The organism is Pseudomonas sp. HMWF021, assembly GCF_003061005.1.
Classification (GTDB): domain Bacteria; phylum Pseudomonadota; class Gammaproteobacteria; order Pseudomonadales; family Pseudomonadaceae; genus Aquipseudomonas.
Map to the genome: position 1 here is coordinate 36,741 of NZ_QAIK01000027.1, position 47,209 is coordinate 83,949.

Here is a 47,209-nt window from a genome sequence, read left to right on the forward strand (position 1 = left end):
TGACCCGTAATTGGCCCCGCCATCTGCTCTGCCTGAGCCTCAGCCTGCCGCTGGGTTCGGCGCTGGCCTGCGGCCCGGACTTTCCCATGCGCCTGCTCGACAATCGCGGGCAATCCCTGGCCGAGCTGCCGGAGGGCAACTTCAACTTCGAGATCAGCCGCCTGGGCAAAACCATCGCCGGGCTGAAGAACGTCACTGCTGCGACGCACAATCCCGACGACATGTACGGCGACGAGAACGAACCTGCGGCGGTTCGCGAGAAAGCCGAACAGGTCGGTCTGAGCGCCGAACAACAGGCGCTGGTCAAGCAATTGCGCGGTCTGACCGATGCGCGTCAGGTCGAGGCGCAGGGCGCCAGCCTGCCAGCGGAAATCCGTTTGTACGTGGCGGGCGCGGTGGCATTTGCCACGGGCGATCATCCCTTGGCGGTCGAGTATTTCAATAAAGTGCTGGCGCTGCCGGCCGATCAGCGCCCGCTGCGCAGCACCTGGGCTGCGTATTCCCTGGGCCGCACCTGGTTTGCCATGAGTGCCGAAGCAAGCGATGCCATCGAAGCGCTCGAGAATGCGCGCGAGGCCTTCCGCCAGGCCCGACAGATGAGCATCGATGGCTTGAGCGATCCGCTGGAGCTGGGGGTTGCCAGCCTCGGTGAAGAGGCACGGGTGCTGCGTACCGCCGGTGACTGGAACGGCGCCATCGAACTGTATGAAGCGCAGAACCTGCACGGTTCGGCCGTGGGTTATACCTCGCTGAAACAACTGATGAATGAACTGGCCGAACTGCCCGAGCCGCAACTGGCAAAGCTGCTGGAGCGCAAGGCTGTGCAGCAACTGGTTACCGCCTCGTTGATCAGCCGCATGGGCTGGTCATTCGACGAGCAACCGCCGAACGAGAAAAAACTGATCCAGCTGCTGCAGAACAGCACCCGTGGCAGCCTGGAAAACGCTGATCGACTGGCGGCGATGAATTACCAGCAAGGCGACTACGCCAGCGCCAAGGCTTTTCTCGAGAACGCCGGTGACGGCGGACTGGCTTGGTGGCTGCGGGCCAAACTGGCCGTGCGTGACGGCGATAAAAATGCCGCGGCTGCCGCTTATGCCAAAGCCGCGCAGGCCTTCCCGCAGACCGAGGATTGGGGTTACCGGCGCACTCCGGACTGGGACTTCGAAACCGTCCAGCCGAAATGCCGGGTCGAGGGCGAAAGCGCAATTCTGGCGCTGCAACGCGGCGAATACCTGCAAGCATTCGTGCAGTTGTATCGCAGCAACAGCATCTATTGGTTCGACGCGGCGACGGTGGCCGAGCGCGTGCTGACGGTCGATGAGCTCAAGCGTTATGTCGATGACAACGTGCCGGCACCACCGGCGCTGACCCAGCAGCAGCGCGACAACTACGTGCCGCTACCGGTCGCCGCTAGTCTGCGCAATCTGCTGGGACGACGCTTGCTGCGCGAGGGGCATTACGAGGAAGCGGTCGGCTATTTCGACAATCCCGATCTGCAGCACAAGGCCCGGCTCTACGGCGAGCAACGGATGAAAGCCGACGCTGCGTGGTGGCCTACCCGACGCGCCAGCGCCTTGTACAACGCGGCGTGGACCGCACGCGAGTGGGGCATGGATATTCTCGGCTACGAGATGGCGCCGGACTACGCCACGTTTGGCGGCAACTACAGCCTGGAAAACACCGAACTGAAAGTCGGGCCGCTGGTGGCCGAGGACGAAGTGAAGCGCCAGAAAGCCAGTGAAGCGCAGCCGGACGAGCGTTATCACTACCGTTTTGTCGCGACCGCGCTGGCCAGTCGGGCCGCTGATAATCTGCCGCACACCAGCCAGGCGTTTGCCGCGGTGTTGTGTAACGCCGCGGGTTTCAACAGCAGTCTGCAAGAGCAGAGCGCGCTGTATCGACGCTACGTCGATGAAGGCCCGTACGTGCCGTGGGCGGTGGACTTCGGCAACCAGTGCCCGTACCCGGATTTCGAAAACGCCGACAAGCGTTACGTGACCCAGGTGACCGACGCGGTGCGCAATTCGTTGCGTCCGTACAAGTGGCCGGTGGTCGGTGTCCTGTTGTTGATCAGTGCTGGTGTGCTGGTGTTGTTCAGTCGTCGGCGCAAGGCGCGCAAACCCTAGGCCTGCTGGATAAACGTCAGGCGTACGGCGAAGCCGATCAGCAGGCTGCCGAACAGCCATTGCTGGACGCGCTGGGCGGTTGGACTGTGTTGCAGCCAGCGGCCCAGCGCGGCGCCGGTCAGGGCGTAGGCGCTGTCGAACAGCAGCCCCACGCCCACCAGCAACACGCCGAGGGTGGCAAATTGGGTCAGCACCGCTGCGCCGTCACTGACAATGAATTGCGGCAACAGCACCGAGCAGAACAGCAGCGCCTTGGGGTTGAGCAAATTGGTCAAAAGACCACGGCGAATCGCTTCGCGCCATTGTCCTTGGGTGTTCGTCACGGCAGTTGCAGTGAGGTTCGGCAACAACGTGCTGCGCAGGCATTGAACGCCGATCCACAGCAAGTACGCCGCGCCCGCCAGACGCACCAGATCAAACGTCCACGGCGCCGCCTTGAACAGCGCGGCCAGACCCAGCGCCGCCAGCGCCACATGACAGCCCCGGGCAATCGCCAGACCGACGGCGGTCGCCAGTGCCGCGCCACGACCCTGACGGGCGCCGGTTTGCAGCAGCAGGATCATGTCCGGCCCGGGCAACAGGAAGACCACCGCCAGTGCCAGAAAAAACAACCCGATGTTTGCCATGTCGCCGCCCTTTCGTTGTCGATTCGGTGAGCAAAGTTTATGGCGCAAGGCCGGGGCAGGTGCTTGCGAAGTCAGCTTCAAAAAGCCTCGTGATTGGCATAACCTGCTTTCTTTTTGCGCCTTGACCATCAGGATCTGCCAACCATGAAACTCGACGCCTTTGATCGCAAGATTCTCGCCGCCCTGCAGCGCAACGGACGATTGAGCAACGTCGAGCTGGCGGACGAGATCGGCCTGTCGGCGTCACCGTGCCTGCGCCGGGTGCGGATGCTGGAGGAGGCCGGGGTGATTCGCGGTTACCAGGCCAACCTGGATCGCGATGAGGTGGGGCTGGGGCTGACGGTGTTCGTCGGGGTCAAGGTCGAACGCCACAACGATGAACAGGCGGAAGCCTTTTACGCAGCGGTCACGGCGCTGCCGGAAGTGATCTCGGCGTTTCTGGTATCGGGGGAGTCGGACTTTCTGTTGCAGGTGGTGGTGCCGGATTTGCGCGCGTATGACCGCTTTCTCAGCGGCTGCCTGCTGAAGCTGCCGGGCGTGAGTGATATTCGCAGCAACTTTGCGATTCACACGGTGAAGACGCCGGGGGCGTTGCCGTTGGGGCATCTGCCGCTGTAGAGCGGGTTGCTCCTTTCGCGAGCAGGCTCGCTCCCACATTCGACCGCAGTCCTCCTGCAGGAACACGGTCAACTGTGGGAGCTGGCTTGCCAGCGATAGCGGTGTGTCAGCGACCGCAACGGTTACAGGACTGACGCCATCGCTGGCAAGCCAGCTCCCACAGGGTTCGGGTGACCATCTACATCTGCGTCGCCATCCCCTCGACATTCATCGCCGCCTGGCGCAAGGCCTCGGAGCGGGTCGGGTGCGGATGACAGGTCAGCGCGATGTCTTCGGCCGAGGCGCTGAACTCCATGGCCACGCAGTATTCACCGATCATCTCGCTGACGCTCGGACCGACCAGGTGCACGCCGAGCACTTCATCCGTGCGTTCATCGGCGAGGACTTTGGCAAAGCCTTCGGTTTCGTGGTTGATCTTCGCCCGGCTGTTGGCGGTGAAGGGGAATTTGCCGACCTTGTAGGCGCGGCCTTCGGCCTTGAGCTGTTCTTCAGTCTTGCCGACCCTGGCCAGCTCGGGCCGGGTGTAGATGACGTTGGGAATCAGCTCGTAGTTGACCTCGCCGGCCTTGCCGACGATCTGTTCCACGCAGGCCATCGCTTCGTCTTCGGCCTTGTGCGCGAGCATCGGGCCGGACGTTACGTCACCGATCACCCACACGCCGGTTGCCTCGGTGCGGTGCTGGCGGTTGGCGAGCATGCCGCGCTTGTCGGTGCTCAGGCCGACGTTCTCCAGGCCCAGACCTTTGGTGTACGGGCGCCGGCCGATGGCGACCAGCACGTAGTCGGCTTCGAGCAATTCGGCGTTGCCACCGGCGGCGGGTTCAACGTTGAGCTGCACGCCGTTGGCCGAGGTGGTGGCGCTGGTGACCTTCGAACTCAACTTGAAGCTGATGCCTTGTTTGCTCAGCGAGCGTTGCAGGGTTTTGCCGGCCTCGCCATCAACGCCGGGGCAGATGCGGTCGAGGTATTCGACCACGGTTACCTGGGCGCCGAGACGCCGCCAGACTGAGCCGAGTTCGAGGCCGATCACCCCGGCGCCAATCACCACCAGATGCTTGGGCACTTCACCCAGCGACAGTGCGCCGGTGGAGTCGAGGATGCGTTGATTGTCGACCTCGACGCCAGGCAGAGGCGTGGGTTCGGAGCCGGTGGCGATAATGATGTCCTTGGCGCTCAGCTCGGTCTTGTTGTCTTGCGCGTCGGTCACCGTGACTTTGCCCGGACCATCGATGTGGCCCCAGCCCTTGATCCAGTCGACCTTGTTCTTGCGAAACAGAAATTCGATGCCTTTGGTCAGGCCGCCTACGCTCTCGTCTTTCTGTTTCATCATTTGCGCGAGGTTGAGCGTGGGTTTGACTTCGATGCCGAGGTTGGCGAATTCCGCACCCATGGCCGCGTCGTACAGCTCCGAAGCATGCAACAAGGCCTTGGACGGCATGCAACCGACGTTCAGGCAGGTGCCGCCGAGGGTGGCGCGACCTTCCACGCACGCGGCTTTCAGGCCCAGCTGGCCGGCGCGGATCGCCGCGTTATAACCACCGGGGCCGCCGCCCAGAATCACCACGTCGTAATTGCTCATGCTGTTACTCCAGGTTGGGAATACCGATCGCTGAAAATAGTAGGTGAATAAAATTACGAACGTAATATGTGCGTTTCCGGACATTTCGGTCAAGGCTTCAGGCAAGCGACAGGTTGCGCATCTTTAGATAAGCGTATTTGTGTACGAATATTTCACGGCTTTCGTTATATCGTAACGAATAAGCCGATGAATCAAAGGTGTTGGGGTGATATGCAAGTCGATCTGGATGTCGATGGCACGCAAGTGACCGGGTTGCCACGCTTTCAACAAGCGGCCACGCAGGGGCGACGATTGCGCCGCCTGGCCATCGGTCTCGGCGCATTGGCCGGGGCAGGGTGGGTGTTGGCGATGTTTATCGGGTTGTTTGCCGCGCAATCGATATGGCCGGCGTTGCTGGTGAATCTCGGTGCAGCGCTGCTGGTGCTGGTCGCCGGCCTGCAGTCGGCATGGTGGGTGACGCAATGGCGTGCGCGGGTCATGCATCCGCTCGCCCATGAGCCGTTGAGCGAAGTCGAGCAAACGGCAGCTGAGGGCTGGTACGAGCGGCTGCTGGAGCGTCTGAGTCAGCGCGGTTTGCATCTGCTGGGGCAGATTGGTGCGGCCACGTTGTGGCTGGGCGGGTGGTCGGTGCTGGTGATGATCGGCATCGAACAGGTCTGGAACCTGGCGTTACCGCCCGCAGCGGTGGGGCTGTCGGCCACCGTGGGCGCGGTACTGATGTTGCTGTTGGGGTTCGGCTTGCTGGTGCTGGAGCGGCAATTGGCTCAGGAGAATCCGGCGCAGTGGCCGGAGGCCGGCTCGCTCGCGCAACTGACACGCGTTGCAATTATCAGTCTGGTAGTGGGCGCGTTATGTCTGTTATTTGCCAGCGAGGCTTCCGTGTGGCCAGTGCGCCTTGCGGTGTTGATCGGAATCTTGCCGGGATTGGTCGCGATTGAGTTGCTATTGCGTGCTGTTCTTTCTGTATTTAGCCCGCGTCGTGAACAGTTGGAACCGACCCTGCTGGCACGCAGTTTTGTCGCCGACATGCTGCGCTGGCCGCCGCAACCGCTTATGGCTTTACAGCATGAATTGCACAACCGTTTCGGCATCGATCTGCGCCAGATCTGGGCGTTCAGCTACATGCGTCGCGCCTTTCTGCCGGTGCTGGCGCTGGTGGTTGCCGTCGGCTGGTTGCTGACCGGCATCCACGAAGTTCCGTTGCAAGGACGCGGCATTTACGAACGTTTCGGCAAACCGGTGCAAGTATTCGGCCCCGGATTGCACGCCGGTTTGCCATGGCCGCTGGGTCGTGTGCTCAGCGTCGAGAATGGCGTGGTGCACGAGTTGGCAACCAGCATCGGCGATGCGCCTGCGCCGACACAGGCTGACCCTGCCGAAGGCGCGGCGCCGATGAGCGCCAACCGTTTGTGGGATGCCAGCCACGTCAACGACAAATCCCAGGTGATCGCCAGCAGTCGTGGCGATCAGCAGAGCTTCCAGATCGTCAACATGGACGTGCGCTTCGTCTATCGCATCGGCCTGCGGGATCAGGACGCCTTGGCCGCCACCTACAACAACGCTGATGTGCCGACGCTGATCCGCAGTACCGCCAGCCGGATTCTGGTTCACGATTTTGCCTCGCGCACCCTCGACGCTTTGCTCGGTGCTGACCGGGTAGGGCTGGGCGAAGAAATCGGTCGTGCGGTACAAGGCGATCTGCAGAAGCTCAACAGCGGCGTGGAGATTCTCGCCACCGTGGTCGAAGCGATTCATCCGCCAGCCGGTGCGGCCAATGCTTATCACAGCGTGCAAGCAGCACAGATCGGCGCGCAGGCGTTGATCTCCCGTGAGCGCGGCGCTGCGGCAGAAGCCAGTAATCAGGCGCAATTGCAGGCTAGCCTGGCCCGCGATCAGGCCAGTGCCAGCGCCCGTGAAGTCAACGCGACGGCGCAGGCGGCAGACCTGAAGTTCAGCGCTGAGCAGAAAGCCTATGCCAGCGCTGGCCAGGCATTCGTGCTCGAGCAATATCTGAGTCAGCTCAGCCTCGGTCTGAGCAAGGCCAGACTGTTGGTACTCGACCACCGTTTAGGCGGCAGCAGCAATGCGCCGACCATCGACCTGCGTACGTTCACGCTGCCGGCTGATCCGACGCCCGCGCGCACCACCGCTCAACCAGGAGTTGCCCCTTGAGCCAGTCGCACACTCACGATTCCCATGACCACAGCGGCCACGATCACGGCCACGCCGGGCATCACCATCATCATGGGCATCATCACCATCACCACGGCGCGCCGGAAGAGGCGGGACCGTTCCCTTGGCGGCGGATCGGCTGGGCGGTGTTGCTGGTGGCGTTTGCCATCGCGGCGGCGAGCCTTGTGCAAGTGCGCTCGGGTGAAGCCACGGTCATCACCCGTTTCGGCAATCCTTCACGGGTGCTGCTTGAACCCGGTTTGAGCTGGCGCTGGCCGGCGCCTTTCGAAGCGGCGATCCCGGTGGATCTGCGCCTGCGCACCACCTCCAGCGGTTTGCAGGATGTCGGCACTCGCGACGGTTTGCGCATCATCGTTCAGGCCTACGTGGCGTGGCAGGTGCAGGGCGACCCGGATAACGTGCAGCGCTTCATGCGTGCGGTGCAGAATCAGCCGGACGAAGCGGCGCGGCAGATTCGCACGTTTGTAGGCTCGGCGCTGGAAACCACCGCCAGCAGTTTTGATTTGGCGGATCTGGTAAATACCGATGCCAGCAAAGTGCGTATCGCCGATTTTGAAGCGCAACTGCGTCAGCAGATCGATCAACAACTGCTTGCCACTTACGGTGTGCGCGTGGTGCAGGTGGGTGTCGAACGTCTGACCTTGCCTTCGGTCACACTCACGGCCACGGTCGACCGGATGCGCGCCGAGCGTGAAACAATCGCCACCGAACGCACCGCCATCGGCAAGCGTGAAGCCGCGCAAATTCGTTCTGCTGCCGAGCGCGATGCACGAATCGTTCAGGCCGACGCGACAGTTAAAGCTGCAGAAATCGAAGCGCAATCCCGAGTCGAAGCGGCGCAAATTTATGGCCGTGCCTACGCTGGATCGCCGCAGTTGTACAACCTGCTGCGGTCGCTGGACACTTTGGGCACCATCGTTACGCCGGATACCAAGCTGATTCTGCGCACCGACGCTGCGCCGTTCCGGGTATTGGTGGACGGCCCGCCGAATGTCGAAAACAAATCCGGATCGCAGCCATGAGTGATGAAGTTCCACGTGGAACACATTCGCTGAGCAGTCCGTGGATTCAGGCCGGACGCCTGGCGTTTTTTGCCTTGTACGCGGTCACGGTGTTGGCCGCGTTAGCCTGGGCGTTTTCCAATGTGCGGCAGATCGATCCGCAGAATCGCGCCGTGGTCCTGCACTTTGGCGCACTGGAACGCATCCAGAATGCCGGGCTGCTACTGGCCTGGCCGCAGCCATTCGAGCAGGTGGTGCTGCTACCGGCAGCGGATCGGGTGATTGAGCGCCGGGTTGAAAATCTGCTGCGCAGCAGTGAGGCGATCAAGGCCGACCGGGTTGCAACCTTTGCCACCCCTTTGAGCGATGCGCTGGCCGGCTCCGGCTATTTGCTGACTGGCGACGCCGGCGTCGTTCAGCTGGATGTGCGTGTGTTTTACAAAGTCACCGATCCCTATGACTTCGTGTTGCAAGGCGATCATGTGCTGCCGGCACTGGATCGGCTGGTCACCCGCAGCGCTGTGGCTTTGACCGCCGCCCGGGATCTGGACACGATTCTGGTTGCCCGACCGGAGTTGATCGGCGCCGATAACCAGGCGGCCGAACGTCGCGAACGACTGCGCGGTGATCTGGTGCAAGGCATCAACAAGCGCCTGGCTGAACTGAAAGCGAGCGGGCAGGGCATCGGCATCGAAGTGGCGCGGGTCGACGTTCAGTCGAGTCTGCCGGACCCTGCGGTCAGCGCTTTCAATGCTGTTCTGACCGCCAGTCAGCAAGCCGATAAAGCAGTTGCCAACGCACGCACCGAGGCGGAAAAACTCACCCAGACCGCCAACGAGCACGCCGATCGCACCCTGCAATTGGCCCATGCGCAGGCCGGCGAGCGGCTGGCGAAAGCCTCCGCCGACACCGCCACGGTGCTGAGCCTGGCCAAGGCTCAACTGCAAGGCACCGACCCGCAGATGCTGCTGCGCTTGTACCGCGAACGCATGCCGAAGATTCTCGGCCAGGCCGGTTCCGTGACCACGGTCGATCCGAAAGACGATTCCCGCCTGATCATTCAGGGAGCCAGTAAATGACTGCGACCACAGCCACACCGAGCCTGTTGTCCTCGGCCGAACAGCGCCGCGCTGCCCGACAATTGACTTTGGCGATGCTCGCCCTCGGCTTGCTCGGCCTCGGGCTGATCTGGCGCTGGCTGGTCCCGGAGCAAACCGGAGTCAGTCAGTTGCTGCTGGGTTTCGCCTCTTTATTGGTGGCGGTGCCGGTGATGCGTTCGGCGTGGTACAGCCTGCGTTATCCGAGCCTGCACGGCATCACCGATCAACTGATTGCGCTGGCGATGCTCGGTGCGTGGGCGACCGGGGATCTGCTGACCGCCGCACTATTACCCATCATCATGATCTTCGGCCACGTGCTGGAAGAGCGCAGCGTGATCGGTTCGCAGGAAGCGATCCACGCCCTCGGCCAGTTGACCCGCAGCCACGCGCGCAAGATTCAGGCGGACGGTTCGATTATCGAAGTCGATAACGGCACGCTCAAGCCCGGCGACACGTTAGAGGTGCGCGCCGGGGATCGGGTGCCAGCGGATGGCCGGGTGTTGTTCGGCCAGGCAAGCCTCGACACGGCATTGATCACCGGCGAGTCGGTGCCGGTGGAAACGGCGGTGGGCATGACGGTGTTCGGCGGCGCGATCAACCTCGACGGCTTGCTGCGCATTGAGGTGACCCGCACCGGCGATCAATCGACGCTGGGTAAAGTCATCGCACTGATGCAGAACGCCGAACGCTCGAAGCCACCCATCACCCGTTTGCTTGAACGTTATGCCGGCAGCTACATGGTGCTGGTGTTGTTGCTGGCAGCGGTGACCTGGTTTGTCACCCATGACGCGCAAGCCATGCTCGCGGTGTTGGTGGCGGCATGTCCTTGCGCTTTGGTGCTCTCTGCGCCGGCCACGGCAATTGCCGGAGTGGCGGTCGCGGCGCGCCACGGCATTCTGATTCGCAGTTCAGCGTTTCTTGAGGAGTTGGCAGACCTTACTTCGCTGGTGGTCGACAAGACCGGCACTCTGACCTACGGCACCTTGCGTTTGCAATCGATCAACAGCCCGCGTCTGGAAGCGTCTACGGTGATGGCACTGGCAGCCAGTCTCGGCGCGGCCAGCAGCCACCCTGTCAGCCGCGCGCTGGCGGGGTTGGTCAGTCAGGAACAGAGCCTTCCGCTGACGGACATTCACGAGCGCCAGGGTCTGGGTGTCGTGGCCATGACCGCGCAGGGCGAGGCGGCGCTGGGGCGTCCCGAACTGTTCGCGCAACTGGGTATTGTCACCACCCGCGTCCCCGAACATGACGGGCCGATTGCCGGGTTGGCGTTGAATGGGGAGTTCGTCGCTTGGCTGCTGCTGGCCGACAGCGTCAAACCGGAAGCGCGTTTTGCTCTCAATGAATTGCGTGAACTGGGCCTGGGCCGTCAGTTGCTGCTGACCGGTGACCGCCAGAGTGTCGCGCAGACGCTGGCTCGCGAAGTGGGGCTGCAAGAGGTCGAAGCCCAGGCGTTGCCCGAGGACAAACTCAACCGCGTGCTCAAGGAAATCGCCACTGGGTTCCGGCCGATGGTGGTGGGGGATGGCATCAATGACTCGCTGGCGCTCAAGGCCGGTGTGGTGGGTGTGGCGATGGGCGCGGGCGGTGCCGACATTGCGCTGGCTTCGGCGGATATCGTCCTGATTGGCAGTGACCTGCGCCGCCTCGGCACCTGTGTGCGCCTGAGCCGGCAGTGCCGCAAGACTTTGCAAGTCAACGTGATCATCGGACTGGGCTGGACGCTGGCGATTGTCATCTTCGCCGCCTTCGGCTGGCTCGGCGCTGCCGGGGCGATGATTGCAGCGTTGCTGCACAATCTAAGTACATTGCTGGTGTTGGGCAATGCCGGCCGCTTGCTGCGGTTTCAGGAGCCATTGTTGAAACTTCAGGACTAGCTCACGCAATTTTGCGAACTGTCGAGGCGCGAAGCAGTCATCTGTGAAGGTGCTCTTGCCCGGGGCGCACTGGCGCCCTTGGGCCATCGCGGCTCATAGGGGCGGACTATCAAATCGATAGCCTGCTATTTTTCAAGGATGGTCTACCCTCAGATCTGACGTCTGAAACAAGGGGGATTTTCCATGCTCGCGCAACTTCCACCGGCCTTGCAGAATTTGCAGCTTCCACTTCGCCTGCGACTCTGGGACGGCCATGAGTTCAATCTGGGCCCGGCGCCCAGCGTTACCATCGTGGTCAAGGACCCGACGATGGTCACCCAGTTCACCCATCCAAGCCTTGACGCGCTGGGGGCGGCGTTTGTCGAAGGCAAGCTCGAACTGGAGGGCTCGATCAGCGAAGTCATCCGGGTTTGCGATGAATTGAGCAGTGCCTTGCTCGACGAGGATGAAGGCGCCCAGCCTGTGCGAGCGGTGCACGACAAGGAAACCGACGCCAAAGCCATTTCCTATCACTACGACCTGTCCAACGAGTTCTACCAGCTGTGGCTGGACAGCGACATGGCGTATTCCTGCGCCTATTTTGAAACCGGCAGTGAAACCCTCGAGCAAGCGCAACAGGCCAAGTTCCGGCACCTGTGTCGCAAGCTGCGTCTGCAGCCCGGCGATTACCTGCTGGATGTCGGCTGCGGTTGGGGTGGGCTGGCGCGTTTTGCCGCACGGGAATTCGGCGCCAAAGTGTTCGGCATCACCCTGAGCAAGGAACAACTGGCACTGGCCCGCGAGCGCGTCAAAGCCGAGGGCCTGGAAGATCAGGTTGAACTGCAACTGCTCGACTACCGCGATCTGCCCCAGGACGGGCGTTTCGACAAAGTGGTCAGCGTCGGCATGTTCGAACACGTCGGCCACGCCAACCTCGCCGAATACTGCAAAGTCCTGTTTGGCGCGGTGAAAGAGGGCGGTCTGGTGATGAACCACGGCATCACCGCCAAACACACCGATGGCCGCCCGGTCGGGCGTGGCGCCGGGGATTTCATCGAGAAATATGTATTCCCCAATGGCGAACTGCCGCACCTGGCAATGATCTCGGCCGAGATCAGCGAAGCGGGGCTGGAAATTGTCGACGTCGAAAGCCTGCGCCTGCATTACGCACGCACGCTGGACCACTGGAGTGAGCGGCTGGAGGACAACCTCGAAGCTGCGGCGAAAATGGTGCCGGAACAGGCGCTGCGAATCTGGCGCCTGTATCTGGCCGGATGCGCTTACGCCTTTGCGCGGGGCTGGATCAATCTGCACCAGATCCTGGCAGTGAAAGCGCACGCCGATGGTAGCCATGAGTTGCCTTGGACGCGGGACGACATCTATCACCCGTAATGCCTGAGCGCCTCTCTCCCGCTGTGGGGAGAGGTGCTGGTCAGAGAATCGGGGAAATCAGCCGGGCGATCCGCATGCCGACCTGTTGCAGGCGATGGATCTCCCGGCTTTCTTCTTTGGCGACTTCGTAAGCCTGCTCGAAGTCAGCGTTGAGCATCTGTTCCACGCTGGCGGCGAAGTCGCTGTCGACGGTCAGCAACATCACTTCGAAATTCAGCCGGAACGAACGGTTATCCAGATTGGCGCTGCCGATGGCGCTGATTTCGCTGTCGATCAACACCACTTTCTGATGCAGGAACCCCGGCTCGTAGCGGAACACCCGCACGCCGGCGCGCACCGCTTCGAAGGCATACAGGCTGGACGCGGCGTAGACGATGCGGTGGTCGGGGCGCGATGGCAGCAGCAGACGCACATCGACGCCACGCAGAACCGCCAGACGCAACGCGGCGAACACGGCCTCATCGGGAATGAAGTATGGGCTGGTGATCCATACCCGCTCGGTCGCTGCGTGGATCGCTTCGACGAAGAACAGCGAACAGGTTTCGTAAGCGTCGGCCGGGCCGCTTGCCAGCAACTGGCAGAGCACACCGTCATCCGGGTAGACGTCCGGCAGGATCAACGGCGGCAATGCGCGCGCAGCCCAGAACCAGTCTTCGGCGAACGACTCCTGCATACAGGCCACCACCGGGCCGCGTACCTGAATGTGAGTATCACGCCAGGGCGCCAGCGGTGGTTTCTCGCCCATGTATTCATCGCCGACGTTGTGCCCGCCGACAAAACCGAGCACGCCATCGACCACGACGATTTTGCGGTGGTTGCGGAAATTTACCTGGAAGCGATTGAGCCAGCCGCTGCGCGTGGCGAAGGCTTTGACCTCGACACCGCCGTCGCGCAGCGCCTGCACATAACTGTGGGGCAGGGCGTGGCTGCCGATCCGGTCGTAAAGCAGATGGATCGCCACGCCTTCGGCGGCTTTTTTCAGCAACAGGTCGCGCAGGCGCTGACCGAGGCGGTCGTCGTGGATGATGAAGAACTGGATCAGCACGGCTTCGCGTGCCTGATCGATGGCCCGGAAAATCGCGTCAAAGGTTGCCTGGCCGTTCACCAGCAACTGCACTTCGTTGTTCGCCAGACACGGCATGCGCCCCAGCTTGGGCATGGCGCGCAGCGAGGCGTAGGCATTGGAGGCGCGGGCGGTGAGGGCTTCTTCGACCCACGGGCGCCAGTTCAGCTCGGAGATGGCCTGGCGCATCTGCTCGTTGGCCTGGCGCCGCGCCTTGATGTAACCGTCGAAGGTACTGCGACCGAATACCAGATAAGGGATGAGGGTCAGGTAGGGAATGAAAATAAGCGACAATGCCCAGGCGATCGAGCCTTGGGCGGTGCGTACGGTCAGCACCGCGTGGATCGCGGCGATCAGGCCGAGGGTATGTATCAGGGCAATCAGATAACCGAAAATGTGCGGTCCAAAATAATCCATGGGGCAACCTTGCTCCTGAAGATTCGATGCTTAACAGACCATGTTCCGCTGCGATTGTCGCTATTTAATTGGTGCATGAACCGAAGCAACCGGCCGACGTCTAACGGCCACTACTGATCAGGAGTTTTTTCGATGAACGTTCGTCTGCTGGGTTTGGCGCTGGGCCTGGGTTTGGCAATGCCGCTGGTTGCGCAGGCGCAAATGCTGCAGCCGGGGCTGTGGGAAATGACCTCGAGCAACGTCAAGGTCGATGACCAGCCCATGGATGTGCAATCGATCCTCGGCCAGTTGCAGGGCCAGATGACCCCGCAACAGCGCGCGGCGCTGGAGAAGAACGGGATCAACATCGGCGGCAAGGGCATTCGTGCCTGCCTGACGCCGCAGCAGGTGGCGACCAACGATATTCCGCTGGCCGATCCGCAGTCGGGCTGCAAACAGCAGATCACCGAACGCACCGGCAACCAGTGGAAATTCCACTTCAGTTGCCCGAAAGCACAAGGCACCGGTGTCGCCACGTTCCTCAGTGATCGTGAGTTCACCACTGTAGCCAACGGTACGTTCAATGCCATCGGCATTAACCAGAAGGGCAGTCTGGAAACCCGCGCGGTGTGGTTGGGTCAGGATTGCGGCACTGTGAAGCCGAGAGCTTAAAAGCTTCGCGAGCAAGCCCGCTCCCACAGGGCCAAGGTGATTCCTGTGGGAGCGAGCCTGCTCGCGAAGGCGTCTTGGTTGTCACCGCATAAACCGCAGCGCCAGCCCCTGACATCCGTCGTTGATACGCTGCTCCCGCCAGGCAATCTGCCCCGACACCAACGTGGTATTCACCCGATAGCGGAAAGTCTTGTCAGCAAACGGCGTCCACCCGCACTGTGACAGAATCGGCTGCCGCGACACTTCCAGAGCCGCTGGCTCAACCAGCACCAGATCCGCCCAATACCCTTCGCGCAAATAACCCCGATCCGGAATCGCAAACAGGTCCGCCACCCGGTGACTGGTTTTCGCCACCAGCGTGGTGATTGGCAGCACACCATCGGCCACCAGTTCCAGCAGTGCCGGCAAGGCGTGCTGCACCAGCGGCAAACCGGCAGGCGCTTCGGCATACGGGCGCTGCTTTTCTGCCCAGGTATGCGGTGCGTGATCGCTGCCGATGACGTCCAGTCGATTGATAAGTAACGCCGCGCGCAGGGCATCGCGGTCGGCTGGTGTCTTGATCGCCGAGTTGCATTTGATCAGGTTGCCGAGGGCTGGATAGTCGCGGTCATCGAACAGCAGATGATGCAGGCAGACTTCTGCGGTGATGTGCTTTTGCGCGAGCGGCTTGTCCTCGAACAACGCCAATTCGCGGGCGGTGGTCAGGTGCAGCACGTGCAGGCGAGTGCCGTGCCGTCTCGCCAGTTCCACTGCCAGCGACGAAGAGCGGTAGCAGGCGTCGGCATCGCGTATCAGCGCATGGATATTCGCCGGCAGCTGTTCGCCCAGGCGTTCGCGCAGCCGGGCAGCGTTGGCTTCGATGCTCGGCGTGTGTTCGCAGTGGGCCAGCAGAATCGTCGGCACTTCGGCGAACAGGCGTTCGAGAATCTGCGGATTATCCACCAGCAGGTTGCCGGTGGATGCACCCATGAACACTTTGACCCCGGCCACTTCGCAGGGAATTGAGTGCAGCCACCGTGTCGAGATTGTCCTGGCTCACACCGAAGTGGAAGCCGTAGTTAGCCACGGAATTGATCGCCGCTCGACGCTTTTTATCCGTCAGCGCTTCGAGGGTGAGGGTGGCCGGTCGAGTGTTGGGCATGTCCATGAAACTGGTGATGCCACCCGCCACCGCAGCGCGCGACTCGCTATGAATACTGCCCTTGGCCGGCGCTCCCGGTTCGCGAAAATGCACCTGGTCGTCAATCATCCCCGGCAACAGCCATTGACCGTTGGCGTCGATTTCCACGTGGGCATTCTCACCTTCGATGCTGCGCGCAATCTTGACGATACGGCCATGACTGACCAGCAGATCGCCATCGAACTCACGTTCTTCGTTGACCAGTCTGGCGTTGCGAATCAGCACGCTGCTCATGGTTCAGAACTCGTTCTGCAAGGCTTTGTAACCGCGCACCAGATCGACGTTGGTGCGCGCCACGTCTTCGGAAAACTCCGAGGCGCTGACACTCACCGGCGGGAACTGCGAGAGGTCGGTGTTGGGGCCGATGCGGGTGGTGGAGGGCACGTAAAACGCCTCCGGCAAATCTCGGCCGTCGACTACCGAGTTGTGTCGAACCACGCAGCCATCACCGACTGCGCAATTGAACAGCACACTGTTGAATCCGATGAATACCCGGTCGCCGACCACACATGGGCCATGCACGATCGAGCGGTGAGCGATCGAGGTGAATTCGCCGATGGTCACGGCGGCGCCGGATTTGGAGTGGATTACCACGCCATCCTGAATGTTCGAATTGGCGCCGATGATGATCGGTTCCATCTGGCCTGAAGCGTTCACTTCGTCAGCGCGGATCACCGCATAGGGGCCGACGAACACGTTCTCGCCGATGACCACTTTGCCGCAGATGATCGCGGTTTTGTCGACGTAGGCTGACTCGGCTATTTGTGGCAGATCGCCGGAAGGATTCTTGCGGATCATGGCTGGCTCAGCGCCTCGTAAAGGGTGTTGAGGTTGTATCGAAACAAGCCGGCGAAGGTGCTGGCCGGGCCGCTGGCGGCGAGGGCATCGGAGTACAGCGTGCCACCGATGTGCGCACCGCTCTCATCGGCGATCTGCTTGAGCAGGCGTGCGTCCTTGATGTTTTCCATGAACACCGCTTTGACCTTGGCCTGACGGATCTGGGTGATCAGCGCAGCGACTTCGGCAGCGGAAGGTTCGCGCTCGGTAGACAGACCTTGCGGCGCCATGAAGTCGATTCCGTAGGCCTGTCCGAGATAACCGAACGCATCGTGGCTGGTGACGATCTTGCGATTACCCGGCGGCAGGGAGCCAAGTTTGGCCTTGGCTTCGGCGAGCAGAGCGTAGATCTGTTTCAGGTAGGCCTGGCTGTTGCGTTGGTAGTCGGCCTTGTTTGCCGGATCCGCAGCGATCAGCGCCTTGGTGATGTTGGCGATGTACAGCTCGGTATTCGCCAGATTGTGCCAGGCGTGCGGGTCGGGCACGGTCTCGCCATCCTCATCCAGCGAGCGAGGAATCACGCCGCGGCTGGCACTGACGACCGTGGCTTTGGTCTCGGTGCTGGTCACCAGACGATCGAGCCACGGCTCGAAACCCAACCCGTTCTTGATGATCAGTCTGGCGTTGAGCAGCGCTTTGGCGTCATCGGGCGTCGGTTCGTAGGTGTGGGCATCGGCATCCGGGCCGACCATGTTGGAGATCTGGATATGCTCGCCGCCCACCTGATGCACCATGTCGGCGAGGATGCTGAAGCTGGTGACCACCGGCAATTTTTCCGCCGCCGACAACGACATCGACAGCATCAGGCTGAATAACACGAGTAAAACGCGCATCGGGAAACACCTCATTGGGATGTGAGCAAAGGCGGGCGGCGCAGCAGGCCGTGCACCGGTCCGAACACGACCGACAGCAGATAACCGATCCCTGCGACCAGCACGATGGCCGGACCACTGGGCAGCGAGTAATAGAACGAGATCAATAATCCGCACCACACCGAGAGGCAGCCGATGAGCGCCGAGATGGCAATCAGGGCAGGCAGGCGACGACTCCAGAACCGCGACGCGGCGGCGGGCAGCATCATCAGACCGACCACCATCAAGGCGCCGATGGCCTGGAAACCGATCACCAGATTCAGTACAACCAGCGTCAGGAACACACCGTGGGCGAGCGGCCCGAGCCGGCTGACGGTTTGCAAGAACAACGGGTCTAGCGTGTCGAGCAGCAGCGGTTTATAGATCAAGACCATGGCGACCAAGCTCAGTCCCGAGACCCACAACATGCCGGTGAGGGTCGGGCCATCGACGGCGAGTGCCGAGCCGAACAGCAAGTGCAGGAGGTCGAGGCGCTTGCCGGCGATGCCGAGAATCAGCACGCCACTGGCCAGCGAGATCGGATAGATCGCGGCGAGACTGGCGTCCTCACGCAGGCCTGTGCGGCGGGTGATCCATGCAGCCAGGCCGGCCATGCCCAATCCGGCGCCGAGACCGCCAAATGTCAGCGCCGGCAAACTGAGGCCGGCAAACCAGAATCCCAGCGCAGCACCGGGAAGGATGCCGTGAGCGACTGCATCGCCGATCAGGCTCATGCGCCGCAGGATCAGGAACACTCCAAGAGGCGCCGTGCTGCAGGCCAGGACCAACCCGCCGAGCAGGGCGCGGCGCATGAACACGAACTCGTTGAACGGTTGCCAGAACTGCGCGACAGCGTGCATCAGGCCACCTGCATATCGGGTGTTTGCTGGATCAGTTCGGCACTGGGACCGAACGTGCATTCACGGTTTTTGATCAATAGCGTCTGCGGGATGTGTTGGCGCACGGCGGCGAGGTCGTGGCACACCACTAACAATGTTCGCCCTTCGGCGTGCCAGGCGTGGATGTGCTGCCAGAGCAAATGCTGGCCCAGTTCATCGAGGGCGGCGTGGGGCTCATCGAGCAACAGTAGCGGGGCATCGGTCAGGGTAAGGCGAGCGAGCAGGGCGCGTTGCAATTCGCCTCCGGAAAGGGCCATCAGCGGACGCGCTCCCAGTCCGTTCAAGTGCCAGTTATCGAGTGCGTCAGCGAGACGTTGCGCGCGCAGTTTTGTTGATAAGCGCCGGCCCCAGAATCCGGCGGCTACCAGTTCTTCCAGGCTGATGGGGAACTGTCTGTCGAGATGCTGCTGTTGCGGCAGGAACGACAATCCACCCTGACGTGGAACACCGAGGGCGACTTGTCCCGACAAGGGTTTCTGCAGTCCGGCGATGACTTTCAGCAGGCTGCTTTTGCCGCAACCGTTGGCACCGACGATGGCGCTCAGACTGCCGCGTTCCAGATCGAGTGTCAGGGGGGAAGTCAGCGGTTGGCCTGGAGCACCCCAGCTCAAAGTCTGGCAGCGGATCATGCGAGTTCTCGGTGCCAGTGACTTTCGGCGACGGCATCGTGGGCGTGAAGGCTTTCAGCGTGAATGACTCGAATGTGAAAGCCACTGACGCCGGGGGAGCGGCGCAGAGCCAGATTCAGTCGCCGTGCGGCGTCTTCGCAGAACATTAGGTTCTGACCGTTGGCCAGAGCGAAGGCTTGTTCGTCAGCGCGTTTCACGGCGGTTTGCACGGCAGTGCCCAGGGCAGCCTCTGCATCGTTGATGATTACGCTAAGGGGCAGTTCGTCGATGAATTCATCCAGATGCATGCGTAGCCGCGCGGTGCTACGTTGGCTGTGTGGGGTGGCGACAATACCCTGGCTTGATCCAAGCCAAGTCAGGATTTCGGCATGCTGGAGTGCCTTGTTGGCAAAGTCGGTGATGAATTGCTGTTGGATCAACTGGCGTGCCAATGCTGCTGAGCAGGGGCAAGTCGAGGAGTAAGGCACGTCGATTTTCAGTTCCACGTGGAACATTTTGTTTTTCAGACTTGCTGAGATGCTCACTGGATAGCTTTTCCAACCGGCCAGCGGGCTGACTAATGCAGGTCTTTTCAACAGCATTTCGCTGTGGATAGTCAGGTAGGCGCTGTTGGATAAACCCTCATGGCTAGCCAGAAACTCCTCCAGTACCTGACGCAAAACGAACGGCGTGAGGTCTCGCTGCTCAAGACCTGCCAAAGCCAGGTACAGGCGCGACATGTGAATACCGCGCGCGTCATCGTCCTCCAGGCTCACGCCTGCATCAGCCTTTGCGTTCAGACGCTGGCCTTCCAGCACGATCGGCAGAGCAATGCCGCACATTCCCACCCAATCAAGGGGTAAGGCCTGGTGAGCGGCTTGGTTAGCAATATCCGGAAGTGTCAGCGAATTCATGTTCGGAACCATCGTGTTAATTGAATTGGATGTTACATTATAACAATTCAAATCACGATGCCTTTTTCATGAACGGGTTTTCATATGCACAGACGTCATCTGCTTAATCTGCTTCTCGCCAGCATGGCTTTTGCTTTCCCTTTCACTGTGTCGGGTGCGCAAATTCGCAACGCGCGGCTTTGGCGTTCGGATGAGAAGCTGCGGTTGGTGTTCGATCTGAGTGGTCCTGTACGCTACAAAGCCTTCTCCCTGAGCGCACCAGAGCGTTTGATTATTGACCTTTCCGGAGCGAGCCTGAGCGGGGATTTCAGTGAACTGGCGTTGGCGGGTACGGGAATACGGTCCATCCGCTCCGGGGTTTTTGGTCGCGAAGGGACGCGAATTGTCCTTGATCTAAACCAACCGATGCTATTGAACAGTTTTCTTCTGGCGCCTCAAGGTGACCAAGGGCACCGCCTGGTGCTCGATTTGGTGGACGCCAAACAGGTACCAAATAAAGCAATGGTTCCACGTGAAACACCTTCGAATGAGGCTCACCCCAGACGCGACATTATTGTTGTCGTTGATCCAGGCCACGGAGGCAAGGACCCGGGCGCGGTTGGTGCGAAGGGGATTCGGGAAAAAGACGTGGTGCTTTCCATCGCGCAATTGCTCGCTAAGCGGCTAAAAAGAGAAAAAGGCTTCGACGTGAGACTGGTGCGCAACGAAGACTTTTTCGTGCCACTTCGCAAACGCGTAGACATCGCACGTCAACACAAGGCAGACATGTTTATCTCGGTACATGCCGATGCCGCACCTCGCCTGACGGCGTCCGGTGCTTCGGTGTTCTGCTTGTCGCAGGGCGGCGCGACTTCAGCCACCGCGCGTTTTATGGCGCAGAGGGAAAACGGTGCCGATTTGCTTGGTGCCACAAGTCTGCTCAATCTCAAAGACAAGGATCCGATGCTCGCCGGGGTAATTCTGGACATGTCGATGAATGCCACCATCGCCGCCAGTCTGCAGCTCGGCAGCAACGTTCTCAGCAGCTTGGCAGGTATTACGAACCTGCATCAGAAGCGTGTGGAACAGGCCGGATTTGCCGTGTTGAAGTCGCCGGATGTGCCGTCGATTCTGGTGGAAACCGGGTTCATTTCCAATGCGCGCGACAGACAGCGGCTGGTCACTGCCCGTCATCAGCAAGCTATCGCCAACGGTCTTTTTGACGGTTTGCAGAGCTACTTTCAGAAGTATCCGCCAATCGACAGCTATATCGCCTGGCAGCAACAGCAGACAAAAGCGCAGGTTTAACAGCCGGTCATTCGATTGCAGGTGAACTTCGCACTGCTGCCGCCGGAGCTGGAGAAGCGATTGATCGTCGTCCAGCCGACCCGGCGGGTGTAGCCCACCCAGGCTTCCCCGTCAGACGCGATCCCGGTGAAGAACGTCAGTTGGCCGAAGCGGCTGTTGGTCTGCGCCCAATAGCGTTTGCCTTCCTTCTCAAACCCCCGCAGGTAAATCGTATTGCCCACGGTATTCACGCTGTAGGCGTTGCCTTGGGCATCGATGCAGGCCAACAGGTTTGCGCTGCGTGTGCAGCTGGCGAGTGCGGGAATTTGTCCCCAGGCATGGGTGCACGACAGTAACGCAAGACTTAGCAGCGAGCATTTCAGGGCGTTTCTCATCACGATTCCCAGTGAGCAGATGTCACGCAGCTTCCTGTGCTTTATCGGTTTGAGCAAGAACCGGGGCTGGCTTATTCATATTGTTATACTATAACATTAATCTCAATTCAGCTTGAGCGCGCCAATTTCAAGCGTCTGCTTCTACATATTGCTGTTTTGGAGCCACAGAACGCAGCGCGCTACGCCAAACCTGGCAAAAGCCCGTATTGGCTACCACCCGATGAGGATTATCCAATGTCATCAAAGCTTCCCGTGACCGTTCTTTCGGGCTTTCTCGGCGCCGGAAAAAGTACGCTTTTGAATTACGTACTACGTAATCGAGAAGGCTTGCGCGTCGCTGTCATCGTTAACGATATGAGCGAGATCAATATTGATGGCAGCGAAGTCCAGCGTGATGTCAGCTTGAACCGCGCCGAAGAAAAACTGGTAGAGATGAGTAACGGTTGTATCTGCTGTACGTTACGCGAGGACTTGCTCGAAGAGGTCAGCAAACTCGCCCGCGAAGGACGATTCGACTACCTGCTCATCGAGTCCACCGGTATCTCTGAGCCATTGCCGGTCGCTGAAACATTTACCTTCCGCGATGAGCACGGGCAAAGTCTTGCCGACGTCGCACAGCTCGACACCATGGTTACGGTAGTCGATGGTGTGAATTTCCTCCTCGATTATCAGGCTGCGCAGAGCCTCGCCTCCCGCGGCGAGACTTTGGGTGACGAAGACGAGCGCTCGATTACCGATTTGCTGATCGAACAAATCGAGTTCGCCGACGTACTGCTGATCAGCAAGATCGACCTCATCAGCCGTCAGGAGCGCGAAGAGCTGATGGCAATCCTCAAGCGCCTCAACGCCCAGGCGGAAATCATCCCGATGGTGATGGGTGAGGTGCCGCTGGAGAAGATCCTCAACACCGGGCGTTTCGATTTCGAAAAAGCCGCTCAAGCGCCGGGCTGGTTGCAGGAATTGCGCAGTGAGCACGTGCCGGAAACCACGGAATACGGTATCGCCTCGATGGCCTACCGCGCACGTCGCCCGTTTCATCCGCAGCGCTTCTTCAACTTCATCGATCGTCCGTGGACCAACGGCAAACTGCTGCGCTCCAAGGGCTATTTCTGGCTCGCCAGCAAACCCACCGACGCAGGCAGTTGGTCGCAGGCCGGCGGTCTGATGCGTCATGGTTTTGCCGGGCGCTGGTGGCGTTTCGTACCGAAAAGCCAATGGCCGCAGGATCAGGAAAGTACCGCAGCGATCATGGAAAACTGGACGAACAGTGTCGGAGATTGCCGTCAGGAGCTGGTTTTCATAGGCCAGAACATGGATTTCTTACAGCTCAGGTCAGAACTTGAGGCCTGCCTCCTCACGGACGAAGAGATGGCTGTCGGCGTGGGAGGTTGGCGCATGCTGCCTGACCCGTTCGGCCCTTGGCACGATGAGGCCGCCTGATGCTCGCGCTCAAATTGCAGCAAAATCGTGCCCGTTATCAGCATCAGGGGCCGACGCCCGAAACGCTGACGCGAATCCTCGCAGATGACGTCAATCTCGCAGTCTGGCAGCGTCAACTGCCGCTACACATCGCCGATTTCGCAGAGTTGCTGCTGTCGCTCAACGAGCCTTTGGCGGAGTCGCTCTGCATCGAATTGCCGACTGAAGACGCCGATCCGGATCTGAAAGGATTGGCCGCCGGGTTCCGTGATCTGCAAGGCTACGAAGGCTTCATCGCTGACCTGCAATGGCTGGTGAGTGCGTTCGCCTGTCTGCTGGGTGCACGGCGCATCGGCTTGCGTCTGCGGGTGCTGGATAAGGCCATGTGTCCGCGTTTTCACGTCGATCACGTGCCGGTTCGCTTGATCACCACGTATGGCGGAATCGGTAGTCAGTGGATCAAGGAAGGCGCAATGGATCGCGACCAATTGGGCCAGGCCAACGCCGAGCCGCAAGGCATGAGCCAGATCCAGCAACTCAAGCGCGGTGATGTGGCGCTATTGAAAGGCGAAAAGTGGCACGGCAACGAAGGTTTTGGGCTGATTCATCGCTCCCCGCAACCGGCGCCGGGTGAGCGACGGCTGCTGCTGACCCTCGACTGGCTAGGCTGAAGCTTACGGCTTGAGCCACTGGCCCTGGCTCTGGCCTTCGCAATACGGCTGCAGATACGCCGCGTCGGAGGCGACACCGTAATAGTGGATATCCTGGCGATAGGGCATATTGGCGACTTGCGCGTTGCTGCACACGCCGAACGCACCGCTCGGGCATTGATCGACGTACTGCACTTCGACTTTTTGCCCGGCCAGCGTCGGCTGGCAGAAGCCGTCGCTGAACAGTTTCGCGGGAATGCTGCGGTTCTGCTGGCAGACCTTGACGTCGAGCCGCTCACCCTGGCTGTGCACAACACAGGCTTGAGCCCAGGCTTCGCTCGACAGCACCATCAACAGCAACGACCATCCCATCCAACGCATGTCCAATCCCCTCAGAAAACGCCCAGCCATGTTGCAGAACATTCCTACCCATGTCATCGCCGGCCCTCTGGGCGCCGGCAAGACCAGCCTGATTCGCCAGCTCATGGCCCAGCGACCGGCAGGCGAGCGCTGGGCAGTGCTGATCAACGAGTTCGGCCAGATCGGCCTCGACGCCGCGCTGCTGACCCGCGACGCCGATGGTATCGCACTGGGCGAAGTCGCCGGAGGCTGTTTGTGTTGCGTAAATGGTGCGCCGTTTCAGATCGGCCTCGGCCGTTTGCTGCGCAAGGCCAGACCGGATCGGTTGTTCATCGAGCCGTCCGGGCTGGGCCATCCAGCGCAGTTGCTCAAGCAGTTAGGCGAGGCGCCGTGGCTGGGTGTACTGGCGCTGCAGCCCTGTGTGCTGGTGCTCGATGCCCAGGCGCTGGCCGCCGGCAAAGCATTGCCGCCCGCTCAGCAGGACGCCTTGGCCAGCGCTGGTCTGCTGTTGCTGAACAAGGCAGAAGGTCTGGACGAGGCTGTGCGGCAGACCATCGTGCAGCGTTTGCCGTCAGCGAGACTGATCTGGACCCAGCAGGCGCAACTGCCTTTGCACGCGTTGCCCGGCGCGGCTGCGCAAGCGGTGGCGGGTGCGGATAACCTCGTGGTGCCGCAGGGTGTGGGGGCGATTGCGGCGGTCTGGAGTGATCCGGCATCGCCGATCTGCCTGAGTCAGGCGCAGGAGGGTGGCTGGAGCATCGGCTGGCGCTGGCACCCTGGGCAGAAATTCGATACTCAACGCCTGAGCCTGTGGTTGAAGGCGCTGGGCTGGAGAAGAGCCAAACTGGTCATCCACAGCGAGCAGGGCTGGGTTTCGGCCAATGCTCTGGATAACGCCGAGCTGGAGTGGAAGCCCAGTGAGTGGCGCCGGGATTCGCGCATCGAGCTGATCTTTGCCGATGCGCAAAGTATCGATGATTTGCAGTCAGGCCTGACGCAATGCCGGGTGCAAACGGGTTAGCTCAAGGCTTCCACTTGTTGTGTTCCTGACGCCACTGGCTCAACTCGATCACTTCGGCCCGTGGACGAGTGACCTCGACCACCGGTGGCGTGTCGTCGAACGGAGCCGGGTAGGGCGCCAGTTCGATCGAAGCGCTGTGCGCGCCAAACTGGGTGATGGTGCCGTTGTGCCGGGTTTCACCGGTCACGGTGAACTCGAAGTTGTAGACCCGGGCCAGACGCCGCCGACCGCTGGCATCCTTGATCAAACCGATTTTCTTCAAGGCGACGTTGCCATCCAGCAACTCGACGCCGACGTTGATGCAATGCTGCTTGACCCGCTCCAGCGCCCGCTCGCGCAAGCCGTGGTTGTGCCATAGCCAGGCGCCGGCAGCGGCGAACAGCATCAGCACAAAGATGTTTTCGAGGGTCAGCATCAACAGGAAACTCCAAAAGATAGGCGCAGCTTAACTGCGTCGCCGGTCTGTCGTACAGGCTGTGTTTCGTCGCATACTGCGCGGCTTGAATTTCAATCGTTTTACGGAATAACCCGAATGAAACGTACGCCTCATCTGCTCGCCATCCAGTCCCATGTGGTCTTCGGCCACGCCGGCAACAGCGCCGCTGTGTTTCCGATGCAGCGGGTCGGGGTGAATGTCTGGCCGCTCAATACCGTGCAGTTTTCCAACCACACCCAGTACGGGCAGTGGGCCGGTGAAGTGCTGGCGCCGCATCAGATCCCCGAACTGGTCGAAGGCATCGCCGCCATCGGTGAGCTGGGCAATTGCGACGCGGTGCTCTCCGGTTATCTGGGCAGCGCGGCACAGGGCCGGGCGATTCTGCGGGGTGTCGAGCGCATCAAGTCGGTCAATCCGAAGGCGCTGTACCTGTGCGATCCGGTGATGGGCCATCCCGAGAAAGGCTGCAGTGTGCCGGCCGAAGTCAGCGATTTTCTGCTGGAAGAAGCGGCGGCGGTGGCAGACATCATGTGCCCGAATCAGCTGGAGCTGGACAGTTTCTCCGGACGCAAGCCGCAGTCGCTGTTCGATTGCCTGGCGATGGCCCGGGCGCTGCTGGCGCGTGGGCCGAAAGCAGTGCTGGTCAAGCATCTGGATTATCCGGGCAAACCGGCGGATGGCTTCGAGATGTTGTTGGTGACGGCTGACGAAAGCTGGCACCTGCGCCGTCCGTTGCTGGCGTTTCCGCGTCAGCCGGTGGGCGTGGGCGACCTGACGTCCGGGCTCTTCCTGGCGCGGGTGCTGTTGGGCGACAGTCTGGTGGCGGCGTTCGAGTTCACCGCAGCGGCGGTGCATGAGGTGCTGCTGGAGACACAGGCGTGTGCCAGCTATGAGCTGCAACTGGTCAGGGCGCAGGACCGGATTGCGCATCCGCGGGTGAAGTTCGAGGCGACGGCGATCAGTCTGTAACCAGCTAAAAGCAAAAAGATCGCAGCCTGCGGCAGCTCCTACAGGGTGAACATTAGTCCTCTGTAGGAGCTGCCGCAGGCTGCGATCTTTTGCTTTTGTTCTCAGGCGTCGCCCTTGATCTCCTGATAACGCTTTTCCAGCTCCTGGCGAATCTGCCGACGCTGCTGCGCCTGCATGTAACGACGCTTGTCTTCGCTGTTCTGCGGTTGCAGCGGCGGTACGGCCGCCGGTTTGCGCTGGTCATCCACCGCGACCATGGTGAAGAAGCAGCTGTTGGTGTGGCGCACCGAACGCTCGCGGATGTTCTCGGTCACCACTTTGATGCCGACTTCCATTGAGGTGTTGCCGGTGTAGTTGACCGAGGCGAGGAAGGTCACCAGTTCGCCGACATGGATCGGCTCGCGGAAAATCACCTGATCCACCGACAGCGTCACCACGTAGCGGCCGGCATAGCGGCTCGCGCAGGCGTAAGCCACTTCGTCGAGGTATTTGAGCAGGGTGCCGCCGTGGACATTGCCAGAGAAGTTGGCCATGTCGGGTGTCATCAATACCGTCATCGACAGTTGGGCGTTTCCGGGTTCCATAACGTTCTCACGGATCAAGGCTGGATTGCTGGAAGCACCTCTGCGGGTGCCTGGCCGCTTTTTCAAAAGCACCGTTATCGGGACGCCAGGCGGCTGGTTGTCGTCACGCCGGGATCGATCTGTTTCCTTATATTGCACCGCCTTCCAGCCGGAAGTCGCGGTGTTAACCTGCAAAAGGCCCTGCCCAAGGGCAATTCCCACACGATAAGCGGATTTTTACCCAACTCGCTCAGACCTTTCTGAATGTCTGCCTGCGGGTCAGTTCATACAAGGAGCCCACACCATGCATGCCATCAGCTTTATTCAGGACCTGGCAGTGATCATGTTGGTCGCAGGTGTGGTCACCGTGCTGTTTCACCGCTTCAAGCAACCGGTGGTGCTCGGCTACATCGTCGCCGGTTTCATCATCGGCCCGCACACCCCGCCGTTCGGCCTGATCCACGACGAAGAAACCATCAAGACCCTCGCCGAGCTGGGGGTGATCTTCCTGATGTTCTGTCTCGGCCTGGAGTTCAGCCTGCGCAAGCTGTTCAAGGTCGGCGCCACGGCGTTTATCGCGGCGTTCCTCGAAATCGTCCTGATGATCTGGATCGGCTATGAAATCGGCCGCTGGTTCGACTGGAACACCATGGACTCGCTGTTCCTCGGCGCAATCCTCGCCATCTCCTCGACCACCATCATCGTCAAGGCGCTCAACGACCTGAAGATGAAGAACGAGCGCTTCGCGCAGTTGATCTTCGGCGTGTTGATCGTCGAGGACATCCTCGGCATCGGCATCATCGCCCTGCTGTCGAGCATCGCGGTCAGCGGCACGGTCAGCTCCGGCGAAGTGTTCTCCACGGTCGGCAAGCTGTCGTTGTTCATGATCGTCGCGCTGGTGGTCGGCATCCTGCTGGTGCCGCGTCTGCTGGCTTACGTGGCCAAATTCGAAAGCAACGAGATGCTGCTGATCACCGTTTTAGGTCTGTGTTTCGGCTTCTGCCTGCTGGTGGTCAAGCTCGAATACAGCATGGTGCTCGGCGCCTTTCTGATCGGCGCGATCATGGCCGAGTCGCGGCAGTTGCTGAAGATCGAACGCCTTATCGAGCCGGTTCGCGATTTGTTCAGTGCGATCTTCTTTGTGGCGATCGGCCTGATGCTCGATCCGATGATCCTGCTGCAGTATGCGTGGCCGATCGCGGTAATCACCGTAGCGGTGGTGCTCGGCAAGATGTTGTCCTGCGGCCTCGGTGCCTTTATCGCCGGCAATGACGGACGCACCTCACTGCGCGTAGGGATGGGGCTGTCACAGATTGGCGAATTTTCCTTCATCATTGCCGCGCTCGGGATGACGCTGCAGGTCACCAGCAACTTCCTGTATCCCGTCGCGGTGGCGGTGTCGGTGATCACCACGCTGCTGACGCCGTACCTGATCCGTGCGGCTGACCCGCTGTCGATCAAGCTTTCGGCGGCGGTGCCCAAGCGTCTGGGCCGGGTGTTCGGCATGTATGGCGAATGGCTGCGCAGCATTCAGCCGCAAGGCGAGGGCGCGATGCTGGCGGCGATGATCCGGCGGATCCTGTTGCAGGTCGGGGTCAATCTGGCGCTGGTGATTGCGATTTTCTTCAGCGGTGCGTTTTTCGCCGGACGGCTGTCGGTGTGGATGCAGGACTGGATCGCTGATCCGAGCTGGCAGAAGGCATTGATCTGGGGCGGGGCGCTGCTGCTGTCGCTGCCGTTCCTGATCGCGGCGTATCGCAAGCTCAAGGCGTTGTCGATGCTGCTGGCGGAGATGGGCGTGAAGCCGGAAATGGCCGGGCGGCACACACAGCGAGTACGGCGGGTGATCTCCGAAGTGATCCCGATCCTCTCGCTGCTGGTGATTTTCCTGCTGTTGGCAGCCTTGTCGGCCAGTATTCTGCCGACCAACAAGTTGCTGGTGCTGGTCGCCGTGGTCGCGGCCGCCGTGGCGGCGCTGCTCTGGCGCTGGTTCATCCGGGTGCACACGCGGATGCAGGTGGCCCTGCTGGAAACCCTCGACAACCATAAGGAATCGTCGGGGCACTGACCCAGTCGGGCGTCTGGCGGATCAGCTTTCCAGCCAGACGTCCCGCGCCCAGTGCCACACCGATTCCCAGGACTCTTCGGTGATCAGCTCTTCTTCGCCGGACCACAGCACCACGGTGCCGTCCTCTTCGACGCAGTAGTAGTTGTCGCCGTCCTGGCAGATCGGGATCAGGTCCCGCGGTACGCCAGCGTCCCAGGCGTTGGCCGCGACATCCGGCAGGTAGGTGTGCGATTGCGGATCGGTGACGGTCACCGGCTCGAGGCTGCCGTAAACCACATCGCTGACGGTCAGCAGAAACTCTTTGAAGACGAACGGGATGTTGATGAAGAGTTCTTCCTCGATCTCCACCAACTGGTCTTCGTCAGGCAACTCCAGGGGAACCGGTACGGGTTCGTTGGCGTCGCGCAGTTGTTCGATGATTTCTTCCACGTCCGGGATCCTCTTGCTTGAATGGCGCGGTTTATATGGGCCGGTTTATACAGTAGCTCGCTATAGATGCAACCGCGAAATAGAAAACCCCGGCCGAGGCCGGGGTTTTTATTACCGCATGCGTAACGCCGAGGGATCAGCCGTTCTGGCGGATACCGGCCACCAGCCAAGGCTGGTTTTCGCCCTGTGGACGTTCCATGTTCCAGCTTTCGCTGAACACTTCGCCCTGGTCGAAACGCGAGGTCTTCGACACACCGCTGAAGGTCAGGGTGGCGATGGTCTTGTCGGCACGATCATCCACGCCGTCCAGTTGTACCTGCAGGTTGTCGATGTAGGTCGACTGGAAGCCGTCGCCCAGGTCCGCACGCTCACGCTTGAGGAAGTCGAGCATTTGCGGGGTCACGAACTCGGCGATCTTGTCCATTTCGTTGGCGTCCCAGTGCTGCTGCAGCGACTGGAAATGGCTGCGCGCGGCGGCAAGGAAGTTCTGCTCGTTGAACCACGCCGGTGCGTTGATCACCGGACGAGCGGCAACCGGAGCGGCCGAACCACCGAAGATCGAACCCATGGCAGCAGGCTTCTGCTCGAACACTTCACGCTGCATCGGTGCGCCGGCCGGGGCCAGGTGCTCCTGCTGCTTGCGTCGACGAGCGGCAATGAAGCGGAAGATCACGAACGCGATCACGGCCATGATCAGGATGTCGAAGATCTGCATGCCCTGGAAGCCACCGCCCATGAACATGGATGCGAGCAGGCCACCGGCGGCGATACCGGCCAGAGGGCCGAGCCATTTCGAAGCGCCGCCGGCCTTGGCCGCGGCACCGGCAGCGCCGGCTGCACCAGCGGTCGCTGCTGCGCCGCCCATGCCTGGGGAAGAAGGAGCCATCTGGCTGGTCTGGTGCGTCGGCGCAGCGCCGGCGCTTTTGCCACCACCAAAGCGCTTGGCGTTGGCGTCGAGGCTCATCGTCAGGCCGATGCACAACGCCATGGCGATGCTAAGAAAACGTTTCATAAAGGGAATTCCCGTTTGTGGAGACACGCGCGCCATGTTGCACAGCTGAAGTGTTACTGGCTAGCGAGAGAGTGTTTCGGGCTTTTGCCTGACAGGTTACGTTCAGCTCCGTCGAAGCAATAAGGCCATGTACTTTTGTCTGTAGGAAAAAGGGATAGGTTCAGCGAGAAATCGCTTAACGACGGAACGCCAGCATCACCACACCGGCCGTGATCAGGCCGATGCCGCCCCATTGGCGCAGGTCGAGCTTCTCTCCCAGCAGGATCACGCCGAGCACCGCCACCAGCACCACGCTGAGCTTGTCCACCGGCGCGACCAGCGAAGCCGGGCCGACTTTCAGCGCGCGGAAATAGCACAGCCACGACGCGCCTGTTCCCAGACCGGACAACAGCAGGAACAGATAGCTCTTGGCAGAAATCGATCCCAAGGATTGATATTGGCCCGTGGCGTACAAAATCAAGGCCAGGCTGACGAGTACCACGATGGTGCGCAGCAGGGTGGCGAAGTCGGAGTTGACGTTTTCGATGCCGACTTTGGCGAAGATCGCCGTCAGCGCGGCGAACGTCGCCGAGAGCAGGGCCCAGAATGTCCAGGAAGAGAAGAAGCCTGAGCCCATTTGCACTGTCCTTTCAAATCAAAAGATCGCAGCCTGCGGCAGCTCCTACAGGGGAGCGTGCTTTTGTAGGAGCTGCCGCAGGCTGCGATCTTTTCGTTTTTAGATAGCTTCCAGCTTCGCGTAGCCCAGCATCAGCCACTTGCTGCCTTCGCTGAAATTCACCTGCACCCGCGCCTGTGCGCCGGCACCTTCGAAGTTCAAAATCACGCCGTCGCCGAAGATCGAATGGCGTACCGCCTGACCCAGGCTGAAGCCGGTTTCCGGAATCTCGCTGCCGCTGAACAGGTTGCTGCCGCTCATCGACTGATTGCCGCCGAACGGTCGGCTGACACTGTTCGACAGGCGTACTTCCTGAATCAGACCTTTCGGCACTTCCCGTACGAAACGCGAGACCTTGTTGTAGGTTTCGCTGCCGTACAGGCGTCGGGTTTCAGCGTAGGTCATCACCAGATTCTGCATGGCGCGGGTGATGCCGACGTAGGCCAGCCGCCGTTCTTCCTCAAGGCGGCCCGGTTCTTCCAGGCTCATCTTGTGCGGGAACAGGCCTTCTTCCATGCCCACCAGGAACACGTAAGGGAATTCCAGGCCTTTGGCGCTGTGCAGCGTCATCAGCTGAATGCTGTCTTCGTGTTCGTCGGCCTGGGTGTCGCCGGCTTCCAGCGACGCGTGGCCGAGGAACGCCGCCAGTGGCGTCAGCTCTTCGTCTTCTTCGGTGTTCTCGAAATTGCGCGCGGCGCTGACCAGTTCCTCAAGGTTTTCCACCCGGGCCTGGCCTTTCTCGCCTTTTTCCGCTTCGTGATAGGCAATCAGCCCCGATTGCTCGATGACGGTCTGAGTCATCAGGTGCAGCGGCATTTCCATGCACTTGGCGGCAAGGTTCTCGATCAGCTCGATAAACGCACCTAAGGCGCCGGCAGCGCGACCGGTCAGGCCTTTATTGGCGACCAGTTGCCGCATCGCTTCCCACATCGACACATCGCTGTGGCGTGCGTGCTCGCGAATCGCTTCGACGGTTTTTTCGCCGATGCCACGGGCCGGGACGTTGATCACCCGCTCCAGCGCCGCGTCGTTGCCGCGACCTTCGAGCAAGCGCAGGTAGGCCATGGCGTTCTTGATTTCCGCGCGTTCGAAGAAGCGCTGGCCGCCATAGATGCGGTACGGAATGCGCTCGCGCAGCAACGCTTCTTCGAGAACGCGCGATTGGGCGTTGGAGCGGTAGAGAATCGCAATATCGCTACGGGCCAGGCCGGTTTTCAGCGCGCTTTCGATGGTTTCGACAACGTAGCGTGCTTCGTCGTGTTCGTTGAACGCGGCGTACAGGTTGATCGCCTCGCCGTCGCCGCCGTCGGTCCACAACTCTTTGCCGAGACGTCCGGTGTTGTTGGCGATCAAGGCGTTGGCCGCTTTGAGGATGCCAGCGGTGGAGCGGTAGTTCTGCTCCAGACGAATGGTCACCGAATCCGGGAAGTCGGAGGAGTACTGATGAATGTTCTCGATTTTCGCCCCGCGCCAGCCGTAGATCGACTGGTCGTCGTCGCCGACCACCATCAGGCTGTCGCCGCCCTTGCCCAGCAGACGCAACCAGGCGTACTGCACGGCGTTGGTGTCCTGGAACTCGTCCACCAGAATGTGGCGGAAGCGCTTCTGATAGTGCGCCAGCAGGCCCGGGTGATCGCGCCACAAATCGAGGGCGCGCAGCAGCAGTTCGGAGAAGTCGATGACGCCCGCGCGCTGGCAGGCAGCCTCGTAGGCTTCATAGATGCCGCGCATGGTCGCCAGATACAAGTCGCCGCTGGCCTGAATGTGTTGCGGACGCAGACCTTCGTCTTTCTGCCCGTTGATGAACCACTGAGCCTGACGGGCCGGCCAGCGCTGCTCGTCCAGCCCCAGCTCGCGGATCACCCGCTTGACCAATCGTTGCTGGTCGTCGCTGTCGAGAATCTGGAAGGTCTGGCTCAGGCCGGCTTCCTGCCAGTGCGCACGCAGCAAGCGGTGCGCCAGGCCGTGGAAGGTGCCGACCCACATGCCGGCCGGGTTGATACCCAGCAACTGCTCGATGCGATGACGCATCTCGGCAGCGGCCTTGTTGGTGAAGGTCACCGACAGAATGGAGTGGGGTGAGGCGTTTTCGACCTGGATCAACCAGGCGATACGGTGCACCAGCACTCGGGTTTTACCGGAGCCGGCACCGGCCAGGACCAACTGACGGCCAACGGGGGCTGCTACGGCCTGACGTTGGGCATCGTTGAGGGAGTTCAGCAGAAGGGAGAGATCATCGCGCATCGGGGCATTCTAGGGTGCGCCGCAGGCCCGGGCAAACCGAGCTTTGCATTAGCCGATGAAAGTGCCGCCGATGACGACCGGTCGGTCACTGGCTACAGGCTTCGGCCCGCCTCGCTCTGCGGGTTTTGCCGGTGATCGGGCGGGGGAAAGTTTCGTTCAAATTATGATCTGGAGCAGTTTGGCAACGGGGTTGGCTTGTGTATGCTCCGTGCACATTTCGGGCGCATGCCCGTCCTAATAAGAACAAGAACGTTGCCCATGACCCTCAGCTCCGAACTGTCGGGCCCCTCCGTGGAACCCCGGGTTATCCGCAAACACTACGCCACCGCGATGGCGGTCGAACGCACGCGTCTGCTGTATCAGGGCTCTTTGCTGCCCACCCTCTTCATGTTGATCAATGGTCTGGTCTGCGCCGGTTTGATCTGGAGCCCGCAGCGCTATTTCGTGGTCAGTATCTGGCTGGTCTGGTTGCTCTCGCTGGTGGCGCTGCGGGTGATTCAGGTCGCCGCGTTCGATTCGGCAATCCCCGACCGTCAGGCCCAGCCGATCTGGTTCCGCATGTTCCTGCTCGGCTCGACCCTGACCGGTCTGACCCTGGCCGGCGCCGGCATCGCGCTGGTGCCTGCCGACAACTTCATGCAGCAAGCCTGGGTGTTCGGCCTGATCGGCGCCGCGACCTTGTCGGCCAGCGTCGCCTACGCGGTCAGCCTGCCGGCGTTTCTGTCGTTCACGTTGCCGTGCCTGCTGCCAGCGATCGGCTACCTGTTCTGGGGCGGTGATGATCAGGCGCGGGGCTGGGGCTGGCTGGGATTGATTCTGCTCGGCTCGCTGAGCGTGGTGGCGTGGCAGGTCAATCGACTGATTGATCGCGGTTTGTTGCGGCGTTTTCAGAATCAGCACCTGATTGAGCATTTGCAGCAGGCGCAGAGCCGCAGCGAGCAGCTCAATCAGGCGCTTGGCAAAGAGGTCGAACAGCGGCGTTGTGCCGAAGGTGCACTGCGCGAGGCGCAGATCGAGCTGGAAGACCGGGTGGCGCAGCGCAGCCGCGAACTGGACGTCGCCAATCAGGCGCTGAGCAAAAGCGAAGCCCGTCTGGCTCTGGCGTTGAAGGCCAGTGAGCTGGGGCTGTGGGACTGGAACCTGCAGACCGACGAAGTTCACCACACGCAGATTCAGGAACTGTTCGGCCTTGCGCCGGAATACGTCACGGCGATCCTGCGCGACCTCAAGCCGCGGCTGCACCCCGAGGATGTGCCGTCGCTCAAGCAGGCGCTGATCGAGCATTTGAAGGGCCGCACCGAGGACTATCAGATCGAGTACCGCGTGCGCCACGGCGACGGTCATTGGGTGTGGATCGAAGACCGTGGCCGTGCGGTGGAGCGCAGCGATAACGGGCAGGTGATCCGCATGGTCGGCACCCGGCGCGACATCAGCGCCAGCAAAAGCCTCGAGGAACAGCAGCGTCTGGCCGCCACGGTGTTCGAGGCGGCCAGCGAAGGCATCGTCATTCTCGACCCGAACTACGCGCTGATCGCGATCAATCAGGCGTTCAGCCGGGTCACCGGTTATGACATCGAAGACATGCTCGGGCGCAACGTCGTCGAACTGCCGTGCAGTCGAGATGCCCGCCGGCATTACGTCGCGATCCGCCACGCGCTGGAGCAGCACGGCAGTTGGCAGGGCGAACTGGTGGAAACCCGCAAGAACGGTGAGTTGTATCCGCAGTGGCTGCAACTCAACGCGGTGCGCGACAGTCGGGGAAACGTCAGCCATATCGTCGGCTTCTTCGCCGATCTTTCCGCGCGGCGTGAATCCGAAGAGCGCATGCGTTTCCTGACGCACTACGATGAACTCACCGGGCTGGCCAACCGCTCGCTGTTCCGCGAACGTCTGCACGAAGCCCATCAGCGCGTGCGTCAGGGTGGACGCCGGAGTCTGGCGTTGCTGCACATCAATCTGGACCGCTTCAAGCTGCTCAATGACAGCCTCGGCCATGAAGTGGCAGATCAGTTGCTGCAGAAAATGGCCCGGCGGCTGGTCAATGCCTTGCCGGAAGCGGACACGATCGCCCGACTGTCCGGCGATGAGTTTGCCGTGCTGTTCGATGCCTACGGCAACCTGTCGAGTCTGGCGCGGGTCGCCACGCGGCTGTCGAGCAAGCTGCGCCTGCCGTTGACGGTCGAAGGGCATGAACTGGTGGTCAGCGCCTCGATGGGCATCAGCATGCTGCCGGACAACGCCCGAGAGATTGCCGCGCTGGTCAGTCAGTCGAACATGGCGATGCAACACGCCAAGCATCTGGGCGGCAACAATTTCCAGTTCTACACCGACAGCCTGCAGGCCAGCACCCTTGAGCGCCTGCAACTGGAAAACCAGCTGCGCAAAGCCATCGAAGACAAACAGCTCAAGGTGTTCTATCAGCCGAAGCTGTGCCTGCAAACCGGGCGACTGAATGCGGCGGAAGCGCTGGTGCGCTGGGATCATCCGACCATGGGCCGGGTGCCGCCGGGGAACTTTATCGGTCTGGCCGAGGAAACCGGGCTGATCGGGCCGATCGGCGAATTCGTGCTGCGCCAGGCCTGCTGGCAGGCCTGCGAATGGCAGCGCCAGGGGCTGGCGCCGATTCGGGTTTCGGTGAACCTGTCGGTGCATCAACTGCGGCAGGGCAAACTGGTCAGTCTGGTGCGCCAGGTGCTGGAGGAAACCGGGCTGGCGCCGCACTACCTCGAACTGGAGCTCACCGAGAGCCAGTTGCTCGACAGCGTCGAACACATCATCGCGACCTTCCAGCAACTGCGCGATCTGGGGGTGAAGCTGGCAATCGATGATTTCGGCACCGGCTACTCGTCGCTCAGTTACCTCAAACGGATTCCGGTGGATTACGTGAAGATCGATCAGGCGTTCATTCGTGGACTGGGGCAGGGCAGTGAGGATGCGGCGATCACCCGGGCGATCATCGCCATGGCTCACGGGCTGTCATTGAAAGTGGTGGCCGAAGGTGTCGAGCGGCAGGAACAGCTGGAATTTTTACGCACCGAACACTGCGATGAAGTGCAGGGCTATCTGATCAGTCGTCCGGTGGAAGCCGAGCGTCTGGCCGGGCTGTTGCGTGAACAGGGAAATCCGCTTTAGGGCTACATGTACTCCATCGCGCCTGATATGGGGACATGGAGTTACGCATTGAGCAGGCAAAAAGCCAATTCATGTAGTATAACTACAAGCGTGCTACATCCTTGCCCATAAGAAGAGTCCAGCCCCTTGAATCTGCTGCAACACATCGCCCAGTCACGTCACCTGTTACGCAAGTCGGAGCTCAAGGTCGCCGACCACGTGCTGCTTGACCCTGCGGCGGTGATGCACAGTTCCATGGCCGACCTGGCCCACAGCGTCGGCATCAGCGAGCCGACCATTGTGCGTTTCTGCCGGGCCATCGGCTGCTCCGGCTTTCAGGATCTCAAGCTCAAACTGGCGCAAAGCCTGGCCGCGGGCGCCAGCTTCGGCCAGTTCGCAATCCACGAAGACGACTCGGTCGCCGACTACAGCCTGAAGATTTTCGACACCACCCTGCACACCCTGATGGAGGTTCGCGAGAAGCTCGACCCGGTGGAATTGCAGCGCGCGGTGACGCTGATGTCGCAGGCGCAGCGCGTCGAGTTCTACGGGTTTGGTGCCTCGGGCGCGGTGGCGGCGGATGCGCAGCACAAGTTCTTCCGTTTGCTGCTGACGGCGGCGGCGTATTCCGACCCGCACATGCAGGCGATGTCGGCGGTGACGTTGAAGCCCACCGACGTGGCGATCTGCATTTCCCAGTCCGGGCGCTCCAAGGACCTGCTGATCACCGCCAACCTGGTGCGCGAGAGCGGTGCTTCGCTGATCACCCTGTGCCCGAGCCAGACACCGCTGGCCGAACTGTCGACCGTCAACCTGGCGATCGATGTGCACGAAGACACCGAAATCTATACGCCGCTGACCTCGCGCATCGCGCACCTGGTGGTGATCGATGTGCTGGCGATGGGCGTGGCCATGGCGCGCGGGCCGAGCCTGGTTAATCACCTGAAGAGCGTGAAGCGCAGCCTGCGCAGCCTGCGCCTGTCGCCGAAGGCCGTGAAAGCCTTGGACGATTAAGATCAAAAGATCGCAGCCTTCGGCAGCTCCTACATGGAAATGCATTCCAATGTAGGAGCTGCCGAAGGCTGCGATCTTTGCTTTTGAGTGCAAACTTTCATCTGCCTGTAACCCAGGCGCAGCCAAACCGTCATCCCGTCTGCCTATCGTGAAACTCCCGTACTCGCCTTGGGAGACTCGAAATGGCTCAGCCCTACGAAGAACGCAACAGCGCCGCGAAAACCCGTCGTCAGCAGGAAGACCAGCGCCGCATGGAATTCCGTCGCGCCATCGAAGATCGCTTCGAACTTCGTCAGCTTCAAAGCGAAATCAGCGATTTTCCCGAGGACATCGAACTCAACTACTGGCAGGCAGCACCGGCAGCTTCCCGTCGAAGCGCTCAACCAGCGCGCTGATCTGCACCCGTTCGCTGCGGATAAACGCCAGGAAGGCGTGCGCCACCGGTGACAGGCGTTTGGCCTTGGCTTGCACCAGGCACCAGCTGCGAAACAGCGGCAATTCTTCGACCGGCAGCTCGACCAGGCCGCCGGTCGCCAGCTCCAGGTTCAGGGCGTGGCGCGTCAACAGCGCCAGGCCCAGACCCGCCACCACGCATTCACGCTGGGCTTCGGCCGAGGCCACTTCCTGGGTCTGGGTGAAGTGCACGCGTTTTTCCTTGAAATACTCTTCACAGGCCAAGCGTGTGCCCGAACCCGGTTCGCGGATCAGCAGCGTGTAAGGTTCAAGATCCTGCAAACGCAGCGGCCCCATGTGTGCCAACGGATGGTCCGGGCGCGCCACGGCGACAATCGGATTGTTCAGAAACGGCAGAAACTCCAGGCCCATGTCCTGCGGCACCATCGACATGATCACCAGATCGTCGCGGTTGTCCGAAAGCCTGCGAATCACCTGCCCGCGGTTGACCACCGTCAGTTGCAAGTTCACTTCCGGGTGCTGGCGCTTGAAGGCGGCAAACAGGTGCGGCACGAAGTATTTGGCGCTGGATTCTATCGCCAGTTTCAACTGGCCTTGCAACGAGCCCTGCATGTCAGACAGCTGCATATCGAGGTTTTCCAGGCGCCCGAAGATGTCCCGGCTGGCGCGCTGAAGGGCTTCGGCAGCCTCGGTCATGTAGAGTTTTTTGCCGACATAATCGAATAATGGCTGGCCGATCAGCTCTTCGAGCTGACGGATCTGTAGGCTGACGGCCGGTTGTGTGAGAGACATTTCTTCAGCTGCGCGGCTGTAGGAACGCAAATCACACACTTCGTTGAAAATCTGCAACTGGCGTAATGTCATACGCATCAAGGACTTACGCATTTCTTACAGGCTCTGTCGGCGGGCTGGTGGTTTAACTATAAGTCTTTGCTTATGCCTGACCCAATTTTTATTCATTTTTGTTAATCCCTTGCGAGCGCTAGTGTGGGGCTGCGACCAAATTGAAACATTTGGTCACGCGTCGACCTGGGTCTAGCAGGTCGTGGTGCCACCGGCTCAAGGGAACCTCCAAGTGATAACAAAGATCCTGATCGCCAACCGTGGTGAGATTGCCGTACGAATCGTGCGAGCCTGCGCCGAGATGGGCATTCGCTCGGTTGCGATTTTTTCCGACGCCGACCGCCATGCCTTGCATGTGAAGCGTGCGGACGAAGCCCACAGCATCGGTGCCGAGCCACTGGCCGGTTACCTCAACCCGCGCAAGCTGGTGAACCTGGCGGTGGAAACCGGTTGCGATGCACTGCACCCCGGTTACGGCTTCCTCTCGGAAAACGCTGAGCTGGCAGACATCTGCGCCGAACGCGGGATCAAATTCATCGGCCCGTCGGCAGAAGTCATTCGCCGCATGGGCGACAAGACCGAAGCCCGGCGCAGCATGATCAAGGCCGGCGTGCCGGTCACCCCGGGCACCGAAGGCAACGTGTCGGGTATCGAGGAAGCGTTGGCCGAGGGCGACCGCATCGGTTACCCGGTGATGCTCAAGGCCACCTCCGGTGGCGGCGGCCGCGGTATCCGTCGCTGCAACAGCCGCGAAGAACTCGAACAGAATTTCCCCCGGGTGATCTCCGAGGCGACCAAGGCCTTCGGTTCGGCGGAAGTGTTCCTGGAAAAATGCATCGTCAATCCCAAGCACATCGAAGCGCAGATCCTCGGCGACAGCTTCGGTAACGTGGTGCATCTGTTCGAGCGTGACTGCTCGATCCAGCGCCGCAACCAGAAGCTGATCGAGATCGCCCCCAGCCCGCAACTGACCCCGGAACAGCGCGCTTACATCGGCGACCTGTCGGTACGTGCGGCCAAGGCTGTGGGTTACGAGAACGCCGGTACCGTGGAGTTCCTGCTCGCCGAGGGCGAGGTGTACTTCATGGAGATGAACACCCGGGTGCAGGTGGAGCACACCATCACCGAAGAAATCACCGGGATCGACATCGTCCGCGAACAGATCCGCATCGCCTCCGGCCTGCCGCTGTCAGTGAAGCAGGAAGACATCCAGCACCGTGGTTTCGCGTTGCAGTTCCGCATCAACGCCGAAGACCCGAAGAACAACTTCCTGCCGAGCTTCGGCAAGATCACTCGTTACTACGCCCCCGGCGGCCCGGGCGTGCGCACCGACACGGCGATCTACACCGGCTACACCATTCCGCCGTTCTATGACTCGATGTGCCTGAAACTGGTGGTCTGGGCGCTGACCTGGGAAGAGGCCATGGACCGTGGCCTGCGGGCACTGGACGACATGCGTCTGCAAGGCGTGAAAACCACCGCCGCGTACTACCAGGAAATCCTGCGCAACCCGGAATTCCGTAGCGGTCAGTTCAACACCAGCTTCGTTGAAAGCCACCCGGAACTGACCAACTACTCGATCAAGCGCAAACCCGAAGAGCTGGCCCTGGCCATCGCCGCCGCCATTGCCGCCCACGCAGGCCTGTGAGGAATACAACAATGTCCAAGAAGATCTTTGTCACCGATACCATCCTGCGCGACGCTCACCAATCGCTGCTCGCCACCCGCATGCGCACCGAAGACATGCTGCCGATCTGCGACAAGCTCGACAAGGTCGGCTACTGGTCGCTGGAGTGCTGGGGCGGCGCGACGTTCGACGCCTGCGTACGTTTTCTGAAAGAAGACCCGTGGGAGCGCCTGCGCCAACTGCGCGCCGCGCTGCCCAACACTCGCCTGCAAATGCTCCTGCGCGGACAGAACCTGCTGGGCTACCGCCATTACAGCGATGACGTGGTCAAGGCGTTCGTCGCCAAGGCAGCGGTCAATGGCATCGACGTGTTCCGTATCTTCGACGCAATGAACGACGTGCGTAACCTGCGCGTGGCCATCGAAGCGGTGAAGGCTGCCGGCAAACACGCCCAGGGCACCATCGCCTATACCACCAGTCCGGTGCACACCATCGATGCGTTCGTGGCGCAAGCCAAGCAGATGGAAGCCATGGGTTGCGACTCGGTGGCGATCAAGGACATGGCCGGTCTGCTGACACCGTATGCCACCGGCGAACTGGTTCGCGCACTGAAAGCCGAGCAGTCGCTGCCAGTGTTCATCCACTCTCACGACACCGCAGGCCTCGCTGCCATGTGCCAGCTCAAGGCCATTGAAAACGGCGCCGACCACATTGACACCGCGATCTCCAGCTTCGCCTCGGGCACCAGCCATCCGGGCACCGAGTCGATGGTCGCAGCGCTCAAGGGCACCGAGTACGACACCGGCCTGAATCTGGAACTGCTGCAGGAGATCGGTCTGTACTTCTACGCCGTGCGCAAGAAGTACCACCAGTTCGAAAGCGAATTCACTGCCGTCGACACTCGTGTGCAAGTCAACCAGGTGCCGGGCGGGATGATCTCCAACCTCGCCAACCAGTTGAAAGAGCAGGGCGCGCTGAATCGCATGGCCGAAGTGCTGGCGGAAATCCCGCGTGTTCGGGAAGACCTCGGTTTCCCGCCACTGGTGACCCCGACTTCGCAGATCGTCGGTACCCAGGCGTTCTTCAACGTACTGGCCGGTGAGCGCTACAAGACCATCACCAACGAAGTGAAGCTGTACTTGCAGGGCGGTTACGGCAAGGCGCCGGGCGTGGTGAATGAAAAACTGCGTCGCCAGGCCATCGGCAGCGAAGAAGTGATCGATGTGCGTCCGGCTGATCTGCTCAAGCCGGAAATGACCAAGCTGCGTGCCGATATCGGTGCACTCGCCAAGTCCGAAGAGGACGTGCTGACGTTCGCCATGTTCCCGGACATCGGCCGCAAGTTCCTTGAAGAGCGTGCCGCCGGCACCCTGACGCCGGAAGTGCTGTTGCCGATCCCCGAGGCCGGTGGTGTGGCGAAGGCCGGTGGCGAAGGCGTGCCGACCGAGTTCGTCATCGACGTGCACGGCGAAACCTATCGCGTCGACATCACCGGTGTCGGTGTGAAGGCCGAAGGCAAACGTCACTTCTACCTGTCCATCGACGGCATGCCGGAAGAAGTGGTGTTCGAGCCGCTCAACGAATTCGTCAGCGGTGGCAGCAGCAAACGCAAACAGGCATCCGCACCGGGCCACGTCAGCACCACCATGCCGGGCAACATCGTCGATGTGCTGGTCAAGGAAGGCGACACCGTCAAGGCGGGCCAGGCCGTGCTGATCACCGAAGCGATGAAGATGGAAACCGAAGTCCAGGCAGCGATTGCCGGCAAGATCACGGCCATCCACGTCGCCAAGGGCGACCGGGTCAATCCGGGTGAAATCCTGATCGAGATCGAAGGCTGAGATAACCGCCGCGATCCAACGCTTTAAACCTCGGGGGGGCATGTGCTCCCCTTTTTTTTCGCCTGCAATACGCTGCTCTTGGTAGGAGCTGCCGCAGGCTGCGATCTTTTGATTTTGATTTTGATTTTGCTTTTGAAGATCAAAAGATCGCAGCCTGCGGCAGCTCCTACACGAGCGTTGGGTCAGAACTCCATTCGCCACTGGCCGGTCACGCCATAGCTGCGGCTATCAGAGCCGGCGTCGCCGCTGATGCCGACGCCCAGGGTGTTGCGAGTGGACAGCGTCAGGTCCAGACCTGCATCCAGGCTAAAGAGGTTGCGATCTGTCCCGGCACCGATTACCTCGAAGCTTTTGCCGCCCTTGACCAGTTGCTGGCGCGTTTCGTTATCAAGCGCTCCGTAGGTTCGTTTCATGCTCGCGCTCAGGCGCGGCGTCAGTTGCAGGCCGTTGGGCAGATGACTGGTTTTCGCCATGCGCAGGCCGACCGTGCTGGTCGGATTCGCCTGCGTCTGACCATCAACCTTCAGCGCCGCATCCCCCCCTTTTTCGGTGTAATCGTCACGCTGGTAGCGCTGATACCCGACACCGGCAAACGGTTCGATGCTGACGTCGCCGCGGCCCAGGTTGTAGCCGACCTCGGCAAACACTTGCTGAGTGCTGGCCTTATAGCTGCTCTTGAGCCGGTCGCTGAAACCGTTGAAGGCAACGCTACGCTTGCCGCTGCCGTCATGGCCACCGTAGCTGGCGCCCAGCCGCAGGGCGAAAGGGCCATCCTGGCGCAACGCGTATGCGCCAAGGTGCCAGCTGTCGAGATCGCCGTCGAACTGCCGGGCGTCGAAGCGGGTTTGGGCTTTTGCACCCATCAGGCCGAGATGCCATTGCTCATCGAATCGCCAGTCGGCACCCAGAACCAGGCCATGGGTGGAGTGTTTCAGGGCGCTGTCGAAGTCGCGATCGACCTTGCCTCCGTGCCCCAGCGCCTGCAGCCAGACCCGCCCGCTGCCTTCACCGCCAGCGGCAAGACGCGGCGCACTGCCCGAACCCTGCGTACCCTTGCGGTTGCCCAGCTGATGCATGGCCGAGAGCATGCTCGCGCTGACCGGGCTGGCGCTGCTCAATGTGGCTTTGGCGAGGTTGGCGTTGCTGCCGGCGGCAAGTTGCTCGAGTGCCAGGCTGGCCGTGGGTGTACTGGCGTCGAGCAGGGCGCTGATGGCGGCATTCGACGGTATGGCAGGCGTTTCGGGCCGTACAGGCTGGGGTAATGCGCCAGGCGCTTGAGGTTGTTCAGATGGGACGGGGTTTTCTTCAAGGCTTTTTGCGAGCGTGCGAGCATTCGTGCTGCTTGCCAGTTGCTCCAGGGATTCGTCGCGTAGAGGCTCAAACGGCTTGCCCCGGTCGGGTGTCTGGTGTTCGGCGTTATTGGCAGAGCTTTCCGCCAGCGTTTCCCCAGCCAATGTCTGACCCATTGGAAGATTGTCCACGGGTTCGATGGCGGTGGGTGCAGGGCTTTGACTGATGACTTCTTCAATCGTTGAGAGGCCGTCTGACTCTACGGGTGGTTTTGGCGTTCTTTTTCGAGGCTTTTTGGGTTTGGTTTCAGCCGCGTTCTCGGCGACCGGGATGTCCGGCTGTTGGGCATTGGAGACGCTGCTCCATCCGATTGCCAGTGCAATCGCCACGGCGAGTTGGAGGGGGCGAAACTTATAGTGTCCGGGCATGAATCGGGCCTCTCTGGATTGGAGACCCCACTCTATTTTTGCTGCAGAAAAACCGATGTCAGCTGCTTCTCACTGCTTTGCAGGCGACATCGGAGCTTCACTGTAGAAAATCACCGCAGGACGCGTGATCAGTAATTTTAGTCGCGCCCGGCAGGGCCTTTTCCTACGAAAATCCAGACGCTACCGGCTGTTCAACAATCAGAAATTCATCTGCCACTGTCCGACCAACCCGTGGTTGCGACTGTTGCTGCCCATCTCGCCGCTATAACCCAGCCCCAGGGAGTGTCGTGCCGAAATGCCCACATCCAGCCCGGCTTCAAGTACCAGGCTGTCGCGATCCAGGGCGCTGCCATCAACATTGAATGCCGTGCCGCCGACCACGAATGCCTGACGCGTCGAGCTGCTGACAGCGCCGTAGGTGTGCTTCCAGCCTGCGGCCAGGCGCGGGGTCAGGCTCATGCCGTTGTCCAGACTGCTCAGGTGCGCCAGACGCAGGCCGAGGGTGCTGCTGAAGTTGTCCTGGGTCTGGCTGTCGACGTCCAGTGCGGCGGCGCCTCCCTTTTCCTGGTAACGGTCGCGGTGGTAGCGCTGGTAGCCAAGGCTGGCGAACGGCTCGGCGCTGAGACAGCGGCTGCCCATGGCGTAGCCGAGTTCGGCGAAGGCTTGCTGGCTGTCGGCGTCGTAATCACCCTTGAGCCGATCACTGAAACCGTTGAATGCCACGGTGCGTTTGCTTTCCCCCTGATGGCCGCTGTACGCCGCGCCAAGGCGCAGAGAAAGCGGGCCGCTCTGGCGCAGTGCGTAGACGCCGGCGTGCCAGCTCTCGACGTTGCCATCGACGCCGGTCGCGTCCAGATCAGTCTTCGAATAACCGCCGAGCACACCGAGGCGCCATTGCGGGTTCAGCGCCCATTCGGCACCCAGCACGCTGCCCTTGGTGCGTTGCTCCAGGCCACTGTTGCCGTGTTCGCCGTCGAGCTTGCCGTAGCCGCCGATGGCTTGCAGCCACAGGCGTCCGCGCGCATTCGGATCATTCAGATTGCGCGCCTCGGTCGGTACGCCATTGGCCGCCAGTACAGGTGTTTCTCGCTGATCAAGGCCGACCATCAATCCCGGGCTGCCGCCCATCTGCTGCATCGCCGCAAGCATGCTGTTGCCGACCTGACTGCTGGCGCCGAGGGTAGCACTGGTCAGGTTGGCATTGCTGGCGCCGGCCAGTTGTTCGATCGCCGCACCCGCGGTGCTTTGAGTGGTGTTGAGCAGGGCGTTGTACAGCGCGTTGTTCTTGCCCATTGAAGCGAGGCTGCTGGCCGCGTTGTTGCCGTTGCCGGTCGCCGCGAATTGGCTGAAGGCCACGTCATTGCGGGTGTAGGTCAGATCGACCTGCGTCGGGGTGTAGGCCAGGGTAGGCGTGAGGAATGCGTAATCGCTGGTGACCTTGCCGAAGGTGCCGTTGACGCTGGCCGCTTGCAGCACGGTGTAATGACTCTGCCACGGATAGGTGCCGCTGCCGGGATTTACCGCCAGGGTCGCACCGTTGAGGTTGGCCGTGCCGCCGACCTGCACCGGGGCGCTGCTGCCGTCGGCGTTGACCCCGTAGGCCAGGGTCGATCCGCTGCCCATGTTCAAATCATGCACGATGCTTGCGCGCCCGAGGCCGGTGTTGGTACGCAGCGTACCGTTGACGTCGAGGCTACCCACCGAGCCGCCACCGGCGTACACACCGCCGGCGTCTACCGTCAGGCTGCCGGCGATGCCGCCCTGATTGATCAGGGTGGCGCCATTGCGAACCGCACCGCCGTCGCTGAAATCGCCGTTGCCGGTGAGTGTCCACGCGCCTTGCCGGACTTCCAGCCACTCGAAATCGCGGCTGGCGCCGAAGCTGCCGCCCGCCGCGTCGTCCATCACCACCCGGTCATAACCGCTGCCGCCATCGACCACGCCGACGAAACGGCTGCCATTGCGCAGGGTCAGGCTGTCGTTGCCGCCCCCCAGGTCGAGCGCCAGGCCGTCGCTGCCGCTGATGGTGCCGCCGTTGATCACGGTGTCGGCGAACTCGCCGACGAATTTCACGCCGAAGCCGTCGAGGCCTCGAATGGTGCCGTAGTTCTCCAGAGTGGTCGCCGCCAGCCCTGAACCGCCGCTGCCGTCGTCCACCAGAATGGCGCTGTTGGCCCCGCTGATCAGTGCGCCATTGGCGTTGAGAATATAGCCGCCGCCGAGGGCGATGCCCTCACTGCCGTTGGCGAACCCGCCCTTGTCCACGCCCCCGGCGCCAACGCCTTGGATGGTGCCGTAGTTTTCGATGTGAGCGATTTTGTCGATATCCACCCCGTCGCCATCCCCGTTCGCTTGCAGCCCAGAGTAAGCGCCGGTAAGGGTGCCGTGGTTGATCACCGTGCCGTCGCCGTCGGAGCCGAACCCGGAACCGTTGCGCCCGGTGATTTGCCCATAGTTGACCAGCGTCGCCCCGAGGTCGGTGGTGATGCCATGGCGGCCGCCGGAAATCACTCCGTAGTTGGTCACGCTGACGCCGCTGGCCGAGTCGATGTCGATGCCGTCGAATTTCTCGTCGGCGTTGTGCGAGTCACCGGTGGAGATTTCGCCGTAGTTGGTGATGGTCGCGTTGGCGCCGGTCTTCATGCCGTCGCTGGCATCGCCGCGAATCAGCCCGCCCGCGCGGTTGATGATGGTGGTTCTGACCCCGTCGCTGCGCAGGGCATCGAGGTCCAGACCTTGGCCGGTGGTGGAGCGAATCACACCACTGTTGTCGATCAACAGGCTGCCGCTGACGAAATTGCTGTCGATACGCAGCGCGTCGTTGGCGCCCAGAATTTGCCCGCCGCTGCGGTTGTAGATCCGGTAATTGCGCGCTTGGGTCAGGTCTCCACTGCTGTCGATGGCCCGACCCCCGGTGGAAACGATTCTCCCCGCGTTATCGACAACCACACCGACGCCGCTGGTCTGGTCCTTCAGGCTCACAGCCTTGCCGCTGTTGGTAATGCTGCCCGGTGCCGAAATCGTCAGCGTGTCGCTGCCGCCAAGGGTCTGCGAAGCGGTGGTGGCGGTATCGATCTGCACGGTTTTGCCGTGGGCGGTGCCGGCGGTGATCAACAAAATAGCGGCGAGGGACAAGCGCTGCGGCGGGAAGGTCATGAGTGAACGGCCTTTTGTTATAAGCGGGCCGTCCTGTATAGCGAAGGGTTTTTACAGAATGATGTCTTGAAGTCTGTCTGCATT

Annotated in this window: 38 protein-coding genes and 1 pseudogene; 19 read left to right on the forward strand and 20 right to left on the reverse strand. The window is 61.2% G+C overall.

The features are described 5' to 3' along the window. A partial coding sequence (locus tag DBR18_RS02255; RefSeq protein ID WP_108589185.1) for a hypothetical protein occupies positions 1 to 2,129 on the forward strand: 2,129 nt, incomplete at its 5' end. Here the strand turns inward: DBR18_RS02255 and DBR18_RS02260 are convergent. Next, positions 2,126 to 2,755 (reverse strand): LysE family translocator, encoded by a 630-nt coding sequence (locus DBR18_RS02260; RefSeq protein WP_108589095.1) that lies wholly within the window; start codon positions 2,753 to 2,755, stop codon positions 2,126 to 2,128. The two genes, DBR18_RS02255 and DBR18_RS02260, sit on opposite strands and share 4 nt — an antisense overlap. Before the next feature lie 144 nt (positions 2,756 to 2,899). On the opposite strand from DBR18_RS02260, the gene DBR18_RS02265 reads away from it, so the two are divergent. Then, positions 2,900 to 3,373: an Lrp/AsnC family transcriptional regulator gene (locus tag DBR18_RS02265; RefSeq protein ID WP_007960832.1), complete on the forward strand. Its 474-nt coding sequence runs from the start codon at positions 2,900 to 2,902 to the stop codon at positions 3,371 to 3,373. Positions 3,374 to 3,551: 178 nt separating this feature from the next. On the opposite strand, the gene lpdA is transcribed toward DBR18_RS02265, so the two are convergent. Then, positions 3,552 to 4,952, reverse strand: a complete 1,401-nt coding sequence (gene lpdA, locus DBR18_RS02270; RefSeq protein ID WP_108589096.1) for a dihydrolipoyl dehydrogenase — start codon at positions 4,950 to 4,952, stop codon at positions 3,552 to 3,554. Positions 4,953 to 5,162: 210 nt separating this feature from the next. Here lpdA and hflK (DBR18_RS02275) point away from each other — a divergent pair, with 210 nt between their 5' ends. From hflK (DBR18_RS02275) to cfaB, 5 genes are all read left to right on the forward strand, one after another. Next, positions 5,163 to 7,124, forward strand: coding sequence for a protease modulator HflK (hflK, locus tag DBR18_RS02275; protein WP_108589097.1), 1,962 nt, complete (start codon positions 5,163 to 5,165; stop codon positions 7,122 to 7,124). Continuing rightward, positions 7,121 to 8,167 carry a protease modulator HflC gene (hflC, locus tag DBR18_RS02280; RefSeq protein WP_108589098.1) on the forward strand — a complete coding sequence of 349 codons (1,047 nt, stop codon included), beginning with the start codon at positions 7,121 to 7,123 and terminating at the stop codon, positions 8,165 to 8,167. The genes hflK (DBR18_RS02275) and hflC overlap by 4 nt, the downstream gene beginning before the upstream one ends. Beyond that, positions 8,164 to 9,225 carry a protease modulator HflK gene (gene hflK, locus DBR18_RS02285; protein ID WP_108589099.1) on the forward strand — a complete coding sequence of 354 codons (1,062 nt, stop codon included), beginning with the start codon at positions 8,164 to 8,166 and terminating at the stop codon, positions 9,223 to 9,225. The genes hflC and hflK (DBR18_RS02285) overlap by 4 nt, the downstream gene beginning before the upstream one ends. Next, positions 9,222 to 11,123: a heavy metal translocating P-type ATPase gene (locus tag DBR18_RS02290; RefSeq protein WP_108589100.1), complete on the forward strand. Its 1,902-nt coding sequence runs from the start codon at positions 9,222 to 9,224 to the stop codon at positions 11,121 to 11,123. Before hflK (DBR18_RS02285) ends, DBR18_RS02290 begins: the two co-directional genes overlap by 4 nt. 183 nt (positions 11,124 to 11,306) lie before the next feature. Further along, on the forward strand, positions 11,307 to 12,494 hold the full coding sequence (gene cfaB, locus DBR18_RS02295) for a C17 cyclopropane fatty acid synthase CfaB (RefSeq protein WP_108589101.1): 1,188 nt from the start codon (positions 11,307 to 11,309) through the stop codon (positions 12,492 to 12,494). Positions 12,495 to 12,534: 40 nt separating this feature from the next. Here cfaB and cls read toward each other — a convergent pair whose 3' ends face one another. Further along, entirely contained in the window at positions 12,535 to 13,974 is a 1,440-nt protein-coding gene (cls, locus tag DBR18_RS02300) for a cardiolipin synthase (protein ID WP_108589102.1), read from the reverse strand. A 132-nt stretch (positions 13,975 to 14,106) separates the two neighbouring features. Between cls and DBR18_RS02305 the strand changes: the two genes are divergently transcribed. Further along, positions 14,107 to 14,625 carry a DUF3617 domain-containing protein gene (locus DBR18_RS02305; protein WP_108589103.1) on the forward strand — a complete coding sequence of 173 codons (519 nt, stop codon included), beginning with the start codon at positions 14,107 to 14,109 and terminating at the stop codon, positions 14,623 to 14,625. Between the two features lie 81 nt (positions 14,626 to 14,706). Here the strand turns inward: DBR18_RS02305 and DBR18_RS02310 are convergent. The 6 genes and pseudogenes from DBR18_RS02310 to folE2 all read right to left on the reverse strand — a co-directional run bounded on the left by DBR18_RS02310 (position 14,707) and on the right by folE2 (position 19,914). After that, positions 14,707 to 16,039: pseudogene (locus DBR18_RS02310) on the reverse strand (dihydroorotase). 3 nt (positions 16,040 to 16,042) lie between these two features. Further along, positions 16,043 to 16,603: a DapH/DapD/GlmU-related protein gene (locus DBR18_RS02315; protein WP_108589104.1), complete on the reverse strand. Its 561-nt coding sequence runs from the start codon at positions 16,601 to 16,603 to the stop codon at positions 16,043 to 16,045. Further along, positions 16,600 to 17,475, reverse strand: a complete 876-nt coding sequence (locus DBR18_RS02320; protein ID WP_108589105.1) for a metal ABC transporter substrate-binding protein — start codon at positions 17,473 to 17,475, stop codon at positions 16,600 to 16,602. The genes DBR18_RS02315 and DBR18_RS02320 overlap by 4 nt, the downstream gene beginning before the upstream one ends. An 11-nt stretch (positions 17,476 to 17,486) precedes the next feature. After that, on the reverse strand, positions 17,487 to 18,353 hold the full coding sequence (locus tag DBR18_RS02325; protein WP_108589106.1) for a metal ABC transporter permease: 867 nt from the start codon (positions 18,351 to 18,353) through the stop codon (positions 17,487 to 17,489). Next, entirely contained in the window at positions 18,353 to 19,021 is a 669-nt protein-coding gene (locus tag DBR18_RS02330; RefSeq protein ID WP_108589107.1) for a metal ABC transporter ATP-binding protein, read from the reverse strand. The genes DBR18_RS02325 and DBR18_RS02330 overlap by 1 nt, the downstream gene beginning before the upstream one ends. Beyond that, positions 19,018 to 19,914, reverse strand: a complete 897-nt coding sequence (folE2, locus tag DBR18_RS02335; RefSeq protein ID WP_108589108.1) for a GTP cyclohydrolase FolE2 — start codon at positions 19,912 to 19,914, stop codon at positions 19,018 to 19,020. Before folE2 ends, DBR18_RS02330 begins: the two co-directional genes overlap by 4 nt. 84 nt (positions 19,915 to 19,998) lie before the next feature. Between folE2 and DBR18_RS02340 the strand changes: the two genes are divergently transcribed. Further along, positions 19,999 to 21,201, forward strand: a complete 1,203-nt coding sequence (locus tag DBR18_RS02340; protein ID WP_108589109.1) for an N-acetylmuramoyl-L-alanine amidase — start codon at positions 19,999 to 20,001, stop codon at positions 21,199 to 21,201. On the opposite strand, the gene DBR18_RS02345 is transcribed toward DBR18_RS02340, so the two are convergent. Further along, positions 21,198 to 21,575 carry a glutamine synthetase gene (locus tag DBR18_RS02345; RefSeq protein WP_108589110.1) on the reverse strand — a complete coding sequence of 126 codons (378 nt, stop codon included), beginning with the start codon at positions 21,573 to 21,575 and terminating at the stop codon, positions 21,198 to 21,200. The genes DBR18_RS02340 and DBR18_RS02345 overlap by 4 nt on opposite strands. 234 nt (positions 21,576 to 21,809) lie before the next feature. Between DBR18_RS02345 and zigA the strand changes: the two genes are divergently transcribed. Continuing rightward, positions 21,810 to 23,015, forward strand: a complete 1,206-nt coding sequence (gene zigA, locus DBR18_RS02350; protein WP_108589111.1) for a zinc metallochaperone GTPase ZigA — start codon at positions 21,810 to 21,812, stop codon at positions 23,013 to 23,015. Beyond that, positions 23,015 to 23,665 (forward strand): DUF1826 domain-containing protein, encoded by a 651-nt coding sequence (locus DBR18_RS02355; RefSeq protein WP_108589112.1) that lies wholly within the window; start codon positions 23,015 to 23,017, stop codon positions 23,663 to 23,665. Before zigA ends, DBR18_RS02355 begins: the two co-directional genes overlap by 1 nt. Before the next feature lie 3 nt (positions 23,666 to 23,668). Here the strand turns inward: DBR18_RS02355 and DBR18_RS02360 are convergent, their stop codons facing one another. Further along, positions 23,669 to 24,025, reverse strand: coding sequence for an NADH:ubiquinone oxidoreductase (locus DBR18_RS02360; protein WP_108589113.1), 357 nt, complete (start codon positions 24,023 to 24,025; stop codon positions 23,669 to 23,671). A gap of 28 nt (positions 24,026 to 24,053) precedes the next feature. Here DBR18_RS02360 and DBR18_RS02365 point away from each other — a divergent pair, with 28 nt between their 5' ends. Beyond that, complete coding sequence (locus DBR18_RS02365) at positions 24,054 to 25,025, forward strand: GTP-binding protein (protein ID WP_108589114.1); 972 nt, start codon at positions 24,054 to 24,056, stop codon at positions 25,023 to 25,025. Position 25,026: 1 nt separating this feature from the next. On the opposite strand, the gene DBR18_RS02370 is transcribed toward DBR18_RS02365, so the two are convergent. Continuing rightward, positions 25,027 to 25,440, reverse strand: coding sequence for a DUF3301 domain-containing protein (locus DBR18_RS02370; RefSeq protein ID WP_108589115.1), 414 nt, complete (start codon positions 25,438 to 25,440; stop codon positions 25,027 to 25,029). 117 nt (positions 25,441 to 25,557) lie between these two features. On the opposite strand from DBR18_RS02370, the gene pdxY reads away from it, so the two are divergent. Next, the gene (pdxY, locus tag DBR18_RS02375) at positions 25,558 to 26,430 is read left to right on the forward strand and encodes a pyridoxal kinase PdxY (RefSeq protein ID WP_108589116.1); all 873 of its coding nucleotides are present in this window, start codon (positions 25,558 to 25,560) and stop codon (positions 26,428 to 26,430) included. Positions 26,431 to 26,531: 101 nt separating this feature from the next. Here the strand turns inward: pdxY and DBR18_RS02380 are convergent, their stop codons facing one another. Next, positions 26,532 to 27,014, reverse strand: a complete 483-nt coding sequence (locus DBR18_RS02380) for an acyl-CoA thioesterase (protein ID WP_003229693.1) — start codon at positions 27,012 to 27,014, stop codon at positions 26,532 to 26,534. Between the two features lie 283 nt (positions 27,015 to 27,297). On the opposite strand from DBR18_RS02380, the gene DBR18_RS02385 reads away from it, so the two are divergent. Next, positions 27,298 to 29,061 (forward strand): cation:proton antiporter, encoded by a 1,764-nt coding sequence (locus DBR18_RS02385; protein ID WP_007960872.1) that lies wholly within the window; start codon positions 27,298 to 27,300, stop codon positions 29,059 to 29,061. A 21-nt stretch (positions 29,062 to 29,082) separates the two neighbouring features. Here the strand turns inward: DBR18_RS02385 and DBR18_RS02390 are convergent, their stop codons facing one another. The 4 genes from DBR18_RS02390 to uvrD all read right to left on the reverse strand — a co-directional run bounded on the left by DBR18_RS02390 (position 29,083) and on the right by uvrD (position 33,401). Then, positions 29,083 to 29,490, reverse strand: coding sequence for an SMI1/KNR4 family protein (locus DBR18_RS02390; RefSeq protein WP_108589117.1), 408 nt, complete (start codon positions 29,488 to 29,490; stop codon positions 29,083 to 29,085). A 136-nt stretch (positions 29,491 to 29,626) separates the two neighbouring features. After that, a complete protein-coding gene (locus DBR18_RS02395; protein WP_007962237.1) occupies positions 29,627 to 30,502 on the reverse strand; it encodes a Tim44 domain-containing protein in 876 nt (291 codons plus the stop codon). 175 nt (positions 30,503 to 30,677) lie between these two features. Further along, positions 30,678 to 31,118 (reverse strand): EamA family transporter, encoded by a 441-nt coding sequence (locus tag DBR18_RS02400; RefSeq protein ID WP_016984014.1) that lies wholly within the window; start codon positions 31,116 to 31,118, stop codon positions 30,678 to 30,680. A 99-nt stretch (positions 31,119 to 31,217) separates the two neighbouring features. Then, positions 31,218 to 33,401: a DNA helicase II gene (gene uvrD / locus DBR18_RS02405; RefSeq protein ID WP_108589118.1), complete on the reverse strand. Its 2,184-nt coding sequence runs from the start codon at positions 33,399 to 33,401 to the stop codon at positions 31,218 to 31,220. Positions 33,402 to 33,659: 258 nt separating this feature from the next. Here uvrD and DBR18_RS02410 point away from each other — a divergent pair, with 258 nt between their 5' ends. From DBR18_RS02410 to DBR18_RS02420, 3 genes are all read left to right on the forward strand, one after another. Then, complete coding sequence (locus DBR18_RS02410) at positions 33,660 to 36,533, forward strand: bifunctional diguanylate cyclase/phosphodiesterase (RefSeq protein WP_108589119.1); 2,874 nt, start codon at positions 33,660 to 33,662, stop codon at positions 36,531 to 36,533. A gap of 126 nt (positions 36,534 to 36,659) precedes the next feature. Next, positions 36,660 to 37,526, forward strand: a complete 867-nt coding sequence (hexR, locus tag DBR18_RS02415; protein ID WP_007962240.1) for a transcriptional regulator HexR — start codon at positions 36,660 to 36,662, stop codon at positions 37,524 to 37,526. A gap of 182 nt (positions 37,527 to 37,708) precedes the next feature. Continuing rightward, positions 37,709 to 37,921, forward strand: coding sequence for a PA3496 family putative envelope integrity protein (locus DBR18_RS02420; RefSeq protein WP_007962241.1), 213 nt, complete (start codon positions 37,709 to 37,711; stop codon positions 37,919 to 37,921). Here DBR18_RS02420 and DBR18_RS02425 read toward each other — a convergent pair. Next, positions 37,863 to 38,825 carry a LysR family transcriptional regulator gene (locus tag DBR18_RS02425; RefSeq protein WP_108589120.1) on the reverse strand — a complete coding sequence of 321 codons (963 nt, stop codon included), beginning with the start codon at positions 38,823 to 38,825 and terminating at the stop codon, positions 37,863 to 37,865. The genes DBR18_RS02420 and DBR18_RS02425 overlap by 59 nt on opposite strands. 190 nt (positions 38,826 to 39,015) lie before the next feature. Here DBR18_RS02425 and DBR18_RS02430 point away from each other — a divergent pair, with 190 nt between their 5' ends. Together DBR18_RS02430 and oadA are read left to right on the forward strand one after the other, a co-directional pair. Further along, entirely contained in the window at positions 39,016 to 40,431 is a 1,416-nt protein-coding gene (locus DBR18_RS02430) for an acetyl-CoA carboxylase biotin carboxylase subunit (protein ID WP_041073867.1), read from the forward strand. An 11-nt stretch (positions 40,432 to 40,442) separates the two neighbouring features. Then, a complete protein-coding gene (gene oadA / locus DBR18_RS02435) occupies positions 40,443 to 42,251 on the forward strand; it encodes a sodium-extruding oxaloacetate decarboxylase subunit alpha (protein ID WP_108589121.1) in 1,809 nt (602 codons plus the stop codon). A 182-nt stretch (positions 42,252 to 42,433) separates the two neighbouring features. Here the strand turns inward: oadA and DBR18_RS02440 are convergent, their stop codons facing one another. After that, positions 42,434 to 43,969, reverse strand: a complete 1,536-nt coding sequence (locus DBR18_RS02440) for an autotransporter domain-containing protein (protein WP_108589122.1) — start codon at positions 43,967 to 43,969, stop codon at positions 42,434 to 42,436. A gap of 198 nt (positions 43,970 to 44,167) precedes the next feature. Then, positions 44,168 to 47,125: an autotransporter domain-containing protein gene (locus DBR18_RS02445; RefSeq protein ID WP_108589123.1), complete on the reverse strand. Its 2,958-nt coding sequence runs from the start codon at positions 47,123 to 47,125 to the stop codon at positions 44,168 to 44,170. Between the last annotated feature and the right edge of the window lie 84 nt (positions 47,126 to 47,209).

What these genes read in the sequence shown, in the direction of transcription:
- DBR18_RS02290 (WP_108589100.1), top strand. Translation starts at nt 9,222, where the DNA reads ATGACTGCGACCACAGCCACACCGAGCCTGTTGTCCTCGGCCGAACAG.
- DBR18_RS02425 (WP_108589120.1), bottom strand. Translation starts at nt 38,825, where the DNA reads ATGCGTAAGTCCTTGATGCGTATGACATTACGCCAGTTGCAGATTTTC.
- cls (WP_108589102.1), bottom strand. Translation starts at nt 13,974, where the DNA reads ATGGATTATTTTGGACCGCACATTTTCGGTTATCTGATTGCCCTGATA.
- DBR18_RS02260 (WP_108589095.1), bottom strand. Translation starts at nt 2,755, where the DNA reads ATGGCAAACATCGGGTTGTTTTTTCTGGCACTGGCGGTGGTCTTCCTG.
- DBR18_RS02370 (WP_108589115.1), bottom strand. Translation starts at nt 25,440, where the DNA reads ATGCTGACCCTCGAAAACATCTTTGTGCTGATGCTGTTCGCCGCTGCC.
- uvrD (WP_108589118.1), bottom strand. Translation starts at nt 33,401, where the DNA reads ATGCGCGATGATCTCTCCCTTCTGCTGAACTCCCTCAACGATGCCCAA.
- DBR18_RS02265 (WP_007960832.1), top strand. Translation starts at nt 2,900, where the DNA reads ATGAAACTCGACGCCTTTGATCGCAAGATTCTCGCCGCCCTGCAGCGC.
- cfaB (WP_108589101.1), top strand. Translation starts at nt 11,307, where the DNA reads ATGCTCGCGCAACTTCCACCGGCCTTGCAGAATTTGCAGCTTCCACTT.
- pdxY (WP_108589116.1), top strand. Translation starts at nt 25,558, where the DNA reads ATGAAACGTACGCCTCATCTGCTCGCCATCCAGTCCCATGTGGTCTTC.
- lpdA (WP_108589096.1), bottom strand. Translation starts at nt 4,952, where the DNA reads ATGAGCAATTACGACGTGGTGATTCTGGGCGGCGGCCCCGGTGGTTAT.
- folE2 (WP_108589108.1), bottom strand. Translation starts at nt 19,914, where the DNA reads ATGAATTCGCTGACACTTCCGGATATTGCTAACCAAGCCGCTCACCAG.
- DBR18_RS02315 (WP_108589104.1), bottom strand. Translation starts at nt 16,603, where the DNA reads ATGATCCGCAAGAATCCTTCCGGCGATCTGCCACAAATAGCCGAGTCA.
- DBR18_RS02400 (WP_016984014.1), bottom strand. Translation starts at nt 31,118, where the DNA reads ATGGGCTCAGGCTTCTTCTCTTCCTGGACATTCTGGGCCCTGCTCTCG.
- DBR18_RS02355 (WP_108589112.1), top strand. Translation starts at nt 23,015, where the DNA reads ATGCTCGCGCTCAAATTGCAGCAAAATCGTGCCCGTTATCAGCATCAG.
- DBR18_RS02320 (WP_108589105.1), bottom strand. Translation starts at nt 17,475, where the DNA reads ATGCGCGTTTTACTCGTGTTATTCAGCCTGATGCTGTCGATGTCGTTG.
- DBR18_RS02420 (WP_007962241.1), top strand. Translation starts at nt 37,709, where the DNA reads ATGGCTCAGCCCTACGAAGAACGCAACAGCGCCGCGAAAACCCGTCGT.
- zigA (WP_108589111.1), top strand. Translation starts at nt 21,810, where the DNA reads ATGTCATCAAAGCTTCCCGTGACCGTTCTTTCGGGCTTTCTCGGCGCC.
- DBR18_RS02445 (WP_108589123.1), bottom strand. Translation starts at nt 47,125, where the DNA reads ATGACCTTCCCGCCGCAGCGCTTGTCCCTCGCCGCTATTTTGTTGATC.
- DBR18_RS02345 (WP_108589110.1), bottom strand. Translation starts at nt 21,575, where the DNA reads ATGAGAAACGCCCTGAAATGCTCGCTGCTAAGTCTTGCGTTACTGTCG.
- DBR18_RS02340 (WP_108589109.1), top strand. Translation starts at nt 19,999, where the DNA reads ATGCACAGACGTCATCTGCTTAATCTGCTTCTCGCCAGCATGGCTTTT.
- DBR18_RS02385 (WP_007960872.1), top strand. Translation starts at nt 27,298, where the DNA reads ATGCATGCCATCAGCTTTATTCAGGACCTGGCAGTGATCATGTTGGTC.
- DBR18_RS02330 (WP_108589107.1), bottom strand. Translation starts at nt 19,021, where the DNA reads ATGATCCGCTGCCAGACTTTGAGCTGGGGTGCTCCAGGCCAACCGCTG.
- DBR18_RS02365 (WP_108589114.1), top strand. Translation starts at nt 24,054, where the DNA reads ATGTTGCAGAACATTCCTACCCATGTCATCGCCGGCCCTCTGGGCGCC.
- DBR18_RS02360 (WP_108589113.1), bottom strand. Translation starts at nt 24,025, where the DNA reads ATGCGTTGGATGGGATGGTCGTTGCTGTTGATGGTGCTGTCGAGCGAA.
- DBR18_RS02305 (WP_108589103.1), top strand. Translation starts at nt 14,107, where the DNA reads ATGAACGTTCGTCTGCTGGGTTTGGCGCTGGGCCTGGGTTTGGCAATG.
- DBR18_RS02325 (WP_108589106.1), bottom strand. Translation starts at nt 18,353, where the DNA reads ATGCACGCTGTCGCGCAGTTCTGGCAACCGTTCAACGAGTTCGTGTTC.
- DBR18_RS02380 (WP_003229693.1), bottom strand. Translation starts at nt 27,014, where the DNA reads ATGGAACCCGGAAACGCCCAACTGTCGATGACGGTATTGATGACACCC.
- hflK (WP_108589097.1), top strand. Translation starts at nt 5,163, where the DNA reads ATGCAAGTCGATCTGGATGTCGATGGCACGCAAGTGACCGGGTTGCCA.
- DBR18_RS02440 (WP_108589122.1), bottom strand. Translation starts at nt 43,969, where the DNA reads ATGCCCGGACACTATAAGTTTCGCCCCCTCCAACTCGCCGTGGCGATT.
- hflK (WP_108589099.1), top strand. Translation starts at nt 8,164, where the DNA reads ATGAGTGATGAAGTTCCACGTGGAACACATTCGCTGAGCAGTCCGTGG.
- DBR18_RS02410 (WP_108589119.1), top strand. Translation starts at nt 33,660, where the DNA reads ATGACCCTCAGCTCCGAACTGTCGGGCCCCTCCGTGGAACCCCGGGTT.
- DBR18_RS02395 (WP_007962237.1), bottom strand. Translation starts at nt 30,502, where the DNA reads ATGAAACGTTTTCTTAGCATCGCCATGGCGTTGTGCATCGGCCTGACG.
- oadA (WP_108589121.1), top strand. Translation starts at nt 40,443, where the DNA reads ATGTCCAAGAAGATCTTTGTCACCGATACCATCCTGCGCGACGCTCAC.